57 protein-coding genes (2 of these 57 only partly in view) are annotated in these 55,426 nt (G+C 69.0%); 23 read left to right on the top strand and 34 right to left on the bottom strand.

What is annotated here, in order from left to right:
* From ACFO5K_RS02350 to ACFO5K_RS02320, 7 genes are all read left to right on the top strand, one after another.
* Positions 1-1,209, top strand: the 3' portion of a protein-coding gene (locus ACFO5K_RS02350; RefSeq protein ID WP_378555445.1) for a lipase family protein. Its footprint begins 117 nt before the window's first position; the window shows 1,209 of its 1,326 coding nt (coding positions 118-1,326); the start codon falls outside the window, past its left edge; its stop codon occupies positions 1,207-1,209.
* 15 nt (positions 1,210-1,224) lie between these two features.
* Positions 1,225-2,820 (top strand): GMC oxidoreductase, encoded by a 1,596-nt coding sequence (locus ACFO5K_RS02345; protein WP_378555444.1) that lies wholly within the window; start codon positions 1,225-1,227, stop codon positions 2,818-2,820.
* 72 nt (positions 2,821-2,892) lie between these two features.
* Entirely contained in the window at positions 2,893-3,561 is a 669-nt protein-coding gene (locus tag ACFO5K_RS02340) for a TetR family transcriptional regulator (RefSeq protein WP_378555443.1), read from the top strand.
* A 137-nt stretch (positions 3,562-3,698) separates the two neighbouring features.
* Entirely contained in the window at positions 3,699-3,923 is a 225-nt protein-coding gene (locus tag ACFO5K_RS02335; RefSeq protein ID WP_378555442.1) for a ferredoxin, read from the top strand.
* A gap of 1 nt (position 3,924) precedes the next feature.
* Positions 3,925-4,476 carry a nuclear transport factor 2 family protein gene (locus ACFO5K_RS02330; protein ID WP_378555441.1) on the top strand — a complete coding sequence of 184 codons (552 nt, stop codon included), beginning with the start codon at positions 3,925-3,927 and terminating at the stop codon, positions 4,474-4,476.
* Positions 4,473-5,717, top strand: coding sequence for a hypothetical protein (locus tag ACFO5K_RS02325; protein WP_449289675.1), 1,245 nt, complete (start codon positions 4,473-4,475; stop codon positions 5,715-5,717). The genes ACFO5K_RS02330 and ACFO5K_RS02325 overlap by 4 nt, the downstream gene beginning before the upstream one ends.
* 34 nt (positions 5,718-5,751) lie before the next feature.
* Positions 5,752-6,960, top strand: a complete 1,209-nt coding sequence (locus tag ACFO5K_RS02320; protein ID WP_378555505.1) for a cytochrome P450 — start codon at positions 5,752-5,754, stop codon at positions 6,958-6,960.
* 15 nt (positions 6,961-6,975) lie between these two features.
* On the opposite strand, the gene ACFO5K_RS02315 is transcribed toward ACFO5K_RS02320, so the two are convergent.
* Genes ACFO5K_RS02315 through ACFO5K_RS02275 form a run of 9 tightly spaced genes read right to left on the bottom strand, consistent with a single transcriptional unit; the run spans position 6,976 to position 15,456 of the window.
* Positions 6,976-7,554, bottom strand: coding sequence for a hypothetical protein (locus tag ACFO5K_RS02315; protein ID WP_378555439.1), 579 nt, complete (start codon positions 7,552-7,554; stop codon positions 6,976-6,978).
* Positions 7,555-7,592: 38 nt separating this feature from the next.
* Positions 7,593-8,531 carry an MlaD family protein gene (locus ACFO5K_RS02310; RefSeq protein ID WP_378555438.1) on the bottom strand — a complete coding sequence of 313 codons (939 nt, stop codon included), beginning with the start codon at positions 8,529-8,531 and terminating at the stop codon, positions 7,593-7,595.
* Positions 8,532-8,545: 14 nt separating this feature from the next.
* On the bottom strand, positions 8,546-9,586 hold the full coding sequence (locus tag ACFO5K_RS02305) for an MlaD family protein (RefSeq protein WP_378555437.1): 1,041 nt from the start codon (positions 9,584-9,586) through the stop codon (positions 8,546-8,548).
* Positions 9,583-10,686 (bottom strand): MlaD family protein, encoded by a 1,104-nt coding sequence (locus ACFO5K_RS02300; RefSeq protein ID WP_378555436.1) that lies wholly within the window; start codon positions 10,684-10,686, stop codon positions 9,583-9,585. The genes ACFO5K_RS02305 and ACFO5K_RS02300 overlap by 4 nt, the downstream gene beginning before the upstream one ends.
* On the bottom strand, positions 10,686-11,681 hold the full coding sequence (locus ACFO5K_RS02295) for an MlaD family protein (protein WP_378555435.1): 996 nt from the start codon (positions 11,679-11,681) through the stop codon (positions 10,686-10,688). The genes ACFO5K_RS02300 and ACFO5K_RS02295 overlap by 1 nt, the downstream gene beginning before the upstream one ends.
* Positions 11,678-12,679: an MlaD family protein gene (locus ACFO5K_RS02290; protein ID WP_378555434.1), complete on the bottom strand. Its 1,002-nt coding sequence runs from the start codon at positions 12,677-12,679 to the stop codon at positions 11,678-11,680. Before ACFO5K_RS02290 ends, ACFO5K_RS02295 begins: the two co-directional genes overlap by 4 nt.
* Positions 12,679-13,722: an MlaD family protein gene (locus ACFO5K_RS02285; RefSeq protein WP_378555433.1), complete on the bottom strand. Its 1,044-nt coding sequence runs from the start codon at positions 13,720-13,722 to the stop codon at positions 12,679-12,681. The genes ACFO5K_RS02290 and ACFO5K_RS02285 overlap by 1 nt, the downstream gene beginning before the upstream one ends.
* A gap of 4 nt (positions 13,723-13,726) precedes the next feature.
* Positions 13,727-14,590 carry an ABC transporter permease gene (locus ACFO5K_RS02280; protein ID WP_378555432.1) on the bottom strand — a complete coding sequence of 288 codons (864 nt, stop codon included), beginning with the start codon at positions 14,588-14,590 and terminating at the stop codon, positions 13,727-13,729.
* The gene (locus ACFO5K_RS02275) at positions 14,590-15,456 is read right to left on the bottom strand and encodes an MlaE family ABC transporter permease (RefSeq protein WP_378555504.1); all 867 of its coding nucleotides are present in this window, start codon (positions 15,454-15,456) and stop codon (positions 14,590-14,592) included. The genes ACFO5K_RS02280 and ACFO5K_RS02275 overlap by 1 nt, the downstream gene beginning before the upstream one ends.
* A gap of 288 nt (positions 15,457-15,744) precedes the next feature.
* Between ACFO5K_RS02275 and ACFO5K_RS02270 the strand changes: the two genes are divergently transcribed.
* From ACFO5K_RS02270 to ACFO5K_RS02260, 3 genes are all read left to right on the top strand, one after another.
* Positions 15,745-17,388, top strand: coding sequence for an acyl-CoA synthetase (locus ACFO5K_RS02270; RefSeq protein WP_378555431.1), 1,644 nt, complete (start codon positions 15,745-15,747; stop codon positions 17,386-17,388).
* 67 nt (positions 17,389-17,455) lie between these two features.
* Positions 17,456-18,682, top strand: a complete 1,227-nt coding sequence (locus ACFO5K_RS02265; protein WP_378555430.1) for a cytochrome P450 — start codon at positions 17,456-17,458, stop codon at positions 18,680-18,682.
* Between the two features lie 85 nt (positions 18,683-18,767).
* Positions 18,768-19,544, top strand: coding sequence for an SDR family oxidoreductase (locus tag ACFO5K_RS02260; protein WP_378555429.1), 777 nt, complete (start codon positions 18,768-18,770; stop codon positions 19,542-19,544).
* Positions 19,545-19,606: 62 nt separating this feature from the next.
* Here ACFO5K_RS02260 and ACFO5K_RS02255 read toward each other — a convergent pair whose 3' ends face one another.
* The 6 genes from ACFO5K_RS02255 to ACFO5K_RS02230 all read right to left on the bottom strand — a co-directional run bounded on the left by ACFO5K_RS02255 (position 19,607) and on the right by ACFO5K_RS02230 (position 25,289).
* Positions 19,607-20,956 (bottom strand): cytochrome P450, encoded by a 1,350-nt coding sequence (locus tag ACFO5K_RS02255; protein WP_378555428.1) that lies wholly within the window; start codon positions 20,954-20,956, stop codon positions 19,607-19,609.
* A gap of 184 nt (positions 20,957-21,140) precedes the next feature.
* On the bottom strand, positions 21,141-21,728 hold the full coding sequence (locus tag ACFO5K_RS02250; protein ID WP_378555427.1) for a TetR/AcrR family transcriptional regulator: 588 nt from the start codon (positions 21,726-21,728) through the stop codon (positions 21,141-21,143).
* A 32-nt stretch (positions 21,729-21,760) separates the two neighbouring features.
* Positions 21,761-22,147: a carboxymuconolactone decarboxylase family protein gene (locus ACFO5K_RS02245; RefSeq protein ID WP_378555426.1), complete on the bottom strand. Its 387-nt coding sequence runs from the start codon at positions 22,145-22,147 to the stop codon at positions 21,761-21,763.
* Positions 22,137-23,036: an NAD(P)-dependent oxidoreductase gene (locus tag ACFO5K_RS02240; RefSeq protein ID WP_378555503.1), complete on the bottom strand. Its 900-nt coding sequence runs from the start codon at positions 23,034-23,036 to the stop codon at positions 22,137-22,139. The genes ACFO5K_RS02245 and ACFO5K_RS02240 overlap by 11 nt, the downstream gene beginning before the upstream one ends.
* Entirely contained in the window at positions 23,030-23,779 is a 750-nt protein-coding gene (locus tag ACFO5K_RS02235) for an SDR family oxidoreductase (protein WP_378555425.1), read from the bottom strand. Before ACFO5K_RS02235 ends, ACFO5K_RS02240 begins: the two co-directional genes overlap by 7 nt.
* Positions 23,780-23,816: 37 nt before the next feature.
* Positions 23,817-25,289 carry an aldehyde dehydrogenase gene (locus ACFO5K_RS02230; protein ID WP_378555424.1) on the bottom strand — a complete coding sequence of 491 codons (1,473 nt, stop codon included), beginning with the start codon at positions 25,287-25,289 and terminating at the stop codon, positions 23,817-23,819.
* 168 nt (positions 25,290-25,457) lie between these two features.
* On the opposite strand from ACFO5K_RS02230, the gene ACFO5K_RS02225 reads away from it, so the two are divergent.
* A complete protein-coding gene (locus ACFO5K_RS02225; RefSeq protein ID WP_378555423.1) occupies positions 25,458-25,604 on the top strand; it encodes a DUF1059 domain-containing protein in 147 nt (48 codons plus the stop codon).
* 82 nt (positions 25,605-25,686) lie between these two features.
* On the opposite strand, the gene ACFO5K_RS02220 is transcribed toward ACFO5K_RS02225, so the two are convergent.
* Positions 25,687-27,102: an NAD(P)/FAD-dependent oxidoreductase gene (locus ACFO5K_RS02220; RefSeq protein ID WP_378555422.1), complete on the bottom strand. Its 1,416-nt coding sequence runs from the start codon at positions 27,100-27,102 to the stop codon at positions 25,687-25,689.
* Between the two features lie 87 nt (positions 27,103-27,189).
* Positions 27,190-27,621 carry a MarR family winged helix-turn-helix transcriptional regulator gene (locus ACFO5K_RS02215; RefSeq protein WP_378555421.1) on the bottom strand — a complete coding sequence of 144 codons (432 nt, stop codon included), beginning with the start codon at positions 27,619-27,621 and terminating at the stop codon, positions 27,190-27,192.
* 112 nt (positions 27,622-27,733) lie between these two features.
* On the opposite strand from ACFO5K_RS02215, the gene ACFO5K_RS02210 reads away from it, so the two are divergent.
* On the top strand, positions 27,734-28,861 hold the full coding sequence (locus ACFO5K_RS02210) for an NADH:flavin oxidoreductase (RefSeq protein WP_378555420.1): 1,128 nt from the start codon (positions 27,734-27,736) through the stop codon (positions 28,859-28,861).
* Between the two features lie 116 nt (positions 28,862-28,977).
* Here the strand turns inward: ACFO5K_RS02210 and ACFO5K_RS02205 are convergent, their stop codons facing one another.
* Positions 28,978-30,261 (bottom strand): class I SAM-dependent methyltransferase, encoded by a 1,284-nt coding sequence (locus tag ACFO5K_RS02205; protein ID WP_378555419.1) that lies wholly within the window; start codon positions 30,259-30,261, stop codon positions 28,978-28,980.
* Positions 30,262-30,451: 190 nt separating this feature from the next.
* Between ACFO5K_RS02205 and ACFO5K_RS02200 the strand changes: the two genes are divergently transcribed.
* Positions 30,452-31,627 (top strand): hypothetical protein, encoded by a 1,176-nt coding sequence (locus ACFO5K_RS02200; RefSeq protein WP_378555418.1) that lies wholly within the window; start codon positions 30,452-30,454, stop codon positions 31,625-31,627.
* Positions 31,624-31,887 (top strand): hypothetical protein, encoded by a 264-nt coding sequence (locus tag ACFO5K_RS02195; RefSeq protein WP_378555417.1) that lies wholly within the window; start codon positions 31,624-31,626, stop codon positions 31,885-31,887. Before ACFO5K_RS02200 ends, ACFO5K_RS02195 begins: the two co-directional genes overlap by 4 nt.
* 94 nt (positions 31,888-31,981) lie before the next feature.
* On the opposite strand, the gene ACFO5K_RS02190 is transcribed toward ACFO5K_RS02195, so the two are convergent.
* Complete coding sequence (locus ACFO5K_RS02190; protein WP_378555416.1) at positions 31,982-32,317, bottom strand: TfoX/Sxy family protein; 336 nt, start codon at positions 32,315-32,317, stop codon at positions 31,982-31,984.
* Between the two features lie 268 nt (positions 32,318-32,585).
* Here ACFO5K_RS02190 and ACFO5K_RS02185 point away from each other — a divergent pair, with 268 nt between their 5' ends.
* On the top strand, positions 32,586-33,581 hold the full coding sequence (locus ACFO5K_RS02185; protein WP_378555415.1) for an alpha/beta hydrolase family protein: 996 nt from the start codon (positions 32,586-32,588) through the stop codon (positions 33,579-33,581).
* A gap of 9 nt (positions 33,582-33,590) precedes the next feature.
* Here ACFO5K_RS02185 and ACFO5K_RS02180 read toward each other — a convergent pair whose 3' ends face one another.
* Positions 33,591-33,938 (bottom strand): VOC family protein, encoded by a 348-nt coding sequence (locus tag ACFO5K_RS02180; RefSeq protein ID WP_378555414.1) that lies wholly within the window; start codon positions 33,936-33,938, stop codon positions 33,591-33,593.
* Between the two features lie 71 nt (positions 33,939-34,009).
* Between ACFO5K_RS02180 and ACFO5K_RS02175 the strand changes: the two genes are divergently transcribed.
* Positions 34,010-34,648, top strand: coding sequence for a hypothetical protein (locus ACFO5K_RS02175; protein WP_378555413.1), 639 nt, complete (start codon positions 34,010-34,012; stop codon positions 34,646-34,648).
* A 4-nt stretch (positions 34,649-34,652) separates the two neighbouring features.
* Here the strand turns inward: ACFO5K_RS02175 and ACFO5K_RS02170 are convergent, their stop codons facing one another.
* Positions 34,653-34,913 (bottom strand): hypothetical protein, encoded by a 261-nt coding sequence (locus tag ACFO5K_RS02170; protein WP_378555412.1) that lies wholly within the window; start codon positions 34,911-34,913, stop codon positions 34,653-34,655.
* Positions 34,914-35,156: 243 nt separating this feature from the next.
* Here ACFO5K_RS02170 and ACFO5K_RS02165 point away from each other — a divergent pair, with 243 nt between their 5' ends.
* The gene (locus ACFO5K_RS02165) at positions 35,157-35,819 is read left to right on the top strand and encodes a TetR/AcrR family transcriptional regulator (RefSeq protein ID WP_378555411.1); all 663 of its coding nucleotides are present in this window, start codon (positions 35,157-35,159) and stop codon (positions 35,817-35,819) included.
* 6 nt (positions 35,820-35,825) lie between these two features.
* On the opposite strand, the gene ACFO5K_RS02160 is transcribed toward ACFO5K_RS02165, so the two are convergent.
* The 11 genes from ACFO5K_RS02160 to ACFO5K_RS02110 form a co-directional block, all read right to left on the bottom strand.
* Positions 35,826-35,999: a hypothetical protein gene (locus ACFO5K_RS02160; RefSeq protein WP_378555410.1), complete on the bottom strand. Its 174-nt coding sequence runs from the start codon at positions 35,997-35,999 to the stop codon at positions 35,826-35,828.
* A 59-nt stretch (positions 36,000-36,058) separates the two neighbouring features.
* The gene (locus ACFO5K_RS02155; RefSeq protein ID WP_378555409.1) at positions 36,059-37,132 is read right to left on the bottom strand and encodes an oxygenase MpaB family protein; all 1,074 of its coding nucleotides are present in this window, start codon (positions 37,130-37,132) and stop codon (positions 36,059-36,061) included.
* A gap of 166 nt (positions 37,133-37,298) precedes the next feature.
* Positions 37,299-37,862: a hypothetical protein gene (locus ACFO5K_RS02150; RefSeq protein WP_378555408.1), complete on the bottom strand. Its 564-nt coding sequence runs from the start codon at positions 37,860-37,862 to the stop codon at positions 37,299-37,301.
* A gap of 42 nt (positions 37,863-37,904) precedes the next feature.
* Positions 37,905-39,101: an MCE family protein gene (locus ACFO5K_RS02145; protein WP_378555407.1), complete on the bottom strand. Its 1,197-nt coding sequence runs from the start codon at positions 39,099-39,101 to the stop codon at positions 37,905-37,907.
* A complete protein-coding gene (locus tag ACFO5K_RS02140) occupies positions 39,098-40,177 on the bottom strand; it encodes an MCE family protein (protein WP_378555406.1) in 1,080 nt (359 codons plus the stop codon). The genes ACFO5K_RS02145 and ACFO5K_RS02140 overlap by 4 nt, the downstream gene beginning before the upstream one ends.
* The gene (locus tag ACFO5K_RS02135) at positions 40,174-41,250 is read right to left on the bottom strand and encodes an MCE family protein (RefSeq protein ID WP_378555405.1); all 1,077 of its coding nucleotides are present in this window, start codon (positions 41,248-41,250) and stop codon (positions 40,174-40,176) included. The genes ACFO5K_RS02140 and ACFO5K_RS02135 overlap by 4 nt, the downstream gene beginning before the upstream one ends.
* Positions 41,247-42,278: an MCE family protein gene (locus tag ACFO5K_RS02130; RefSeq protein WP_378555404.1), complete on the bottom strand. Its 1,032-nt coding sequence runs from the start codon at positions 42,276-42,278 to the stop codon at positions 41,247-41,249. The genes ACFO5K_RS02135 and ACFO5K_RS02130 overlap by 4 nt, the downstream gene beginning before the upstream one ends.
* Positions 42,275-43,297, bottom strand: coding sequence for an MlaD family protein (locus ACFO5K_RS02125; protein WP_378555403.1), 1,023 nt, complete (start codon positions 43,295-43,297; stop codon positions 42,275-42,277). Before ACFO5K_RS02125 ends, ACFO5K_RS02130 begins: the two co-directional genes overlap by 4 nt.
* A 1-nt stretch (position 43,298) precedes the next feature.
* On the bottom strand, positions 43,299-44,744 hold the full coding sequence (locus ACFO5K_RS02120) for an MCE family protein (RefSeq protein WP_378555402.1): 1,446 nt from the start codon (positions 44,742-44,744) through the stop codon (positions 43,299-43,301).
* A gap of 8 nt (positions 44,745-44,752) precedes the next feature.
* Entirely contained in the window at positions 44,753-45,613 is an 861-nt protein-coding gene (locus ACFO5K_RS02115) for an ABC transporter permease (RefSeq protein WP_378555401.1), read from the bottom strand.
* A gap of 1 nt (position 45,614) precedes the next feature.
* Positions 45,615-46,424 carry an MlaE family ABC transporter permease gene (locus ACFO5K_RS02110; protein ID WP_378555502.1) on the bottom strand — a complete coding sequence of 270 codons (810 nt, stop codon included), beginning with the start codon at positions 46,422-46,424 and terminating at the stop codon, positions 45,615-45,617.
* Positions 46,425-46,698: 274 nt separating this feature from the next.
* Here ACFO5K_RS02110 and ACFO5K_RS02105 point away from each other — a divergent pair, with 274 nt between their 5' ends.
* A complete protein-coding gene (locus tag ACFO5K_RS02105; protein WP_378555400.1) occupies positions 46,699-48,342 on the top strand; it encodes a bifunctional 3'-5' exonuclease/DNA polymerase in 1,644 nt (547 codons plus the stop codon).
* An 83-nt stretch (positions 48,343-48,425) separates the two neighbouring features.
* Here the strand turns inward: ACFO5K_RS02105 and ACFO5K_RS02100 are convergent, their stop codons facing one another.
* A complete protein-coding gene (locus tag ACFO5K_RS02100; protein WP_378555399.1) occupies positions 48,426-49,046 on the bottom strand; it encodes a class I SAM-dependent methyltransferase in 621 nt (206 codons plus the stop codon).
* Between the two features lie 289 nt (positions 49,047-49,335).
* On the opposite strand from ACFO5K_RS02100, the gene ACFO5K_RS02095 reads away from it, so the two are divergent.
* The 5 genes from ACFO5K_RS02095 to ACFO5K_RS02075 all read left to right on the top strand — a co-directional run bounded on the left by ACFO5K_RS02095 (position 49,336) and on the right by ACFO5K_RS02075 (position 54,943).
* A complete protein-coding gene (locus tag ACFO5K_RS02095) occupies positions 49,336-50,280 on the top strand; it encodes a DUF4129 domain-containing protein (protein ID WP_378555398.1) in 945 nt (314 codons plus the stop codon).
* Between the two features lie 153 nt (positions 50,281-50,433).
* Positions 50,434-50,937 (top strand): 2Fe-2S iron-sulfur cluster-binding protein, encoded by a 504-nt coding sequence (locus ACFO5K_RS02090; protein ID WP_378555397.1) that lies wholly within the window; start codon positions 50,434-50,436, stop codon positions 50,935-50,937.
* On the top strand, positions 50,934-51,938 hold the full coding sequence (locus ACFO5K_RS02085) for an FAD binding domain-containing protein (RefSeq protein WP_378555396.1): 1,005 nt from the start codon (positions 50,934-50,936) through the stop codon (positions 51,936-51,938). Before ACFO5K_RS02090 ends, ACFO5K_RS02085 begins: the two co-directional genes overlap by 4 nt.
* Positions 51,938-54,025: a xanthine dehydrogenase family protein molybdopterin-binding subunit gene (locus tag ACFO5K_RS02080; RefSeq protein WP_378555395.1), complete on the top strand. Its 2,088-nt coding sequence runs from the start codon at positions 51,938-51,940 to the stop codon at positions 54,023-54,025. Before ACFO5K_RS02085 ends, ACFO5K_RS02080 begins: the two co-directional genes overlap by 1 nt.
* A 9-nt stretch (positions 54,026-54,034) precedes the next feature.
* A complete protein-coding gene (locus tag ACFO5K_RS02075; protein ID WP_378555394.1) occupies positions 54,035-54,943 on the top strand; it encodes a hypothetical protein in 909 nt (302 codons plus the stop codon).
* A gap of 4 nt (positions 54,944-54,947) precedes the next feature.
* Here ACFO5K_RS02075 and ACFO5K_RS02070 read toward each other — a convergent pair whose 3' ends face one another.
* Positions 54,948-55,426 carry the 3' portion of a DUF885 domain-containing protein gene (locus ACFO5K_RS02070; protein WP_378555393.1) on the bottom strand. It continues 1,207 nt past the right edge of the window, so only the last 479 of its 1,686 coding nucleotides appear in the window; its start codon lies beyond the right edge, outside the window — the gene reads right to left on this strand; the stop codon is at positions 54,948-54,950.

Raw genomic sequence — 55,426 nt, 5'->3', positions numbered from 1 at the left:
GAGCCGGTCGACTCGTTCTACCTGCCGCCGGCGCAGATCCCGCACGAACCCGGCGCGATCGTCAAAACCGCGCCGATGACCCTGCTGGCCACCCCGCCGACCGAAAAGGGGTGGCCGGGGTCGGCTCAGCACGTCATGTACACGAGCCGATTGCAGAACGGTGATCCGGTCGCTGTGACCGGCACGTTCATCGAGCCTCCGGGGCCGTGGCTGGGCGCGGGGCCGCGCCCGACGGTGGTCATCGCGCCTGGCACCTCGGGTCAGGGTGACCGATGTGCGATGTCGAAAGCGTTCTCCGCCGGTATGTCCGTGCACACCCACCCCTCGCTCGGCGTTTCGGCGAATCAGGAGCTGCCGTCGTCGGCGGTGTGGAGCGAGCTGGGCGCGCGGGTGCTGGTCACCGACTACATCGGACTGGGCACACCCGGCATCCACACCTACGCCAATCGCATCGAAAGCGCGCACGCCGTGCTCGACGGTGCGCGCGCTGCCAACAAGCTGGCCGGCGCCGGGCCCGAGACACCGCTGGTGCTCTGGGGTTACTCGCAGGGCGGCGGCGCCACCGCCGCCGCGACGGAAATGCAGCCCGACTACGCACCCGAACTGAATCTGAAGGGCACTTGGGCCGGTGGGCCGGTCGCGGATCTCGTAGCGATTCTGGAACAGATCGACGGCGCTCTGATCGGTGGGGCGATCGGGTTCGCAGTGAACGGCATGCTCGCCCGCTACCCGGAGTTGCAGAGCGCGATCGACAAGGTGATCAGCCCGGCCGGGCGCGACATGCTCGCCACCTTGAGCGATGCCTGTATCGCGGATCTGATCACCCAGCACCCGTTCCTGAAGACCAGCTCGCTCACCGTCGACGGCCGTTCGCTCACCGAACATCTGCGTGAGTTGCCCGAAGCCGCACCGGTTCTGGCCGAACTGCGAGTCGGCGGTCTGACCCCGGCCGCACCGGTGTTGATCACCAGCGGCCGCAACGACGACACGGTTCCCTACGGCCAGGCCCGCGCCCTCGCCGAGCAGTGGTGTGACAAGGGAGCGACGGTCACCTTCCGCACCAACGAGTTGCCCCCGATCCTGCCCGGCACCACCATCCCGAACCATTTCGGCCCGGAGCTGATGGACGGTTTCGGCCCCGACAGTGCGGTCACGTATCTGCTCGAGCGACTCGCGGACAAGCCGGTCACCGGCTGTAGTTTCGACTGACGGGCAAGGATTGTCGTGAAATCTCTTTCTCGCCGCTCGATGCTGGCCGGCGGCGCGGCGCTGGGTGCGATGGTGCTGGGTGCGCGCCCGAGCGGCGCGGCAGCGCCGATCGCCCGCCGGGACAACGCGATCGCGCTCACCCGCGAAGAGCACCGGGTCGTCATCGTCGGTTCAGGTTTCGGTGGCGGTGTCAGCGCGCTGCGCCTGGCCCAGGCGGGCGTGCCGGTCACCGTGCTCGAACGCGGTCTGCGCTGGCCGACCGGCCCGAATGCCGAGACGTTCCCCCGGGCCTCCGCGCCGGACAAGCGGTTGCTGTGGTGCCGGTCGAACCCCAACCTGTTCGGCACGCCGCTGGCCTTCGAACCGTATGCCGGGTTGGTCGAAGCGGTGCCGGGGGTGAACATGACCGCCCTGTGCGCCGCGGGTGTGGGCGGCGGTTCGCTCGTCTATCAAGGCATGTCGCTGCAACCCGCCGAGGACGTGTTCAATACGCACTTTCCGCCGGAGCTGGACTGGGCGCGCATGAACCGGGTGCACTACCCGCGGGTGGCGCGCATGCTCGGCTTGGCCGAGGCTCCCGAGGAACTCGTCGTCACCGACAATTACCGGGCCGCGAGAGTGTTCGCCGACCGGGTACGCGCGGCGGGCATGCCGCTGGCGAAGATCCCGATGCCCATCGACTGGGAGTTCGCGCTGGCCGAGTTGCGCGGCGAGATGAAGCCTTCCTATACCAACGGCGACGGCGCGATGGGCGTCAACAACGGTGGCAAGCACTCCGTCGACGTCACCTACATCGCCGCTGCCGAAGCGACCGGCCGCTGCCGGGTCGAGACTCTGCACGAGGTGACCGATGTCGAACGAGCCCGCGACGGCCGCTGGATCGTGCACGTGCAGCGCCTCGACAGCGCGGGCACGGTCGTCGAGCACAAGATCCTCATCACGAACGCGCTGATCCTGGCCGCGGGCAGCCTCAACACCACGCGGCTGATGGTGCGGGCGGGCGCCAAGGGCCTGATCCCCGACCTGCCGGACGAGCTGGGTCGCGGGTGGGGCACCAACGCCGATCGCATCTACGTCTGGACCGATCCGTCGGCGGGATTCGGTGCGCCCCAGGGCGGCCCGGTGGTCTACGGCAGCATGAACTGGCAGCATCCGCACTCCGCGCACACCGTGGTCCAGGCGTCGATCCCGCCGCTGGCGATGGACCCCGCCTCCACCATGCTCGTCGGTTACGGGGTCAGCGAAAGCCGCGGCGTGTTCAGCTACGACGCCGCCCGCGACGACGCGATCCTGCACTGGCCGCGCGAGGGCGACCGCATGATCCAGGACGAGCACATCGGCCCCGCGATCGCGCGTATCGCCGGACCCGACGGCATGCTGCTCGACACCAACACCGCGTTTCCCTCCACCTGGCATCCGCTGGGCGGGGCGAACATGGGCGGGGTCTGCGATCTGGCCGGCCGGGTGCACGAGCAGCCGGGGCTCTATGTGCTCGACGGTGCGCTGCTGCCCGGCAACGCCGCCGCGTGCAACCCGTCGATGACGATCGCGGCGGTCGCGGAGCGGGCGATGGACCACCTGGTCGCCGAGGACGTCGGAACCCACATCTGAGTCGCTCAGGGCGGGGCGCGATGGTCACCGTCGCGGGTTCGAGGTGGGCGGCGGGTGGTCTACTGTGACCGGGTGGCCAGAAAGGGCGAAGGCGATCCCGCACGCAAGATCACCGACGCCACGTTGTCGCTGCTCGAATCGCAGGGCTACCAGGCGGTGCAGTTGCGGGCCGTCGCCCGGCTGGCCCAGGTGTCGCTGACCACGGTCTACAAGCGGTATCCCACTCGCGACGATCTCGTCCTCGCCGCGGTCGCGCAGTGGATGGCCACCAACACCTATACAGAACTCGGCCCGCCACGCGCGGGCGAATCGCTCGCCGATGTGCTGAAGCGGGTGATCCGCTACGTGTTCGAACCGTGGGAGCGGAACCCACGGATGCTGGCCGCCTACTATCACGCCCGCTCCGGGCCGGGTGGGCAACGGCTCGACGCCCAGGGCTTCGCGGCGGTACTGCCCGTCGTGAGCACGATGTTCGCCGGCCTCGACGAGGACTACGCCGCCGACCTCGCGCTGGTCCTGACGAACATGGTCTACGCGCTGCTGGGCCGCTTCGCGCACGGTGACCTCCAGATCGCCGAGATCGTGCCCGCCCTGGATCGGGTCATCGCCCGGTTGACGGCCGACAACGCGCGACTGGCCGCGGCCGCGGACCCGGCCGGCGTCGTGGGTGCGCAAGCGTTCGAATGGAGCCCCGGATTCAGCTCGCCGTATTCGCCGGGCACGGCTCCGGACGCCTCTTAGCAGGATTTCCCGACCACCCTTTTCGCGCCGTTCGGGCATTGCTGTGCCCATTCTTCGGTGATACTGTCCAGACAGGTGTCCAGCTCGCTGTCTCGTCGCTGAGAACGCCTGGGATACAAGGAAAGGCGGTCGTCGATATGGCGGTGCGAATCGTCGTTGATCCGGATCTGTGCCAGGGGCACGCGGCGTGCCAGCTGGAAGCGCCGGAGGTGTTCGCGGTGCCCAAACGCGGAAAAGTCCAGATCCTCGTCGATCGGCCGTCGAGCGCGCAGCGCGAGGGGGTCGCCGACGCGGTGACCTATTGCCCGACGCGGGCGCTCTCACTCGTCGACGACAGCGACTCGGCTGACGAAGGAGAATGACATGGCCGGTTTTTCGCGCAGTGAACTGGAAGAGATGGTCGAGCGGTGGCTGGCCGAGAACAAGCGCTGTGAGGCCGCGGGCGACTGGCGACCGCTGGCCGACATGTACACCGAGGACGCGACCTACGGCTGGAACTACGGCCCCAAGTACGAATTCATGGCGGTCGGCCGGGAAGAGATCCGTGAGATCGCGGTCGGTCAGGAAATGGACGGTCTCGACGGGTGGACCTACCCCTATCAGCACGTGGTGATCGACGAGAAGACCGGTGACGTCATCGGGCTCTGGAAGCAGACCTCGAGCGCCACCAGGGCCGACGGCACCCACTACACGGTGGAGGGTATCGGCGGCAGCTGGTTCCGTTACGGCGGTGACTTCCAGTGGAGCTGGCAGCGCGACTTCTTCGACTACGGCAATGTCGCGAGCTTGTTCATGGAGATGATGACGAACAAGGCGATGACACCCGGCATGCTCGCGCGGATCGAAAAGGCAACCACCCAGCAGCCGCTGCCCGGTTGGTACCCCATCGGCAAGGCTCCGGTGCCGCTGTGGTGAGCCATGATTCGTTCGCCGGTCTGTCCCGGGCGCAACTGGCGGTGGTGGTGCCCGAGTTGCTGCTGTGCGGCCACCTGATCGACCGCTCGGGGATGCCGCACACCATCGGCGCGTTCGGTCGTGAGGGCATGACCCAGGTCGCGATCGACGAGTGGCAGGTCGCGAGCCCGGTCTACACCCGGCGGATGCAGGCGGCCCTGGGCTTCGCCGGTGACAGTGTCGAGACGATCTTCAAGGGCCTGCAACTCGATATCGGTGCCCCACCACAGTTCCTGGACTTCCGGTTCCGCGTCGACGATCACGATCACGGGGAGTTCTGGCTCGATCACTGCGGCGCGCTCGCGGATGTGGAACCGCTGGGGGAGCAGTTCGTCCGCGCCATGTGCCACGACATCGAAGACCCCACCTTCGACGCCACCGCCCTGGCGACCAACCCGCACGCGCAGGTGCGCCCGGTGCATCGCCCCCCGCGACAGCCCGCGGACCGGCAGCCGGTGTGCGCCTGGCGGGTGACCATCGACGCGGCCAACGAACCCCCGCCCGTGCCGCGCAACGCCGCGCTCGTGGCCGGCTCGGTGGCGGCCGGTGTGGAACTGTCGCCGATCGATGCCGGTGAGGAGGGCACCGCCGATTATCGCGGGCCACTGCTGAGCGACCTGCGCTTCGCCGACTTCTCCCGTTCGGCGCTGATCCGGATCGCCGAAGAGGTCGCCTTGCAACAGCATCTGCTGGTGGCGGGGTTTCTCATCGCGATCCGCGAGCGGGTCGACGAGCAGCGGGCCACCGAGATCGGCCGCAAGCAGTTCGCGGGCGTCGCGGGCGTGGCCTCGGGGCGGATCCGGGCGGCACTCGGGTTGTCCGACGACCCGGCGGCGCTGGCGCGGGTCCTCGACCTGCATCCGGCGCTGAACCCACGGCAGTACGTCGGCACCCGGATCGAAACCGCCGGTGCCACAGTCACTCTCACACTGGATCGCCGCTGCGGCGGTGTGCGTGACGGCGTCTGGCCCGCCCTGCTCGAGCCGGAGCACCTCGCACCCCTGGACGCGCTGGTCCGGGGCGTGGACCCGCACTACACCTGCCGGACGTCGAAGGTGACCGACGACGAACTGGTGGTTGATGTTGTTCGCGCCGACGAACCGGCCGGCGAGGCCGTGGAAGTCGCGCTGACCCGGATCAGCACCGGCGCGAACTTCGCGTTCGCCGATCGTGGCATCCCCTTGCCGCTGACCGTCCTATGAGCAACCGCAGAGGGAGTGTGCTGTGACCGTCGATATGGCGACATCGATTCCGTTCGATCCCTACGACTACGCGTTCCACGAGGACCCGTACCCCACCTACGCCCGGTTGCGGGCCGAGGCTCCGGTCTATCGCAACGCGGCGATGGACTTCTGGGCGTTGTCGCGGCACCGGGATGTGCGGGCGGCGCTGCGTGACAGCGCCCGCCTGTCCAACAGCTGGGGTGTGTCGCTGGATCCCACGGCGTACGGGCCGGAGGCGCATCGGTCGATGTCGTTTCTGGCGATGGACGATCCCAAGCACGCGCGGATCCGCAAACTGGTCTCCAAGGGCTTCACGCCGCGCAGGCTCAACGACCTGACGGCGCGGATCACCGAACTCACCCGCCGGCACTGGGATCGGTGCCTGCAATTGGAGGAGTTCGACTACATCCGTGACTTCGCCGGGCTGCTGCCGATGGATGTCGTCTCGGAGATGCTCGGCGTCCCCGCGGCCGACCGTGCGCACCTGCGGACCCAGTCCGACCTGCTCCTGCACCGCGAAGAAGGTGTGCTCGACGTGCCGCCGGGCGCGATCACGGCCTACCTGGAACTCACCCGCTACTACCAGGATCTGCTCGACGGGCGCCGGAAGAACCCCGGCGACGATCTGGTCTCGGTGCTGATCGAGGCCGAGATCGACGACGACGAGGCCGGGCCGACGCGCCTGACCAACGGGGAGATCATCGGCTTCCTGATCCTGATGGTGGTGGCCGGCAACGAGACCACGACCAAACTGCTCGGCAACGCGATGTACTGGGGCTCGCGCTTCCCGGACGAACTCGCCAAACCGCTGGCCCACCCGTCGGCGGTGCCCGACTGGACCGAAGAGACACTGCGCTACGACAACTCGACCCAGATGCTCGTGCGCCGGGTCCTGACCGATGTCGACTACGGCGAGTACACCATCCCCGCGGGCGACCGGGTGTTGCTGCTGCTCGGCTCGGCCAACCGCGACGACGCGGTGTTCGCCGACGCCGCCGAGTACCGCATCGGCCGCGACAGCGCACAGACCCTGCTGAGTTTCGGTCTCGGCGTGCACTTCTGCCTCGGCGCGCACCTGGCGCGAATGGAAGCCAACATCGGGCTCACCGCGATCGCCGGCTCCATCAGCGGCTACGAGATCGACACCGCCGCCGCCGAGCGGGTGCATTCGGTGAGCGTGCGCGGCTTCGCGCGGCTACCGATGACCGTGCGGCCCAGATAGGCGCGGCGCCACCGCCTATTTGAGCGGAATGGCGTTCTGCAGACCGCCGACATCGGCGATCCGCCAGTCGGCGTTGCGGTCGACGGTCAGCGAGTAGGCGACGGTGGTCAGGGTGCCGTCCGGGTTCTGCACGCTGGTCGAGCTGACGGTGAGATAGGCGTTGACCTTGTAGACACCACCGGACTCGGACACGATCCCGGCGCTGAGCGGGGTGGCTGTCGAGGTCCACTGCAGTGGCAGCAGGATCTGTTCCAGCTGTGGCGCGGTGGCGTCGAACTTGCTCGAGAGCTGGGTGGTGGTCCCGGTCTTCAATCTGGTGATCCACTCCCGCACTTCGCGGTAATCGATCGTGGAGGCCCCGAGCGCGTAGTCGAGGGCGAGCTGCTCGACCCGGCGGTCGTCGGCGGCGCGCCGGTCGTGCTCGGCGAGGGCGGAGCGCGCCGACCCGTACAGCAGGCCGAACACGGCCGCGGCGACGAGCAGCGCGACGACCGCGCCACCGGTCAGCACGGTCGACAGGCGCAGGGAAAGGGTCCGTGGCCGGGCATCGTCGGTCGTCGGCTCGTGGTCGCGGGTGTCGAGGTCAGTGGTCATGGTGGCCGGTCCTTTCGTCTGCCGTGGGGGCCACGGGGCTACTTGATGCCGATGCGCAGGTGCACCGTGCCGTCCTCGCCCAGGCCGTGCAGGGCTTGGTCGAGCAGCGTGCCCAGGTCTAGGTCGGGTGCTCGTGCCACCGCGTCGCCGACCACCGGTGCCAGCATCGGGCCCCAGATCGCGGCGCCGGGGCCGATCTCGGCCAGCAACGCCTCGAGTTCGACGAGGAAGGGCAGCACACCGGTGCCGGTGAAGTAGTCGGCGACAGGCCGGCTTTCGACCAGTGCCGAGCCGGATTGCACGATGGCGCTGAGGGTGGTGCCGAACTCGCCGAACAGCGGGCCCGCCGTGCTCAGCGCCGGGCCCATCCAGTCGATGTCGGCGCCGAGGTACTGCAGGTCGGCGAACAGTTGCCGCAGGCGGTCGGTCCGGCTGAGCAGGGTCGCGGCCAGCAGTCCGGTGGAGCGCCGCAAAGTTTGCATCGTGGCGTCGGTGTCGGTCAGCGCGCGGTCGAAGGTGTCGACCAGACCGGCCATCACCTCCGGGCGGATCTGGTCGAGCAGGTCGATCATCCGGGTGGACAAGGTGGTGATCGTCATCGGCGCCGGGACTCGTTCGGCTGGGATACGTTGTCCGTCGACGAGATAGGGGCCGCGGTCGTCGACCGGTTCGAAGCCGATGTAGGGCTCACCGAGCGCGGAGAGCTGTTCGATCCGGATCCGGCTCGACACCGGGATCGGGTAACGCTCGTCGATCAGCAATCCCACCAGCACCCCGGTGGCCTGTTTCCGCACCGACTCGGCGCGCCCCACCGCGACACCGTTGAGCAGCACCGGCGCCCCGGGCGCCAGCCCGCCGGAAGTACTCGACTCCAGCTCCACGCGCAGGAAGTCGCGGCGCGGATCGATGTTGAGCACCCCGAAGGTCATGTACGCGACGCCGAACACCAGGACCGCGAAGATTGCCGAAAGGGACACGGCGGCACGAGTGTTCACCGGACGGCTCCGATCATGCGCAGCAGGTCGACGACCCGGCGAGTCTGCTCGTCCGTACTCATCGTGGTAGTGGGGTCGACGACACCGATCTCGACCAGGTCGACCTTCGGACCGCGCTCGGCGAAGGGCAGCACCTTGGTGTGGATCAGATCGACGAGGGTTTTCAGGTTCGACGGCGCCGTGGTGTCGAGGGGCCGGCTGCCGAACAGCATCGGCACCACCGCGGCGGTCGTGGCGTCGAGCGAGGCGAGCAGCGGACCCAGCCACACCGCACTGGGCGCGACCGGGCCCAGTGCGGTGAGCACGAAGATGACACCGATCTGGGCGTTGATCGCGTCGGTGGTCTGGGTGACCCCGTAGGGGGTCAGCAGTTCCTCCAGGACCGGCGCGTTGTGCAGCACGCCGTCGGCGAGAGTGGTTTCCAGGCCGTTGAGGACGGCATCGACGGAGCCGAGATGGTCGGCCAGGTCGGACAGGTCGGTGCCGAGGGTTTCCGAGAGCCGGGCAGTCTCGCGTGGGTCCTGCGGCAGCACGCCGTTCATGGTGGCGATGATGTCGCCGAGATCGGTGACGGCCCCGGTGCCGATGAACACCGACAGCGCCGCCAGGATGTTCTCGATGGCCGGTGCGCGGGTGGTGTCGGTGCGGGGGATCGTCGCGCCGGGACCGAGCACGCCCGCGCCCGGCGCGCTCGGTTCGGTGAGGGCGATGTGGACGTCACCGAGCGGAGTGTCCTGGCGTAGTTCGGCCGTCGTGCCGACCGGTATTCGGACGGACTCGCGGATCTCGACTTCGGCTCGCACGTAACCGGTTCCTGCATCCTCGACCAGGGTGACGGAGTTGAGCCGGCCCACCCGCACACCGTCGGCGATCACCTTCGCGCCCTCGGGGAGATTGAGCACGCTCGCGAACTCGACCGACAGCGGGTAGGTGGGCTCACCGGTGCCCGGCAGTTCGGTGGGCAGGCCACATCCGGCCGCGGCGAGGACCACCGTGGCGGTGAGCAGCGCGTGCAGGCCGCGGCGCAGGCGATTCATCGGGCGCTCACCGCCGACAGCAGGGCGGGCAGTGCGGGGACGGTCACGGTGCCGTCGGCGCCGACCGCGCAGGGCTGCCCGGTCATCGCCTGGATCGCCGCGCAGACCTGAGGTGAATCCGATGGCGGCACCGCGATTCTCGGTGGTGCGTAACCGATGGTCGGGCGCCCCGTGGACGGGTCGATGGTCGCGGCCAGGCCGGCCGCGACGGCGGGAGTGAGCCGGATGACCTCGGCGAGTGAGCTGACGCCCGCGTTGAGTAGCGCGGGCAGCTCGGCCATCCGGTCGAGCGCGCGCACCGCCGGGGTGCCCACGAGCATCAGGACATCGTTGAGCTGGGGGAGCACCTGCACCAGGTAGGTGACGATGTCGATGATCGGCGGGAACGCGATGGTGACGATGTCGTCGAAGGTCCTGGGCAGTTCCCTGGTCATGGCCTCGACGGTGTCCCAGCCGTTGCGGGCGCGGTGCACCAGTGCGGCGAGGGCATCGATGAGGCTGCCGAGATGACCGATCGCCGCGTCGGGTGCGGCCAGTGCCCGGCCGAGCCCGGTGATGACGGCGTTAATGTCCGCGCCCGTTCCCGAGGTGGCACGGTCGAGCGCGGACAGCCCAGATCCCACGGCCGTGCGCTGGGCCGGGTCGTCCGCGGCGTTGAGTTCGTCGGCGAGTCCGGCGAGTGCGTCGAAGGTCTCCGAAAGGCTCTGCGGTGTGAGCGTGTTGGTGATGCAGGTGCCGGGTTCCCGCCCCGGGCCGACGGGTTCGTCGCCGACGAGCGCGAGCGCGCGGTCGGCCACCAGGGTGTCGTTCACGGTGACGGCGCCGACGTCGAGTGGTAGCCGCCGGTCGGCCCGCACGGTGAAGCGCACCCGGGCCGAGGTGCCGTGGGGTTCGATGTCGATCACCTCGCCCACCCGGATGCCCAGCACGGTGACCTCGCTGCCCGGGTACAGCCCGATGCTGTCGGGCATGTCCGCGCAGTAGCCGCGCACGGCGGGGGCGGGCCGGACCACCTGCCAGGTGACCGCACAGACGAGCACGAGCACGATCGTGACAGCGGTGGACAGGACGGCGCGGGAACCGAGCAACCGGACGAGCATCAGCAGCCCCCGCCCGGCACCGGGACGCAGATCCGCTCCGGCACGATGGTGACCGCGGACCGGTCGATGTGCACACCGTCGACGGTGAGCAACGGCAACAACCGCTGTTCGAGGGCGCGGACCGCGTCGAACAACGAACCCAGGTGCGTCGCGAGGGCGTCCAGCTTGCCGACGGCGTCGGCAAGGGGTTGGGCTCGCTCGCGCAGATCCCGGTCCCAGGCGCGCCCGAGCGGGGACACCTTGTGCAGCACATCGGCGAGATCACCGAGTGCCTGACTGACACTGGCCTTGTTGGTCTGCACCAGCGTTTCGAGGGTGTGCAGCATGCGGACCAGTTGCGCGAGCACCGCCGAACTCCCGTTCACGGCCGTCAGGTACTCGTCGGCCACGGCGAGTGCGCGCGAGATGTCGGCGTTCTGCTCGTTCATGACCGCGACGAGATCACCGGCGGCGCGCAGAGCCGAACGGAAGGCATCGGGGCTCTCGTCGATCGAGCCGGACAGCGCGGCCAGGTTCTGCCGCAGCACCGTGCCGTCGATTTCCCGGACGGGTCGCACGGCGTCCTGGAACACCTGGGTGAGGTTGTAGGGCAGGATGACCCGCTCCTCGGGGATCACCGCCGAACCCAGCGGTGTGTCCCCGGCCGGCTGCACGGCCACGTAGTAGCCGCCGACCACGGTCAGCATGCGGATGTCGAGCATCGTCCGGTCGCCGAGGAACACCTCCTCGCGCACGGTGAACGCCATCCGGACCCGGTCGGGCAGCAATGTCAGCGACCGCACCTGCCCGACCGTGATGCCGGCGATCCGGATGTCGTCGCCTTCGCGCAGCGCACCGGCGTGCGCCAGATCGGCGGCATACTCGCGTTCGGCGCTCGTCCCGACCACCGCGACCACACCGAGGGCGATGGTGAGCAGCACGGCCCCGCACACCCCGGCGATGCCCCAGCCCAGGTCGCCCACCCGCGCCGAGCGGCGGGCGAGCAAACGTCTCATCGGGTGCGGCACAGTGTCACCCCCTGCCCGGCGATCAGTACCCGCAGCGGCTCGGGAGCGGCGGCCGTGCCGTGCGCGCAGGTCATCGCCTCCCCGGGTGCCGGTACCGCGGCGGCCATCGTCTGGACCAGACCGGGCAGCCCGGCGAACACCTCCGCGGCGACCCGCGGATCCGGGAAGGCCCTGCGCAACGCCAGGTCCAGGTCGCTGCCCTCGTCACCGGTGATGCCCGCGGCCGTCAGCATCGCCCGGATCGGCTGGATCACCGGGGGAATGGCGAGCGAGAAGTCTACGAGACCGGGCAGCTTCTCGGCGATAGCGGTGAACAGGCTGGTCAGATTCGTCAGCAGTTGCACGGCCTGCCCCGACTTCCCGCCGAGGCGATCGGCGATCTGGGCGAGATTGCGCACGAGCGTGGACAACACGGCCTGGCGGTCGGAGGCGTAGCGGCTCAGCGTGTCGACGGCGTCGAGCGCGGGACCCAGTCCCGACCCGTCGCCCTGGATCACCGCGAGCAGGCTGGTGGTGAAGCGGTTGATCTCCTCGGTGGACAGCTGCGCGAGCACCGGCTGCAAGCCCTTGAACAGCGTCGTGATGTCGAAGGACGGCACGGTTTCGGCGGTGCCGAACACGGCCTCCGGCGCGCGCGGTGTGCTCGGCCGGGCCGGTGCGACGATCTCGAGATACCGGAAGCCGGTGAGATTCTGGTACCGGACCGCGATCGTGGCGCCGGTGTCGATCGGATGTGCGCGGACCACGGTGAACCGCACCCGGGCCAGGGCGCCGTCGAGGTCGATCCCCGACACCTTGCCCACCTGCACCCCGTGCAATCGCACATCGTCGCCGATGCGCAGGCCGTTCGCGTCGGTGAACAGCGCGGTGTAGGTGTCGGTGGCACCACGCACCGGTCGCTCGATCAACCGGAAGATGCCTACCAGGGCCACGATCGTCAGCGCCAGCGCGATCGCCACCCGCAGGGCCAGGGAGCGGGTTCGCATCAGCGACCTCCGTTCGCGGTGCCGAGCAACGCGGTGAGCGGCACGGCCAGCCCCGGCACGGTGTCGAGCTCGACCGCGACCCGCAGGATCGGGCCGTCGGGGGTCTCGCGGAAGGCGGCGCCGAGCCGTTCGAGCAGCGCGGCGAGGCGCTGCGCCGAGTGCCCCGGTGGGCCCACCGTCGCGGTGACCTCGTCGAGCAGCAAGCCGGCCATCGGTGTCAGGCCCGCGAAATGCGTGCGGGCCGTGGTCATCAGCGCGGTGACCGCGGGCAGCAGTTCGTATTGCATATCGCCCCAGAACTCCGCGAAGCGGGCCAGGTTCTCCGGCGAGCGGAGGTATTCGTTGGTGTAGGCGGCGTTGAGCACGTCCACCGCGCCGGTCAGCATCGGCGGCAGACCGGCCAGCACCGAGCCGAACGAGCTCGCCAGGACCGACGGGGGGAGTCGGCGGGTGTCGGCGTAGGCACGCAGCGTGGCGCCGAGTGCTTGCAGCAGCGGGGTGAACGAGCGCAGGTCGGTCGAGACCTTGCGCAGCAGTTCGGCGAGCTGCGGGGTGAGTACCTGCTCGGTGAGTCCGCCGGTGGATCGCAGCAGGGCGGAGAGGGTGGCGTCGCGGACCCGGTCGGTGTCGAGGTCGACGGAGGAACCGTCATCGAGTTCGGTCCCGCCGGGGCGCGGCACGAGATTCAGGGCGCTGATGCCGAAGAGGTTGCCGGGCGCGAATTCCACGTCCACGGTGTCGGTGAGCCCGAACAGCTGCGGGCGCTGCAAGACGACCGCGATCTTCTCCCGCCCGTCACCCACGGGAGTGATGGCCTCGACCGAGCCGACCCGCACCCCGTCGAGGCGCACATCGGTGCCCGGCCCGACACCGGCGCCCACTCGATCGGTGTGCAGCGACACCCGGATCTCGTCGCGTCCCAGCGACTCCGGGTACACGTGCCACGAGAGCACGCCGACGATCAGCACGACGACGGCGCAGACGCCCAGGACACGGGCGCGTCGTGGTCCGACCTCGGTTCCGGGAAGGGCGTACGGCGGCATGGGATCACCCCGTGAACGTGATCGGGGAGCGAAAGCCCCAGAGAACGACGGTGGCCACCATGTCGAGCGCGATGATCGCCACCAGGCTGGCCCGGATGGCCCGCCCGGAACCGATGCCGACGCCCTCGGGCCCGCCGGTCGCGAAATAGCCTTGGTAGCAATGGATCAGCACGACGGCGATCGCGAACACCACCACCTTGACGGTCGCGGCGACCACGTCCCAACCGAGCACGAACTGATCGAAGTAGTGGTCGTAGGTGCCGGCCGGCACGTCGTGGATCGTGGTCACGATCAGCTCGCAGGACAGATAGCTCAGGATCAGCGCCACGACGAAGGCCGGTGCCACCGCGATGATCCCGGCCACCACCCGGGTGGTGACGACGAAGGGCACCGACCGGATACCCATCGATTCCAGCGCGTCGATCTCCTCCGAGATCCGCATGGAGCCGATCTCGGCCGTCATCCGGCAGCCCGCCTGCGCGGCGAAGCCCACCCCCGCCGCGATCGGCGCCAGCTCTCTGGTCACACCGAACGCGGAGATCAGCCCGCTGAGCTGGCCCAGCGCCATTGCGTCGAGCGCGTGGTAGGCCTCGATGCCGATGGAGGCACCCATCGCCGCGCCCATCAGCAGCATCAGCGGCACCACCCCGCCACCGACGATGACCGACCCGCGTCCCCAGGTCATGTCCGTGATCGCGGTGAGCGTCTGACGCCGGTAGCGCGCCAGCGTGTACGGCACCGAGGACAGCACCTGCCAGCAGAACCCGATGACGAAGCCCAGGGACTGGATCGGGCTGACCGGGCCCACCCGGCGGCGCAACCGGCCCACCCAGCGCACACCGAACGGCAGATAGGGGCTGGCGGTCATCAGGCCGCCCGCATCGGGACGAACATCGTCACCACTTGGGTGACAACGGTATTGAGCACGGTGATCGCCGCGACCGAGAGCACCACCGCCGCATTGACACCGTCGGCCACTCCGCGTGGACCGCCCCGGGCCTCGAGCCCGCGCTGGCAGGCGATCACGACCACGAGAAAGCCGAACATCAGTGACTTCGCCAGTGACACCCAGACATCGAGGGAGGTGGTGAACGCGCCGAACGAATCCCAGTAGCTACCGGGCGTGACATCGAGCGCGGTGACCGCCACGGCGTAGCCGGCCGCGATGCCGACGACGATGATCAGCACATTGAGCAACGGGGCGATCAGCATCATCGCGGCGATGCGCGGCACCACGAGGCGCTGGACCGGATCGACACCCATCACCCGCAGGGCGTCGACCTCCTCGCGGACGGTGCGAGCGCCGAGGTCGGCCGCGATGGCGGCGGCGCCCGCACCGCCGAGCAGAATGCCGGCGGCCATCGGCGCACCCTGTTTGATCACACCGAGCCCGCCCGCGGCACCGATCATCGAGTTCGCGCCGAGCTGGGACACGATGTTGCCGACCTGGGCGGACAGGATCACCCCGAACGGAATGGCCATCAGGACGGCGGGCACTGCCGTCACCTTCACCAGAAACCAGGCCTGATGGAGGGTTTCGCGCAACTGGAACCGCAGGCGTACCGCGTCGCCCGCGCCGATCCGGACGGCGGTGGCGCCGATGCGCAGTGCGCGGCCGAAAGTGGCGAGCGCGGACACGATCGTCTCGGCGAAGTTTCGTCGCAGTACCGTGCGCGCTGACAGGGGAATATCGGCGGGTGCGGGTGGCAATTGCGTTGTGGGCCCGGCCCCGATATTCACTCGCGAATTCCTGGAGAAAGCAGGAAACATTGCGCGTCCCCTCGGTGATCAGATGCCCGTGCAATCAACTGGACACCAGTCTGGACGGTACTACATGCTTTCTCGCGGCGGCGGGGTTTCGGGACTTTCCCAGCATGTCGAGTGGGGTTGCGCCGCCGCGCTGTTCATTCCGGTGCCGTCCGTCGATTCGCTCCTCGAAACGACCGGTTCTTCGTATGATGGACACCTGTCCGGACGGTAATTCGACCAAGCGGTCGGATGAATAGATGAGGTGCGCGCTCGATGGTGGCTTTCAGTTTGTCGAACGTCTTCGAGACGGTGGCCACGGTGATTCCGGCACGGGAATTCATCGTGCAGGGCGACCGTCGCGTCACCTATGCCGAAACGAACCACCGGGTCTCGGGATTCGCGCGATTCCTGGTGGGACGGGGGATCGGTCTGCGCACGGCGCGCTCCACGCTCGCCCGGCACCAGTCCGGACAGGACCATGTGGGCGTCTACCTGCGCAACCGCACGGAGTACCCGGAAATCCTGATCGGGGCCTACCGCGCCCGCGCGGTCCCGTTCAACATCAACTACCGCTATGTGGAGCAGGAGCTGGCGTACCTGCTGCGCGACGCGCGGACGCGAGTGCTGGTGTACCAAGCCGAATTCGCGCCACGAGTGGCCGCGGTACTGCCGGATCTGCCCGAACCCGTGCTGCTGATCCAGGTCGCCGACGACAGCGGTCACGACCTGCTGCCGGGGGCCGTCGACTACGAACAGGCGGTGGCCACCGCACCCCCGGGTGCGCTGCCCGAACCGGACGGCGAAGACCTCTACCTGCTCTACACCGGCGGCACCACCGGGATGCCCAAGGGTGTGCTCTGGCGTCAGGACGACATCTACCGTGCCGCGATGGGCGGTACCCGGTTCGGCACCGGCGAACAGCTCGATTCCTATGCGGAAGTGGCGGATTCGGCGAACGCTACCGGCGGTGCGTACCGCTTGGTCGTGGCCGCGCCGTTCATGCACGGCGCCGCGCAGTGGTTGCTGTTCCAGGCCGTCACCAACGGTGGCACCCTGGTGCTGCCGACCGTGGCCGACCGGTTCGACGCGGCCGCGATCCTGGACGCGGTGTCGAAGGAACGGGTGGTCGCGCTCCCGGTGGTCGGTGACGCGATGGCGAGACCGATCGCGACCGAACTCGAACGGCGAGACTACGATCTGAGCGCGCTGGCCGCGATCCACAATGCGGGTGCGCCACTGACCCCGGCTGTCCGGCAGCGGCTGATCGCGGCGTTCGACCGGCCGATCCTCGTTGTCGATTCGGTCGGCTCCTCGGAATCCGGCATCCAGATGACACAGATCTTCGATGCCGCCGCCTCCGTTCGTCCGGGCAGTTTCGTGCCCGCCGACCCCCACACCGCGGTGATCGACGAGGAGCTCGGCAAGATCGTCGACGAACCCGGATCGGTGGGCTGGCTGGGCCGCAGCGGTCGCATCCCGCTCGGGTATCTCGGCGACGAGGAGAAGACCGCGCGGACGTTCCCGGTCGTCGACGGGACGCGCTGGTCCATCGCGGGTGACCGCGCCAGGATCCTCGACGACGGGCGGATCGAGCTGCTCGGGCGCGACAACCTGACGATCAATTCCGGCGGCGAGAAGATCTTCGTCGAGGAGGTCGAGCGCGCCCTGGCCGCACATGCCGCGGTGCTCGACGTCGTCGTGGTCGGCCGGCCGTCGCAGCGGTGGGGCAGCGAGGTCGTGGCCATCGTGCACGTGGACGACGATCGCGTCACCGATGCGGACCTGCTCGCCGAATGCGCCGAGCACATCGCCGGCTACAAGCTGCCCAAAACCATCCTCCGGTGTCCGGCGATCCTGCGCTCGCCCACCGGCAAGGCGGATTACCGGTGGGCCCGGGAATTCGTCACCCGCACGTGAGGCGGTCACTGTCGTGCTCGCCTCGACCCGATGATCACCGCCCGGTTCCCGGGCACAGGAGGTACTGGTGTCCCCGCTCTCGTTGCCCGCCGAACTGGATTTCTCCGACCCCGCGCTGTGGGCTGATCGCGCGCCCGTGGCGGAGTTCGCGTTACTGCGCAAGACCGCCCCCGTGTGGTGGAACAGCCAATCCGACGACAAATGTGTGCCCCACCAGGACGGTGGGTTCTGGGTCGTCACCAGGCACGAGGATGTGCGGGCGATCTCGCGCGACCCCGGGTTGTTCTCCGCCGCCGCCAAGGGGTCGGTGCTCCGGTTGCCCGGGACCGTCACGGCCGACACCTTCGAGGCGACCAAGGCCATGCTGCTGAACCTGGACCCGCCCAAGCATTCCCAACTGCGGCGGATCATCTCTCGCGGGTTCACCCCGCGCGCGATCGAAGCCCTGCGCGCGGCGCTGACCGTGCGCGCCGAGGCCATCGTGCACGCGGCTCGGGCCGACGGTGGCGGCGACTTCGTCGACCAGGTCGCCCGTGAGCTGCCGCTACAGGCGATCGCCGAATTGTTCGGCGTGCCACAGCGGGACCGGTTGCGCCTGTTCGACTGGTCGAATCAGATGCTCAATTTCGACGACCCCGAATACGGTGATCCGATCGAGGCGACGGCGGGCCTGCTCGGCTATGCCTGGCAGATGGCCGAGACCCGCCGCCAGGATCCCGGCGAGGACCTGGTGTCCAAACTCGTCACCGCCGACATCGACGGGCAATCGCTGACCCCGGACGAGTTCGGCTTCTTCATGATCCTGCTGACAGTGGCGGGCAACGAGACCACCCGCAACGCGACCACCCACGGGATGAAGGCCTTCGTCGACCATCCCGAACAGTGGGAGATCTTCCGCGCGCAACGCCCGCGCACCACCGCCGACGAGATCGTGCGCTGGGCCACCCCCGTGATCGCGTTCCAGCGCACCGCCACCGCGGACACGGAGCTGAGCGGGCAACCGATCCGTCGCGGGCAGCGGGTGGCGATGTTCTACAGTTCGGCGAATTTCGACGAGTCCGTGTTCGGCGACCCGTTCACCTTCGACATCCGCCGAGACCCCAACCCCCACCTGGGTTTCGGTGGCACCGGCCCGCACTACTGTGTCGGCGCGAATCTGGCCCGCCTGCAACTGGAACTGATCTTCGGCGCCATCGCCGACGCGATGCCGAACCTGCGCCAGGTGGCCGAGCCCACCCGGCTGCGCTCGAGTTTCATCAACGGCATCAAGCACTGGCAAGTCAGCTACGAGTAGGGATTCCGGGGCCCCGGCGAGGCAATACGTAGTATTGTCCAGACAGGTGTCCAGTTCTGGTCTGGGCCGGGAGGAAGGTGCGACCATGCCACGATTCGAACCCCATCCGCCGAGCCGGCCCGCGGTGGTCACCGGCGCCTCGTCGGGCATCGGCGCCGCCACCGCGCAAGCCCTGGCCGAACTCGGGCATCCCGTGGCGCTGGGCGCGCGGCGGGTGGCCGAGTGCGAGGCGGTCGCGAAGGTCATCCGGGACAAGGGCGGTACCGCGTTCGCGCACCGGCTCGATGTGACCGACGACGACTCCGTCGAGGAGTTCGTCGCCGCCGCACGCGAAGAACTGGGCGACATCGAGATCCTGGTGTCCGCGGCCGGGGTGGTGAAATTCGGTCAGGTGTACGAGATGTCCTCGGCCGACTTCGTCCGCCAGCTAGACGTGCACCTGGCGGGGCCGCACCGGATGCTGCGGCAACTCGTTCCCGGCATGGTCGAACGGCAACGCGGCGATGTGGTGCTCATCGGCTCGGACTGCTCGGTGATCCCGCGTCCCCGCACCGGCGCCTACAGCGCCGCCAAATCCGGGTTGGAGACCCTGTCGACCCAGCTGCGCATGGAGCTCGAGGGCACCGGGGTCCGGGTGTCCTTGGTGCGGCCCGGGCCGACCGCGACCGAGATGGGGACCGACGCCACCGTCGAGGACATCGAGCCGCTGCTGCAGGACTGGTCGAAGTGGGGATTCACCCGGCACCCCTACATGCTGCGCGCCTCCGACCTGGCAGCGGTGGTCAGTGCGGTGGTGAGCACGCCGCGCGGTGCGCACGTGATCGTCAGCGAGGTGCAGCCCGAAGCGCCGTTGCGAAGGTGAGCGCCCGCTGCGGTGGGGAGCGGTTGGCCGCACGGCGGTGACCGCTCCCCACCGCAGGTTCGCTATCGGCGCCTGCGGTACCGCACGCGGCACGGCTGCTGTAGCTGGACGACCATCTTGGAGTGATCGTTGCGGTAGGTATCCGAAGGCTGCGCCATCTCGAACTCCCAGTCGCGCAACAGGATCGAGAAGATGGCCTTCATCTGCATGAGCGCGAACGCGGCGCCTACGCAGCGGTGCCTGCCCGCGCCGAACGGGATCCAGGTCCAGCGGTTGACGATGTCGGCCTGTTCCGGGTCGATGTAGCGGCCGGGATCGAAGGCATCGGGCTCGGGGAAGTCCTCGGGCAGCCGGTTCGACACCGCCGGTGTGGCGGCGACGAGATCGCCCGGTGCGATCCGATGCCCGCACACCTCGAATTCGTCCCTGGCCACGCGCATCAGGATGATGAGGGGCGGATGCAACCGCAGGGTCTCCTTGAGTGCTGCCTCCAACTGCGGAATCTGGCGCAGCGCACGGAAACTCACCTCGGAGCCGTCGGCGAAGAGGCTGTCGAGTTCGCCCACCACGGAGGCCAGGGTGCCCGGATGGCGGAGCAGTTCGATCATCGTCCAGGCGGAGGTGCCGGAGGTGGTGTGGTGGCCGGCGAACATCATCGAGATGAAGATGCCGGTGACCACCGAGGCCGAGAAGCGCGGGTTCCCGTCTTCGTCGCGTATCGAGACCAGCACATCGAGCAGATCCCGTTCCTCCTTGCCCTGTGGTGGCGTGGCGATGCGCCGATCCATGATCTCGCCGACCAGCTCGACGAGTGCACGGCGCGATTCGTCGCGTTTGCGGAAACTCTCGATCGGCAGATAGGGATCGACATAAGCGAGCGCGTCGGTGCCGCGCTCGAGATCGTGATACAGCTCGGCGAAACGGCTGTCGAGTTCGTTGCGGAATTTGGTGCCGATGAGGCAGGCCGAGGAAGTGTAGATCGTCAGCTCGGCGAAGAAGTCCAGCAGATCGATCTCGCCGGAATCGCCCCATCCGGCGATCATCCGATCCACTTCGTGCGAGATCGTCGCCGCGTGACCGCGCATCGACTCCGCGCGCAATGCTTGATTGTGCAGCATTTCCTTGCGGCGCTCGGGGCTCGCGTCGAAAACGACTCCTTCGCCGAAGATCGGTTTCATGAACGGGTAGGCCGCCTCCTGGTCGAGGTCCTCATCGCCTGCCCGGAAGAAGAATTCGTTGGCCTCGGCGCCGGAGAGCAGCACCACATCGCGCCCGGCGAGCTCGAAGACCCCGACGTCGCCGCACTCCTGGCGCACCCGCCGCATCAGGGCGATCGGATCGGTGCGCAACTCCTCGAGGTGACCGTGCTCGTGTTCGCCGCCGGAGACTCGCCGCGGTTGCAGAAGCGTCATCGAAGACCTCTCAATCTTGTCGGTCAGGCGGCCCCCGATGTCGTTTCGCACCGCACTGCCGCGCATATAGACACGTGTCCAGACGGTACTACAGTTATCGGTCGGGGCGCAATATACACAAAGAACCGCCACCCGATCCGGGTGGCGGTTCTTTTATGTGTGTCGCGGCGGGTGGACCCTTGTGTCACTGCAGGATCAGATATACCGACTTCTCGATCCGGTCCGCCATTTCGTCATATGTTCCGTACCCCATGCCCGCGCGCACCAGCGCACCCGCGTAGAGCATTTCGAACGCCGCGAGGACATCGAGGTCGGGATCGGGGCCAAGGGCGCGAGCGATGCGCTGACGGATCTCCAGGCCGATGCGCACCCGCAGATGCGATACGTCCGGGTCCTGCCCGAGCAGGGCGCTGGTGACCGCGCCCGCCAGCTCGGTCTCCCCGCCGACCATCAACGAGACCTGGCGCAGCGTGGCGACCACCCGCTGCGCCGCGGTCTGATCGCTGTCGTGCTCGAGCTGCGGGGACTGCAGCAACCGGCGCCAGAACACCTCCGCGACCAGGTGTTCCTTCGAGGAGAAGTACGTATACGCCGTCGCGGTGCCGACGCCGGCCGCCGCGGCCACCTGGCGCACGGTGAGCCCGGCGAAACCCTGCTTTTTGATGACGTCGACGGCGGCTTTCGTCAGCCGATCGACGGTGTCGGCCTGCTTCTCGGTCAGCCGCCGACGGGTGGCCTCGAGAATTGCGGGATCAGAATGGTTTTCGGACACTGTTCCATATTAGTCGGGTCGATGCTCGATGCCTATTTGAGCCTGCGCATCCGCGGTTCGCCCCCGTCCCGCACACGAGCGGTGACGGTGCTGATCGCGGTATCGAGGCGGGTGCCGTTCGGCCAGCCGACATAATGACACAGGAACAATGCGATTTCGCGAAGCTGCTCTTCCGACATTTCCTTGTTGTGCAGGGCACCGTGGATCTGGATCTCGGCGGTCTCCATCCGGCCCTGGGCGGTGAGCGCGCCCAGCAGCAACAACCTGCGGTCGCGGTCGCTGAGTCCGGGGCGGGACCAGATCTCGGCGAACAGGTGGTCGACCGTGGTGGCGAAGAACGCGCCGTCGATCTCGGGCGGCTTCCAGCCGTAGACCTCCTGCATTCGGGTGAGTCCGCGGGCACGGGCGTCATCGGTCATCATCTGCTCCTGTCGATTGCCGGGTGGGGTGGGGGAGACCTAGTCCGGCGGCGAGGTGTTCCAAACCCTGCCGTGCCAGCGGTAATTCGGTACCGAGCCGGTCACCGAGGTCCAGGGCGAGCCGCAGATCCTTCTCGCCGAGATCGCGGACGTGGCTCATGATCGGCAGCCAGGGGTCGTCGCCGGTGAGTGCAGCGGTCGTCTCGCGCCACATGATCGCGCCGGCGCCGCCGGTCACCGCATCGGAATGGCGGACCACCTCGCCGAGGCGGCGGACGTCGAGACCGGCGTGCTCGGCCAGGCGCGCGGCCTCGGCCGCGGCGGTGAAGGAAACGAAGTGCAGCAGGTTTCGCGCCAGCTTCATCCGCGTGCCCGCGCCCACCGGACCGGCGTGCACGACCAGGTCGGCCCAGCAGCCGAACGGACCCTGTACGGCCGCGAAGGCGGACTCGCTGCCACCGACCATCACCGCGAGCCGGCCCTGCTTCGCGCCGGGCGCCCCACCGCTGACCGGCGCGTCGACGAGATCGACGTCGCGTGCTCGGCACAGTTGGGCCAACTCGACCGCGGTACTGTCGGCGATCGTCGAATGGACGGCCACCACCGTGCCCGGACGCGCGGTGCGCAGGATGCCCTGGTCACCGGTGAGCACTTCGCGGACCTGTGCGTCGTCGAGGACGGTCACCGAGATCACCGTGGCCCGTGCCGCGACTTCGGCCGCGCTGGCGGCCACCGCGACGCCGGCCGCCGCGAACTTCTCGGTGGCGCTCGGTCGGGCGTCGCACACCACCAGGCCACCGGACCAGTCGACGAGCCTGCGCGCCATCGGAGCGCCCATGTTGCCGAGCCCGATGTAGCCGACCCGGGGTGCGGGTGCGGCGCTCACGATCGGATCACCTGTCCACCGTCGACGTTGAAGATCTGCCCGGTGACCCAGTCGGCGTCGTCGGAGAGCAGGTACAGGCACGCGCCGACCAGATCCTGCGGTGTGCCCATCCGTTTGAGCGGCAGCCGCTCGATCATGCCCGCGACGATGCTGGGCGGGGTGATCGTCTTGGTCGCCTCGGTGTCGATCGGGCCGGGGGCGATGGCGTTGATGCGGATGCCGGAGCCGCCGAGCTCTTGCGCCAACTGCTGGGTGAGGCCGTTCACGCCGACTTTGGCCAGGCCGTAGAAGCTCGAGTACGTCCACGCGGCCGTGGAGGACTGGTTGATGATGGACCCGCCCGTGCGCTTCATCGTGGGCCACACGGCCCGGGTCACATTCAGGGCGCCGTCGAAGTTCACGCTCATGAAGTGCTTGTAGTAGTCCCACGGCACCGTCAGCAGCAGGTTCAGCTTCATGGTGCCGTAGATGGCGGCGTTGTTCACCAGATGATCGATGCCACCGAACTTCTCGACGGTGAAGGCCGCGAGCGCGGCGGCGGAGTCGGGATCGGCGACGTCGACGGCGCAGAACGCCGCGACCCCACCCGCCGCGACGATCTCCTTCGCCACCGACTCACCTGCTTCGGCATTGATGTCGGCCACCACGACCCGGGCGCCCTCAGCGGCAAGCGCTTTGGCGTAGGCCGCGCCGATGCCCTGGGCCGCGCCGGTGACGATCGCTGTCCGGTCGGTGAAACGTGTCATGGGAAACTCCTCGAGAACTGTTGGGGGCCGACGATGTTCACGCCGGATAGGCGACGAGTTTGGTCTCGAGGTACTCCTCGAAGCCCGCGACGCCCATCTCGCGTCCGATGCCGGACTGCTTGTAGCCGCCGAACGGCGCGTCGACCGAATACCAGGTGCCGCCGTTGACGCCGAGGGTGCCGGTCCGGATTCCGGAGACGACCTTGTCGATCCGCTCGGGGTCGGTGCCCCACACCGAGCCGGACAAGCCGTAGGGGGAGTCGTTGGCGATCCGGATCGCCTCGTCGTCGCCGTCGTAGGGCAGGATCACCAGCACCGGGCCGAAGATCTCCTCCTGCGCCACCCGCGACTGGTTCGGCAGTCCGGCGATCAGGGTGGGCTCGACGAAGAATCCCTCGTCCCGCCCGGCCGGTCGCCCGCCACCGATCACCACCTCGCCGCCTTCGCGCCGGGCGAGCGCGATATAGCTCTCGACCCGGTCGCGCTGTCGTGCCGAGATCAGCGGGCCGCAGACGGTGCGCCGGTCGGCCGGGTCGCCGGCGCGGATACCCGACATCGTCGCGGCGGTCACCTCGAGGGCCCGGTCGTAAGCGCTGCGCGGCACGAGCAGTCGCGTCGAGAGCGCGCAGCCCTGACCGGCGTGCACACACACCGAGAAGGCGGCCATAGCGCAGGCCGCCGCGATGTCGGCGTCGTCGAGCACGACGAACGCGGACTTGCCACCCAGTTCGAGAAAAACCTTCTTGACCGTGCCCGCCGCCGCGGCCATCACGGATCTGCCGGTCGCGGTGGAACCGGTGAAGGAGACGAGGTCCACCCGCTGGTCCTCGGCGAGCTGGGCACCGATCAGGTGGTCGGCGGCGGTGACCACGTTGAACACACCCGGCGGGATGTCGGTGTGCTCGGCGGCGAGAATTCCCAGCGCGGCCGCGCACCACGGGGTGTCGGGCGCGGGTTTGAGCACCACGGTGTTGCCCGCCGCCAGTGCTGGGCCGACCTTGGCGAGGTTGATCTGGTGCGGGAAGTTCCACGGCGTGATCGCCCCGACCACCCCCACGGCCTCCCGGCGCAGTTGCCTGCGGGTGCGCATGCCCATCGGTTCGGCGATCGGCAGATCGGTTCGCCAGGAATAGGATTCGGCGAGATCGGCGAAGAAGCCCAGATCGTGCACCGGCCCCTCCAGATGTGGTCCCGCCGTGAGCATGCGCGGTGCGCCCGCCTCCGCGATGGTGATCTCGCGCAGCTCTTCGATGTGCTCGCGCAGCGCCTCGCGCAGTTGCCGCAGGCAACGCGCCCGGAAGGCGGGATCGGTCGACCAGCCGGTGTCATCGAAGGCGGTACGAGCGGCGGCGATCGCCGCCGCCATGTCCTCGGTGCGAGCATCGGCCGCCCAGCCCAGGTGCTCGCCGGTCGCCGGGTTGCCGGTCGCGAAGACGCCACCGGACCCCTTGCTCAGTTTTCCGTCGATCAGCAGCGTGCAGCCGTCGTCGGGACGCAGATTGCTCGGCACCGTGTCTCCCTCAGTGTCTGGACAGGTGTCTAGACTGTATTTCAACTACGGTACGACGACAAGGGCTCAGGTGAAATCCGAAGTGGCCGAGGGGTGCTCGGGTAGGGCGAGACGTGCCCCTGCGTGGGCGGTACTGTCCGGACAGATGTCCGATCGAGAGGATCAGAAGTGAAAACCAGACTGCGCTGTCCCTGCGGAGACCTGATCGTCGGCGCCGACGAAGACGACCTGGTCGAGCGCGCGAACCAGCACTTGAGCGCCAACCATCCCGACCACGACTACACCCGCGAGGAGATCCTGCTCTTCGCCTACTGACCACTCTGCGCGACTCACCCGCCGCGAGCGTGCCGGCAGCCGGTTCGCGGTGCCCGCGAACCGAGTTTCCGGCGACGGTCGATCAGCGTGATTCGACCGGCTCTCCCGGACGGGTGGTGGTGAGGTGCGACGGTGTGCGCGGTATCGCGAGATCGGTCGCTGTGCCGTGCAGGATTGTTCGTGAGGTGAGCCATTCGCGGCCGGAGTCGCCGATCTCGCGCACCAGATCGGTGAGGACCGCGGAGGTGTCCTGGTGGCGCAGGGCACGCACGGCCAGATGCAGGGCCCGTGCCGGGGTGTACAACTCGGCGGGCCGGTGGGTGCGGGAGAAGATGCCCGCGGTGATCGCCGCCAGCTCCGGGTCGGCGGCCGCGCTGCGGTAGAGCTCGATCTCCAAGGGGCGCATGGCTTCCCCAAGGGCCAGCCGGTTGGTCCAGTGGAAGATCTCGCGACATTCGGTGATGCGACGGCGCTCCCATCGGGCCAGCGCCGCGTCGAGTGCGCGCGGATCGTCGAGGACCCCGGCGACCGATTCGGCGAGCAGCCGCCCATAACGCAGGGCGTCGCGAATGCCCTGCGCGGTGACGGGATCCTTGAAGTGACCCGAGTCGCCGGGCAGCGCCCACCCGGGGCCCGTGGAACGCCTGAAGTAGGAGGACAGGCGTGTGGCCGCGCGCACCCGGCCGACTCGGGTGCAACCCCGCAGGCGGGCCGTTAGCTCGGGGATCCGGGCGACGGCCTCGGTGTAGTTGCGTTCGGCCGTGCCCCGGCCGTGCCCGTCCGCGCGCCCGGCCGGAGGCTGGACCAGGCAGAGCACCAGTCCGTCGTCGCAGGGAAAAGCGGTGCCCAGATCGGCACCGGCGCGCCACTGGGTCGCGACCTGGCGCGGATGCGCGCCGGAGTCGCGCCAGTAGGCGTAATAGCAGTCCCGCCCGCTGGGCACCGTGAGAAACGGCCGCTCGGCAGCCGCTGCCCGCGCGATCGTGCTGCGGCGACCGTCTGCCCCGACGACCAGCGCGGCACGGATCTCTCCGACCCGGCCCGCATCGTCGAGGTAACGCACTCCGACGCAACGATTTCGGTCCCAGAGCACCGAGGTGACCCGGCAGCGCGACCGCACCTCGGCACCGGCGGCCTCGGCGACGCGCACCAGCGCGGTATCGAGTCCGGTGCGGCGCACGCACATGGCGTAGTCGACGCCGTCGACCGCGGGGAACGAGGAGGCGACGGTGTGACCCGCACCGTGGGCGAAGGCGTTGGTCAACCGGGGCGCGCCCAGGGCTTCGACTGCCGTCAACGCGCCCAGCCGCCGCAATTCGGCCAACCCCGCCGGCCACAGCAGATGCGTGGACAGGGTGTCGGAGGGAAAAGCGGCGGCGTCGAGAACCACGACCTCGCGGCCGGCCCGTGCCAGCGTGGCGGCGGTGGCCGAACCGGCGCACCGGGCGCCGACGACCACGGCATCGACCCACTCGACCGTGGGCAGGGCAGCACTCATGCGCCCTATTGTGCCCGGACGGGGGCGTGGGCCACGTCGATCAAAACTCTTCGGCCGCAGCCGGTTTGCGCGGCGGCTCGGGCGTACTCACTCCGGGCGAACGAGGAAGACCCGGTTCAGCAGCGCGTACAGGCTGTCGCGGTCCCGGTCGCAGAGACTGTTCAGGCCGTCACGGGTGACACACATGTTCGCCCTGACCGCGTCGGTGACGCGCTCGCCCTCCGCCGTGATCACCACGTTGGTGACGCGACGATCGGTCGCGCTGGTCTCGCGGCGCACCAGGCCGCGCTTGGCCAACCGGTCGATGATCCCGGTGACGTTGGACGCGTCGCAGGCCAGCGTCTCGGCGAGCGCGCGCATCGCGATCGGCCCCCGGCGCAGCACCACCAGTGCCTTGCTCTGGCTCGCGGTGAGGTTCTGGCTCGCCGACGCGGCGGCGAAGTCGCTGTAGTAGACGCCCAGCGACACCGACAGCAGCTCCAGCAGCTGGGCGGTGTCGGCGTGGGGATCGTCGGGCATGAGCCCACCTTATCGGCAGAAACTTGACCATCTCAAATATCTACCTCTACCGTGGCCATATTGCTTGAAGTTCTCAACCATCGACTTTGTCAGGTAATTATGAGGAGCATCTGTGATCGTCACCGCGTCCGACGCCACCCGCACGGCCGAGATTCTGTCCAGGCCCATCACGCTGAACGGCCTGACCGTTCCGAACCGCATCGTCATGGCGCCGATGACACGCATGTTCTCCCCGGGCGGCGTACCCGGTGACGATGTGCGCTCCTACTACGCGCGGCGTGCCGGCGCGGGCGTGGGGCTGATCGTCACCGAGGGGACCTACGTCGGTCACGACTCGGCCGGGCAGAGCGACCGGGTGCCACGCTTCCACGGCGACGAGCAACTGGCCGGCTGGGCAAAGGTCGCCGCGGACGTCCACGCGGCGGGCGGCACCATCGTGCCCCAGCTGTGGCACATCGGCATGGTCCGCAACCACGGCGAGGCTCCCTACCCCGACGCACCGCCGGTCGGTCCCTCCGGTATCGATGTCCACGGCAACGAGGGCGCGGGCAAGGCGATGACCTCGCGTGACCTGGACGAGGTCATCGCCGCGTTCGTCGAGGCGGCCGCGGCTGCCGAGCGCATCGGTTTCGACGGCGTCGAACTGCACGGCGCCCACGGCTACCTGCTCGACCAGTTCCTGTGGGAGCGGACGAACCGCCGCGACGACGCCTACGGCGGTGACCCGGTGTCACGCACCAAGTTCGCGGCCGAGATCGTGGCCGCGGTCCGCGCCGTCGTCGCACCGGAGTTCCCGGTGATCTTCCGCTACTCGCAGTGGAAGCAGGAGGCATACCAGGCGCGTCTGGCCGAGACCCCGCAGGAGCTGGAGGCGATCCTGGCGCCCCTCGCCGCGGCCGGTGTCGATGCCTTCCACGCCTCCACCCGCCGCTACTGGCTGCCCGAATTCGACGACTCGGACCTGAACCTGGCCGGCTGGACCAAAAAGCTCACCGGCAAGACGGCGATCACGGTGGGTTCGGTCGGTCTCGACGGCGACTTCCTGCGCGCCTTCACCGGCGAGGGCGCCGCACTCGGCAGCCTCGACAATCTCCTCGACCGCCTGGAGCGCGACGAATTCGACATGGTCGCCGTCGGCCGCGCCCTGCTCCAGGACCCGCAGTGGGCGGCGAAGGTCTTGGCCGGGCGGCTCGACGAGGTGAAGCCCTACGACGCGGCAGCCTTGAACACCCTGAGCTGAGGCGGACACACCGAGCCGGCCCGCTCGCCTGCGCATCTCGCACGACGATCAATCGGTCGCGGTCGAGCCGTGCCGGGCGGCGGGACCGGCATCGGGGGGTCATCGGACCTCGGCGGCTATCCCCAGCTGCGCCGGGTAGCGGGCATACCGGCGTTGCCCGTCGCCTCCGGCACCACGCCCAGCACCTGATGAATCCCGAGCCCACCGTCCTCGAAACCCAGCGCCGAGGCCGCCATGTAGAGCCGCCAGATCCGGGCCCGGCCCGCACCGGCGAGCGAAACCGCCTGCTCCCAGTCATTTTCGAGATTCGCCACCCATTGGCGCAGGGTGCGCGCGTAGTGCTCGCGCAGGGCCTCCACGTCCCGGACCTCGAAACCGGCGCGCTCCATGGCCAGCGCCACCTCGCCGACGTCGACGAGCTCACCGTCGGGGAAGACATAGCGTCCGACGAAGGAACGACTCCGCATGACCGAGCCGCCCGGGGAGGAAATGGCGTGGTTGAGCAGCCGTCCACGCGGCCGCAACAGCGCTCGCAAGGTGTCGAAGTACTCGGCGGCCCGCTTGGAGCCGACGTGTTCGAACATCCCGATCGAGGAGATGGCGTCGAACCCCTCGCCACGCAGGTCGCGATAGTCGGCGAGCCGGATCTCGACTTTGCCCGACAATCCCGCTTCGGCGACTCGCCGGCGGGCGAGCTCGACCTGCTCTCTGCTGATGGTGACTCCGACGACCTGCGCCCCATAGGTCGACGCGGCGTGTATCGCCATCGAGCCCCACCCGCACCCCACATCGAGCAGGCGCATCCCCGACTGTTCGGACAGGCCCAGTTTGCGGCAGATCAGATCGTGCTTGGCGCGCTGGGCGGTTTCCAGCGAACCGTCGTCGTCCGGGACGAATCGTGCACAGGAGTAGGTCATGCTCGGCCCGAGCACCAGCCGGTAGAAATCGTTGCCGACGTCGTAGTGATGGCTGATCGCCGCCGCGTCACGGCGTTTGGTGTGCAACGGCCCGCGCTGCGGGCGCGCCTCCTCCGGCGGTCGCGGTGGGCGCCGACCCAGCGCCCCCAGTTCCCGCGCGGCGCCGATCGCCCGCCAAGCCGCCCCGGCACCGAGGCGCGCGTCGTTCGGGGCGGTCGACTGCAGCGCCCGCAGCATCAGGAAGATGTCACCGTCGAGATCCACCGTGCCGGAAACGAACGCCCGCCCCAACCCGAGTTCGCCCGGCGCCCAGACCAAATGGCGTAAGGCATCCACCGACCGCACCCGCATCGTGCCTGCGCTGTCGCCATCGGGCCGGATCCTGCTGCCATCCCAGAATTCGAAGCTCACTGCCGGCCGCGGCCCCAAGGTGGCGCGCAGCAGTGGTCCGAACGAGTCCGCGATCGTGGCCTTGTCACCCATCCGACCACTATGGCCCGCCGCGCTGCGCTGATGTGGCAACGACGCGTGGGTGTTCGGGCCGATATCGCACCCCGGCTGTCGTCAGCGACCGTGCGCAACGCGTCTCGGGCAACGGCGGTGCGGACGCCCGCTGAACCCGGTTGGCCGATGCCGCGGCGAGAAACACTGTGGCGCAGGTACCTTCGGGTCCATGAGCGGTTCGACCGGCACGGTGGGCCGATGGCGCGGGCTGCGCCGTCCGTTCGCGGTAGCGACGGCGTTGGTGGTGGCTGTTTCGGTGGTGTGCTTGTTGCCGAGGTGGTGGTGCGGGCTCGATGCCGACGAGTGGTATCGCGGCGATCCTGCGCTGGTGCGTGGGCTGGCCGAGGAGATGGTGGCCTTCCAGGACGACGACGATCACCGGCGAGCCACCGGCGGGGGAGACGGGGTCGACGGGATGTGGGGGCTGCTCGCACATCAGATGACGGCGCAGGGGCTGGCGCAGTTGTGTCTGGCGCACCCCGAATGGCGGCAGCGGTACGCGCCCGTCGTCACCCGCGCGGCGGTCAAGAGCCTGTTGCCGCAAATGCGCGCGGAGTTCACCTCGGCCTGGGGCGGCCGTGACGGGCTGGCCGTCCTCGACAGTGCCGAGGGCCACGCCTACCTGTCCTATCCCGCCCTCGCGCTGGGATTGGCACGACTGGTCGATCCAGCGTTTCCGGCCGACCTCGCGCTGCGCCACGATGCGCTGATCGCGGCGTTCGAACGACGGTTGCTCGCATCGCCCACCGGACTGCTCGAGACCTTCCCCGGCGAGGCGTACCCGACCGATGTGGCCGCGGTCGCGGCGGCGATCGCGGTGCACGGCCGGGTCACCGGAGCCGACCACTCAACGGTCATCGCGCACTGGGCACAGCGGGTACGCGCGGTACAGATCGACCACGACACCGGGCTGATCATTCAGCGCATGGGTATAGACGGGCGGGCCCACGACGCCCCACGCGCTTCGGGAACCGGATTGGCGGCCTACTTCGCCGGTTTCGCGGATCGGGCGCTGGCCGAGGAACTCGCGAGCGGGCTGTTCGATCAGGAACGAGAGATCCTCGGCTTCAGCGCCATCGACGAGTACGGCCGGGGCCACAGCGGCCCCGGCGATATGGACAGCGGTCCGCTGATCCTCGGGATCTCGGTCTCGGCCACCGGTTTCGCGCTCGCCCCGGCCCGTGCCTTCGGACACCGGGAGCTGTTCACCCGCCTGTACCGCACCACCGACCTCTTCGGTCTGCCGGTGCACAGCGGCACGCGCTCACGCTTCGCGACCGGCGGCGTGATCGGCAACGCCCTGCTGCTCGCCTTCCTCAGCTCGGGACCGGAGCTGGCCCGATGAAGAACCTACCGACAGCCCGGTGGCGACTACTCGGCCTTTCGGCCCTGGCGCTGGTGCTCTACCTCGTGCTGCACTGGTCGGTGACGGCCCTGTCCGCCCGGCACGGATTCGGATCGCCCGACGGGCTCGGCCTCGGTTTCGCGACCCTCGCCGTCCTCGCTGTCGCGGCACGCGCACTGCTGCTGACAGTCGTACCCGCGGTACTGGCCTACCGCATGATCACCTGGGTGCTGATGCGGATCCTGCCGGGGCCCCGATGACGCGCAGACCGCGTTGAGCATCGTGGGCGTCGTCGAGATCATCGCAGGCGTCCCGGTGCCCGTACCCACCCGGCGGCGCACCGCCGGTGGCTGCTCATCTCTCGCGGGGCAGGCTCATCGCGAAGTTCACGCCCCGCTCCACCCACTGCTGTAAGACGGCGTCGTCATCGAGCAGATCCGGGGCCACGTGCAACCATCCCGGCATGTCTCGGCCACCCATCGTCATCGGCGCGACCCCGGCACCGTCGACGAGGGTTTCGCTCTCGGCCCGGTCGACCCGCACGAGCAGGCCGCCCCGGCCACTGACCGCGACAGCCATGTTGCCGCCGAGCAGGAAGGCGAGCCCGCCGAACATCTTCTTCTCCTCGGCATCGCCGCGCGGATACACCAGCTCTCTGGTCCGCTCGGCGAGCTCCGCGTCGTATGCCATGGCGCCAGTATGCGCGCGGCCACCGACAACAACAGCTGGACCGGTCGGGCCAGGGTGCGTTTCGGGGTGGGTGTGGGGAACCTACCCGATGTGAACAGGCCGGTCCGGCCGCGATACTCGGCGGGACATGATCAGGTCCGATCGAAAGTGAGCCCCCGGTTTGCGCCGATTCCTCGTTCCCACAGCACTTCTCATCGCGGCCCTGTGCACAGCGGTCGCCGCACCCGGGTCAGCGGCGCCACCGGCGGCAGGGCCCGAACTCGCGGGGGTGCTGCCGGCGCCCACCGGGCCCTCGCCGGTCGGAGTCGAGGACTTCCACCTGGTCGACGATCGACCCGACCCCTGGGTTCCCGAGCGTGACCGTGAACTGATGGTCTCGGCCTGGTACCCGGCGGCGCTGCCGATCGGCCGGCTCGATACCTATGCCACTGCCGAGGAATCGGCGCTCGTTCTCGACTCCCTCGGCGTCACGGGCGTCGCGCCGACGGCATTGAGCACCATCCGGACCCATGCGCGGGTCAACGCGCCGCGGTGGGGGCAGCCGCTGCCCACGGTGGTGCTCTCACCCGGATTCACGATGGTGCGCGCCTCGCTGACCGGACTCGCCGAGGAACTCGCCAGCCGCGGCTACCTGGTCATCGGCATCGACCACACCTACGAATCCGCCGCGGTGACCTTCCCGGACGGCCGCCGCACCGAATGTCTGGCGTGCCGAGCTCGCCCCGATGCCGCGGCGGTCGCGCGCAACCGGGCACAGGACGTGTCGTTCGTCCTCGACGAACTGGCCGGGCGCCTGCCGCTCGACCTCGCCCGCGTCGTGATGGGTGGCCATTCGGCAGGTGGGTTCACCGCGCCGTACGCGCTCGCCGAGGACGCCAGGATCCGGGCGGGATTCAACCTGGACGGCACCTTCCCGGCCCCACCCCACGGCCGCGCCGCCGACCTGCCGTTCCTGATGATGGGCGCACCCCACCACGGGCCCGGCGGCGAGCACGGGGCCGACTGGGCCGCGGTCTACGACGCCTTCACCGGCTGGAAACGCTGGTTGACGGTGCAGGGCACCTCGCATTCGTCGTTCACCGACTACGCGCCGATCGCGACGGCCCTGGGCATCGAGGTACCGGACACCACCATCGACGGCATCCGTGCGATGGAGCTGACGCGTCGATACGTCACCGCCTTCGTCGACGAGCACCTACGCGGGCTGCCGCAGCCGGTTCTCGACGCGCCACACCCCGCCGATCCCGAGATCCGTTTCGGGTGAGGTGGGGGATCAGGGGTGGCCGACGACGTTGATGATCCGGCCGCTGGGGTCGCGGACGAAGAAGCGGCGCACGCCCCATTCCTCGTCGGACAGCGGGTGGACGATGTCCGCGCCCGCGTCGCGCATGGTGGCGTGGGCGGCGTCCACGTCGTCGACTTCGATGCTGATGTCGGGATCCATGGGGGCGGTGGCGTCCCGGTTCATGAAGGTCAGTTGGGCGGTGGGGTTGGACGGGGAGGCCAGGGTCATCACCCAGCCCAGGTTCATCACCTCTTCGAAGCCCAGTTTCGCGTAGAAGTCGCGGCTGGCGTCGAAGGAATCGGAACGGATATCGGGCACAACACGACGAATCGACATCTTGGGGAGGTTACAACGTGTCGGCCGGGGGTAAACGCCAGCCACTTCTGTTGTCGATGATGGGAGGCGTCATGGTCGACGTCGACAAGAAAGTCTCGACCGGGCACGGCGGACGGCTGCGGATTCCACGCAGCCGAGGCGCACTGGGTGGTCTGGCGGTGCTGCTCCTCGGCATCTGGGGCGCACTCATCCCGTTCGTCGGTCCGTACTTCAATTTCTCCTACACCCCCGACGAACCGTGGGTGTGGTCGGCGGCGCGCGGCTGGCTGCAGGTCCTACCGGGTGTCGTCGCGATCATCGGCGGGCTGCTCATGCTGATGAGCCGGAACCGTCTGGTGGCCAGTTTCGGTGGCTGGCTGGCGGTGGCGGCGGGCGTGTGGTTCGTGATCGGGCCGTTCCTGGCGGCGCTGCTGCGCCTGGGCGACATCGGCGAACCGATCGCGACCTCGGATCTGAAGCGGGCTCTGCTGCAGTTGACGTTCTTCTACGGTCTCGGCGCGCTGATCCTGTTCTTCGCCGCCAGCTCGCTGGGACGCCTGTCGGTCCGCAGCACCCGTGACATCGCCTTCGCCGAACGCACGCAGGGCGTCGGCACCGATCAGTATCCCGATCAGCGCCGGGTGGTCGATGAGGAGGTGGTCCCCGCCGACGGCGCGCACTCCGCGACCCAGCGGTTGAACCCGACCGACGTGCGACACCGGCCGGTCTGAGCGGCTATGCCGATTTGACGGTGACCATCGTGTCGGCGCTCGGGTAATCGAGCACCCGCAGTCGGCCGGTGACCAGGTCGGCGGTATCGGCGACCACCCGGCCGGCGCGGCGTGCGTCGTCGGCGAAACTGGTGCTCACCACCCGGTAGCTGCGCTTGGCGGTGAGCACGATGTCGCCGGCGCGCAGCATTCCGGCCCGGGTGGGGGACCCATCGGTGTCGGCGGCCGCGCTGGTTCCCCGTATGAGCTCGATCAGATTCAGCATCTCGTTCTCCACCTGTGAAACGCCCGTAGACGTCCCGTTCGCGGGATTCGCGAACGGTATCCCGATCTTTTTACCCACGCCGGTTGTGTTTGAACCCTCGAATTCGGAGTACTCCATGCGCGCGTACCCGCCGGACGGCTGAGCACCTGGCTGACCTGGGGCGATTCCTGGCCTTGCGTGCTGGTGGATCCGCACCCCCGAGCCCGGGCCCCGGGCGGGCCGGGTGTGGGCGATGATGGAGGCGTGAGTACCAAGAGCGGTCCCGCCGACGCGCGCCCGAAGCGTCGCAACGGTCCCCGGTTGCCGCCGGACGAGCGCCGGACCCAGCTGCTCGACGCCGCGTTGCGGGTCGTCGGTCGCGACGGACTCGCGAACCTGACCATGCAGGCTGTGGCGCAGGAGGCGGGGGTGGCCAAGCCGGTGCTGTACGCGATGTATCCGACGGCACCGGAGTTGGTGGCGCACCTGCTGCACCGGGAACATTCGCGTGGCATGGGGCAGGTCTTCGCGGGTATGCCGCGCGACCTCGAGAGATCCGACCCCGACGAAGAGTACGTCGCGGCCGTCATGGCGTTTCTCGAATCGGTCGCCGCGACGCCGACGCGCTGGCGCCTGATTCTGCTGCACAGCGACGGGGCGCCGAGCGGCTACCGGGAGTTGCTCAGCGCCGCCCGGGACAAACTGCTCGACGAATGCGTCGAATTGCTGAACGCGGGCTTCGCCGTGCGCGGCGGCCCGCGCGACGCCGACGTGGAACTGATCGCCCACGTGATGCTCGGTTTCACCGAAGTGCTCGGCCGGATGGTGCTCTCTGATCCGCAACGGTTTCCGCCCGAGAGGCTGCGTGCCACCGTCCGGTCCATGATCCGAACCCTGCCGCACGGGCCGGATGGCAGCGCGCCGTGATCGGGGTCAGCGCAGGCTGATATCGGCGATGATCAGGACGGGCCAGGCGGTTATCTGACCGAGGGTCGAGAAGATCAGGTCCAGCCCGTGCAGCTCACCGAGGTGGTCGCGATGGGAGATCAGCCAGATCATCCCGATCGCGAGATAGGGGACGCCGACCGCGAGTGCGAGGTAGGTCATCTGACGGATGCTGATTCGGCGGTCCATGAGTTTTTCCGGCACTGTTGCTCCCATTGTGGTCAGGCGATGTCGCCGAGGATCGGCTGTGATTCGATGAGCCCCTCGTCCGAGGGCGGTAGACCTTTGCCCAGCACGCGGTTTCGTTGTTTCTCGCGCAGCGCGTGGTGGGCGCGGGCGGGTATGTCGTAGCCGTGTTCGCGCTGCGCCTGGCGTGGTGTCGTGGTCACCGGGTTCTTCGGCGTCACGCCGAGCAGCACCGGCGCGGCCACCGGTACCGTCGTCGGGGAGATCAGTTGCAGCAGTAGCAATTCGAGCCGCGGGCTCAGGCTGATCACGGTCATCGCCGCGCTCAACCACGGCACCACCAACAGGTCGAGGGTGCGTCCGGTCGGCAGTCCGGCCATTTTTCGCATCCATCGCGGCATCGTGGCCAGGGTCCCGCGACGCAGGAATGCCGCGACAACTCTGAACAGCGGCCGCAGCACCAGCGGCATCGGCGGCAACATCACCTCGGCGTCGAGCAGGTGGTTCATCGCCTTCTTCGCGATATCGGAGCCGATCAGTTGCGGGCGCATGCGTTCGAAGTATTGGGCGACGCCCGCGCGCGTGCGTGGGACGTCGGCCGGGTCGCAGGTCTGCAGTTCGGCGGCGCGGGCGCATTCGTGCCAGTACTGCGATTCGTCGGCCGCGCTGAGTCGGCCGGGCCCGAACTTCTCGTAGGCCACCAGCAGTGAGTGCCATGCGGTCAGATGAATCCACAGCTGTGACTGCGGGTCGTTGGCGTCGTAGTACTTGCCGGTGACCGGATCGGTTCCCACCGCCTTGGAATGGATTTTGACCAGTATGTCGGCCGCGGTGGCCGTGGAGCGGCTGTCGGCGAACATCACCATCGCGAAATAGCGCAGCGTGCGGTCGTAGCGGGTGCGGGGTCGGCTGTAGATGGCGCTGGTCGCGTCGACGGCGGCGATCAGGCTGGGGTCGAGTTCTTCGATGACGACCGCTCGTTGGAAGCCGACAGTCAATCCGGTCGGATAGCTCCAGACTTTCCAGGCGACCGAATCGGGTCCGAAGAATCCGTAATCCTCGGCCGGTGTCACCTCCGGAAGTGACAACCAGGTGCGTAACGATGCCATGCGGCGTTCCCCTCGATCTTGTGGCGGATCGCCGTGGCGAGCGCCGGTTCGTATTGCTACGCGTGCGTAGTTATTGAGTAATATGCTAGCAGCGCCCCCGCACGAAACGCCATGAGTCAGCTGCACTTTCTGCGGGCCCGCTCGAGCTCGGTGGGGCGCCGTGGCGTCAGCGGGCGAGCAGCGGGGTGCTCACTTCGCTGACCAGCCAGCGGCCGGCGTCCTCGCGCAACGACATGTTCACCGAGAGCTGTCCGGGGGCGGGTGCGCCCTCGGTGCCGAGGCTGGTGATGGTCTGACCGATCACGGCCACCGCCCGCGCGGTGGTCTCGTCGGCGGACTCGATGGCGCAGGTGACCTCGCCGACCGTGGAGACGACCTGCCCTTGAACGAGCACGTCCCGCAAATCTTTGCTGGTGGCATCGAATTCGGTCTTCCAGTCTCCGGTGGCACCGGCCAGTACCGCGGCGAAATAGGTGTCGAGGTCCTTGGCGTCGTAGCGGGCCAGCGTCGGGGCATACGAACAGGCGGCCGCGAGCGCGGCTTCGCGGGCCTGCTCACGCGCGCGGATCCGGTGATTGTCCACGGCGAGCGAGCAGGCCACGGCTACGGCGGCCACCGTGGTCACCGCGGCTGCCGGCAGCGCCGCACGGCGCAGGGTGATTCGCGGTCGCCGGGCAGCTGGTTCGGTGGTCGGCTCGACGGAGTCTTCGGGCTGGGCATCGGTGGTCATCGGTATGTCCTCGGCGGGTAGGGGTCAGTTGGCGGGTAGGGGTCAGTTGGCGGGCAAAGGGACGGAGAGCTCGTCACCGGAGACACCGGCCGGGGGTCCGGCTCCGTTGTCGGGTCCGGCGGGCCGCGGGGCGTTGGCCGACCCGCGGATCTGCAGTCCCGGGTGATCGGTGACGCAGTAGTTGTAGAGACGACCGCGGCCGTCGGAGACCTCGGTGGGCGAGACCGGCACGGTGTCGTACTCACAGGTGGGGCGCGGCCAGATGTCGGCCATGGTGTGGAAGGCGTTGTCGTGGGCGGGAATCCCGAGGGCTGTCACCGCGTCGCGCAGAGCGGGGAACAGTGCCGTCATCGCCGGGGTCCGCAGCCGGGCGGCGCGGGTGATGGCGGCGAAATTGGTCACCAAGCCGGTCAGCGGGTCGCTGGTCTCGGTGAGCACGGCGCCGAGGGCATCAAGCCTGCCCGGTCCCTGTTCGAGGAGTTCGCGGACTTCCTGATCGGCGGCATTCATCTGATCGAACAGCGCGCTCGACCCGCGCACCAGCGTGGCCAGGTCGGGCTGGGCGCCCGCGGTGGTGCCGGCGATGACGCGCAGGTTGCGGAGGAGTTCGGTGGTCTGCGGGAGCAATCCGGTGAGCCCGGTCATCGCCTGGCTGAGTCCGCTGATCACCGTGCGCAGCACGTCGGGGCCACCGAGCAGGGCTCGATCGAGTTCGTCCACGATCACGGTGAGCCGGTCCGGGTTCATCCCGGCGACGAGCGCTCCGGTGTTGTGGAGGAACGAGTCGATCGTGACCGGCGTGCTGACCCGCTCGGCGGGCACCGTCGCACCATCGGTGAGATAGGGCGCGTCGGTGCCGCGCGGCCGGAAGTCGAGATACTGTTCGCCCGCGGCCGACAGACGTCCGATCGCGACCGGTGTGCCGACGGGAATGGCGGTGGCGCTGTCGATCTCGGCCCCGACGCGGATCCCGGCGCCGTCGAGTGCGATCGTGCGCACTTCGCCGACCCGGACCCCGCGCACGGTGACGTTGCTGTGCTGGAGCAGGCCGCCGGACTGCTCCAGCTGAACCCACACGGTGTAAGTGGTGCGCAACGGCCGCACACCGACGACGTCGATCGCGATGTAACCCGAGCCGAGGACGAGCATCCCGACCAGGCTCAGCATGGTCGCCACTGTTCGGTGCCGCGCTGCCCGACGTGCCAGGCCGACGACGAGGGTGGCGGCGCGCTCGATCATCGGTGACCGCCCTGCAGGCGGCCCAGCACCCGGGCGAGCACCTGGGTGAGGCTGCCGATGAACGCGGTGACGTCGGTGCCGTCGGGCAGCCTGCTGCCCTCGGCGTCGGTGAGCGCGCCGACGTCCAGATAGGAGATCCGGGCCGCGACCGCCAGACTCGACCCTCGCATCGATGCCCGCGCCACCGGGCCCAGGGCGTTGAGCTCATCGAGTGTGGTGGCCAAGTTGTCGCCCATCCGGGTGAAGCCGGTCATCAGCGCCTGCACGCTGTCGAACAGGCTGAGGAATTCGGGACCGGTGGTGGAGGTGAAGTCGCCGAGCGCGTCGGTCACCGTGGACACCTTCGTCGTGAGCTCGGTGAGCGCACGGTTGTTCTCGGCGATCACCGAGATCAGCGCCGGAAACGTATCGGCTGCCTGACCGAGCTCGCGCTTGCGCGCGCGCAGCGTGGTGGTGAGCCCGTTCAACCCGTGCAGCACCGAATCCAGCTGGCCGGTGCGCTGGTTCAGCGCGCTCAGGGTCGCGGTGAGTTCGGTGAGCAGGTGCGACAGCTGCGGTCCGCGACCACCGACGATGGTGTTCAGTTCCGAGGTGAGCCGGGCGACCTGGTTCATCGCGCCACCGTCGAGCAGCAATGACATCGCCGTCATCAGCTCTTCCACCGAGGCGCCGGCCGAAGTGTGCGCACGACCGATCGTGTCACCGTCGGCGAGCAACTCGGTGCCGGGTCGGTGCTGCGGAAGGATGATCGCGACGTGGATGTCGCCGAGCGGGGTCGGCTGCCGCAGTTCGGTGCGGGTGCCCCGCGGGAGCGCGATATCGCGGCGCACTCGCATCTCGACCTCGGCGAGGAAGTTCGTGGTCTCGATACCGGTGACGACCCCGACCTCGGTCCCGCCGATCTTCACCCTGGCGCGTTCGGGCAGGTTCAGCGCGTCGTCGAACACCGCGCGCAGCCGATAGGAGGGCCCTTCGACGCCGGGCCGAGGCAGCGGCACGTTGTCGACGGTGACCGTGCACGAACCGGTGGTGAGCACGGCCAGGGCGGTGACGGCGAGCCGGGTGGCCGCGTTCATTCGGTGAGTCCCAGCAACGCGGCCGTCAGACCGAAATCCGGGCCGAAGTCCATGAGTCTGCCCGTTCGGCAGCCATCGGTGCGTAGGGCGACCCGCTCACACAGCAGCGACAGCGTTTCGTTGTCCAGCAACGATTTGTCGGTGAGCAGGTGCAGGCGCAATGCCCGCTGATCGGTGCTCACCGCGCGGGCGAAGTTGTCGGCCATCAGTGGTGTCACGTCGACGATCTCGGTGAGGCCGCGGGCGTTGTCGCGCATCTGCCCGGTGACCGCGACGAGCCGGGTCACCGCGTCGGTGAGCGGTGCCCGGTGCTCGGCCAGCACCGTGGAGGTGTTGGCCACGAAATCGTTGACCTGGGTGAGCACGGCCGCCAAACCGGGGGCTTGTTCGGCCAGCAGGGCAACGAGTTCGGTCAGTCGCCCGCTGAAGTCCCGGACCGTCTGATCGTTTCCGGCGATCATCGTGGTGAGTTCGTTCAGCTTCACGATGGTGCGCGAGATCTGGTCGCGGTTCGCCAGGGAAACCTCGAAGGTCGCCGACAGGGCGTCGAGGGTCTCGCGAATTCGGTCGCCGTTGCCGTCGAGCATCGGGAACAACACCCGGCTGGCCATCGGGCCGTCGGCGGGGTCACCCGCGAGCGCTCGGCCCAGCTGTTCGAAGTTGCGCAGGATGCGGTCGAGTTCGACCGGGGTTCTGGTGCGCGACAACGGGATGTGGGCACCGGCGGCGAGAGTGGGTCCGTCACCGGTGTAGGCGGGGGTCAACTCGACGTGGCGGTTGGTGATGAACTGGGGCGAAACCAACGCCGCCATGGCATCGGCGGGCAGCTCGACGCCCGGTTCGATGCTCATCCTGACCTCGACGAAGTCGCCCTTGGGTGCGATCGCGTCGACCCGTCCGACCGGCACACCGAGCACCGCCACCTCGTTGCCGACGAAAAGACCCGCGGTGCTCTCGAAATCGGCGCTGAGGTGAACGGCATCGGGACGCAACGACACCGGGATCGAGGAACAGCCCGCGCCGATGCCGGTAGCGATCACCAGCGCGAGGTATCGCAGCGCTGCGCGCATCATTTACACCCTTCCACCGCGCCGGCCAGGCACAGCCAGTTGTCCGGGAACAGCCACGGCAGGTAGATGTCGCCGTAGGGACCCTGTGCGAACGTGTTGTTGAACTGACGCACCGCCACCGGCATCACCTGGTACAGCGCGTCGAGGTGGTCGCGATTCTTTTCCAGCCCCTGCGACATGGTGTTGAGGCTGTGGATGAGCGGACCGAGCCGGCCGCCGTCGTCGACGCCCATGTCCTGCAGGATCTTCGACGCGGCGGCGATGTTGTCGAGCAGTTCCGCGACCAGATCACGGCGCCGCACGACGGCGTCACCGATCGCCTGGCCTCTGGTGAGCAGCACCAGCACGCTGTTCTGGTTGTCGGCGATCAGCCCCGAGACCTGATCCATGCTGTCGAGCAGTTGGTCCACCTCGTCGCGGCGGGCGGCGATCACCCTGGCCAGCGCGCCGACGCTGTCGAGTGCTTGCGCGGTGAGCCGTGGTGAATCGCCCAACTGCGTGTTCAGCGTGTCCAGGCTCGCGCGCAACGCGTCCGGATCGAGTCGTTCGAGATGTTCGAAGGAATTGCGGTAGGTGGGATCGTTCACGACCTTGGCGAGGTTGTAGGGCACGGTGGTGGCCGACAACGGGATCCGGGAATCGGGCAGGTGACCGTCGGTGCCGGGATCGAGCTCGACGTGCATCTTGCCGAGGATGGTCGACATCTTGATCGCCGCTTTCGCGTCGTGGCCCAACCGGAGATCGGGTCGCAGGCTCAGCGCGACCACGACGCGGCCTCGGTCGAGTCGCACGGCTCCGACGGTGCCGACCTCGATGCCGGCCACATCCACGCTGTTGCCTGTGCGCAGGCCGGCGGCCTGGGTGAATTCGGCGTGGACGGTGCGCTGGCCCAGATGTGCGCGCGAGAGCAGCCCGGAGCCCAGAACCAGCACGATCACCGTGACTCCGGCCGCGATTCCCAGCGAGAAATTCCGATTGCCGAACGCCTCGCGCAGCGCTGTGCGCACGAGGGTGAACAGGGACCTGATCATCGGCAGACCTCCGAGTGCGTGTTGCCGCCGACCTGGGAGAACACTCCGCGAGGGAACAGCACACCCCAGAGCGAGACATCCAACCCGCAGACATAGGTGTTGACGTAGGTACCGTTGCCGCTGATCCGGGCGAGCCCGGCGAGGACCAGCGGTAGTTCGACCGCCGACCGGTCCAGGCGCGCGCCGTTGGACAGCAGCAGGTCCATGCCCTCGCCGGCCTGCCGCTGGGCTCGCGCCATTCCCGGTGCGACCCGGCCGATGAGGTCGGTCAGTTTCGTCGTCGACTCGGCGATGCCGGTGACCGCGCCGCGCAGCACCGCACCCTGTTCGTAGAGTCCGGTGACCAGCGCACGCGATTGGGTGATCAGGGTCTCCAGCTCGCCGCTGCGGTGGGCGAGACCGGCGATGACGTCGCTGAGGTTGGTGATCACCGCCCCCAGGATCTCGTCGCGCTCGGAGAAGGTGGTGGCCAGCGCGGCAGCCTGGGTGATCAACGCCGACAACGACACCCCGTCGCCCTGTAGCGCCTGGACCAAGGTTTCCGACAGGGAGTTCACCTCGTCGGGTTGCAGCAGGCTGAACAGCGGTTCGAAGCCGGACAGCATCGTCGAGACGTCGAACGAGGACTCGGTGCTTTCCAGGGGAATCGAGCCGCCGACCGGTAGCGGTTCACCCGCCGTGTCGCCGACGGTCAGCGCCACGTAGCGCTGGCCGATCAGATTCTGGTACCTGATCAGCGCTTTGGTGGTGGTGCTCAGCCGCTGGCGCGCCTGCACGGACACGGTCACCCGGGCATGCCTGCGGTCGACGAGATCGATCGCGTCGACCCGGCCGACTCGCACGCCGGCGATCCGCACGTCGTCGCCGGTGCGCAGGCCGAGCACATCGGTGAAGGTGGCGCTGTAGCGGTGCGTGTCGCCGGGGACCGACCGTTGCAGGGTCGACCAGATCGTGTAGGTCGTGACCACGGAGAGGGCCACGAAAATCGCGAGCCCGAGATAGGTGGTGCGGGTGCGCATTTCAGTGGCCTCCGGAAGACGATGGTGCAACGGTCACGGTCGCGCCGGTGAGGACGGAGCCGAGCAGCAGCAGTTGGGCGGTGTTGGGGCGAGCGCCCAGGAACGCGGCCACCGCGGCGGGACCGGTCACCGAGATCGGTTCGGCGTCCGGGTCGGGCGCCTGCCCGGGGGAACTCGCAGGGGCGGTCAGGCCGGGGATCGACAGACCGGGGATACTCGGCAGTTCCGGGATTTCGGGCAGTGCCGGGATTTCCGGGAGCGCAGGGATCCTCGGGAGAGCCGGAATACTCGGCAGGCCGGGCGGGACCGATGCCGGGTCGGGTCCTGCGGAGGGCAACCATCCGGGCAGCAATTGCGGCGGGTAGGACTGCGGCGCCGCGACGTCCGGGACGCTCTCGGTCCCGCAGCGAGGGCCTGCCAGGTTGCCGTAGCGCGGGCAATCGGCCGCCGCGTACTGGCGAAACGGTGTGAACGAGACCGTGACGTCCCACTGCATCTGCTTGCTGGGGCCCCAATGGAACACGGTGGCAAGGCGACTCAGGGACGCACCGAGTTCGGTCACCGTCTCGGTCAACGCGGCCGGATCCGCCGCCAACGCGCCGAATGTCTCGTCCAGGCCGACCACGAGTTCCTTGCCCGCGTTCGGGTTCCGGGCGAACAGTGCCTGGGTCGCATCGGTGGCCGTGCCCGCCGAGGTGAGCAGTTCGATCACCTGGGCGCGCCGGGTGGTGATCGTTCGAGCAGTCTGTACCGATTTGCTCAGGGCGTCAGCGAGTTCGGGTGCCGACTGGTTCACGGCGGCGGTGGCCGCGCCGAGGTCGCCGAGCAGCTCACCGATTCCCGGCAGCGCGCGGACCTCGGTGATCCACTGATCGAGTCGTTCGATCGTGGAACCGGGGAGCCGGGCGTCACCGTCGAGCGCCTCGGCCAGCGTCGCGAGGACCCGCGCGAGTTTGGCGGGCTGAATGCGGTCCAGCACGTCGCGCAGCGTGGTCAACGTGGTCTGCAGGGCCACGGTCGCGTGGCTGGTGTCCTGCTCGATCACCGATCCCGCGTGCAAGGGGGCGGCCGAGCCGTTGTCCACGAGTTCTATCGCGGTGACGCCGAAGATGTTGGCAGGCACCACACGGGCCGTCACCGACGCCGGGATCGCCGTGGCGGCCGTGGGCTCCAGGTCGAGGTCCACTCGTTGCCGCAGACCCTGCTCGGCGATCTCGACCTGCGCGACCGAGCCCACCAGCATCCCGCGAAAGCGCACGTCGGCGTGGGCGGGCAGCCCGTCGCCGGTGCTCGTCAGTACGGCTGTCACCGCCACGGTGTCGTCGAAATGGCCCGTGTAGCGCAGTCCGAGCAGCGCGACAACGCCGGACAGGCTCAGCGTCATCGCCACTCCGGCCACGCCGAGTCGCCCGCGCGACAGGCCACGCCCACTGGGATCCGGATACATGAGGCCCCCTATCCGGAGATCCGGATGCCGGGGTCGACGCCCCAGATCGCCAGTGTGAGCAGCAGATTGAGGAATACGACGATGATGATCGTCGTCTTGATCGCCCGTCCCGCCGCGACTCCGACGCCTTCGGGCCCACCCGCGGCGATATAGCCGAAGTGACACTGGATGAAGGTGGCGACGAGTACGAACGCGACCGCCTTGAGCACCGAATAGACGATGTCGCCCGGATCGAGGAACTGGTGGAAATAGTGGTCGTAGGTACCGATGCCATTGGCGCCCAGGAAGAAGGCGGTGCCCTTGGTGGCGAGGTAGGCGGTGGCCATCCCGATGCTGTAGAGCGGCAGGATCGCCACGGCGGCAGCCAGCATCCGGGTGGTGATCAGGTAGGGCAGCGGGCGGATCGCCATCGACTCGAGGGCATCGATTTCCTCGGCGATCCGCATCGAACCGATCTGGGCGGTGAACCGGCAGCCCGCCTGCGCCGCGAAGGCGATGGTTGCCAGCAAAGGGGCCAGCTCCCTGGTGGTCGCGAAACCCGAGATCGCGCCGGTGAGCGGGCTCATCGTCAGCAAGTCCAGGGCGGTATGGGATTCCATCCCCACCGTGATGCCGCCGAAGCCGCACAGGATCAAGACCACACCGACCGTGCCACCACCCACCACCAGGGCGCCGTTGCCCCAGGTGACATCGACGATCAGTCGCGCGACTTCCCGGCGGTAGTGCCGCAACACGAACGGAATCGCCAGCAACGCCTCGACGAAGACGACGCCCTGGTGGCCGAGTCTGGCGTTCGCGTCGGTGAGCGGGGTGGTCGCGGTTTTGACGGTGCGTAGTGGTCGCAGCACGGGCGGGAGGTAGTTCGCCATCTCAGAGCACCTCGGCGGGGATCAGGGTGTTGTAGATCTGGGTGAGCGCGATGTTGGCGGCGAACAGCACGATCGCCGAGCTGACCACCGCGGAGTTCACCGCGTCGGCCACTCCGCCCGGCCCGCCCTTGGTGTTGAGGCCGCAATCGCAGGCGATGATCGCGGTGAGTGCACCGAACACGGCTGCCTTCACGAGTGCGACCAGCAGGTCGTTCGCGACGGCGAAGGAGGCGAAGGTGCTGATGTAGGAGCCCGGTGTGCCGTCCTGGACGAAGATGTTGAACAGGTAGCCGGTCGCGAAACCGATGAACACCACGAATCCGCACAGCAGGATGCTCACCAGCACCGCGGCGAGCAGTCGCGGCGCGACCAGCCTGCGGACCGGGTCGACTCCCATCACCCGCATGGCGTCGATCTCCTCGCGGATGGTGCGCGAGCCCAGATCGGCACAGATCGATGAGCCGACAGCACCCGCGATCATCAGCGAGGTCACCAGCGGTGCCCCTTGGCGGATGATGCCGAGGCCGTTGACCGCCCCGATGAAGGTGGTCGCGCCGACTTGGCTCACCAGCGAACCGATCTGGATCGAGACGATGGCCGCGATCGGGATGGCGACGAGCAGGGTCGGAGTGGCTGAGACACTTGCCATGAAGGCGCTCTGCCGGAGGAACTCCGTGAGTGGAAAGCGGCGATGGACCAGTGCTCGCGCCAGTTCCGCGGTGGCTTGCCACGCCATGGTGACCTGTCGGCCCGCGGTCTCGGCCGACTGCTGCGGATGTTCGCGCCACCAGTCGAGACAGAATCTCGTCAGGACCGTTGAATCCGTTGCTGTACTTGGGTATTCAGTGGTCGATGCCACGGCTACCACCTCGTGTCGAATGCGGTCGGGTCTGGTGTTACCCGGTCTGTGCCGTATCTCCGCAGGGTTTGATAGATATTTCTACGCCACCGTAGATAAGGTGTCTGGGACTGTAGCAAGAAGTCGGGCCGGGAGGCGCCGTTTCGCCACGCTTCGTTCGAGCCGTCCGGAAAAGGCCGGTGGTCCGGGTGCGCAACGGCGGTCGCCCGGTGGAAGACTCTGACGCGTGCGATGGGCGGTGGCCGAGACGGGGGACGGAGGTGCTCGGTTGTGTCCGCTCGAGCCGGACGGACGCCCGGCGGGGCCGGTACTCGAGGAACCCTCCCTGGTGGAGGCGGTGCGTTCGCGCCCCGAGGTCGAGCGGTGGGTGTGGCGGTCCACCGCCGAGATCTATCGCACCCTGCTGGCGGCCGGGGTGCGGGTCGGGCGTTGCTACGACGTGCAAGCCGCGGAAGCCCTGCTGATCGGGTACGAGGAGGGGCAGTCGGGGCAGGCGCGGTCGTTGCCGGCGGCCTGGGCGCGACTGCACGGCTTGCCCGTTCCGCCGGACGCACCGGCTCGGGCCGCCGAAACCCAGCCGTCGCTGTTCGATTCGGCGCCGGTGCCGTTACCGCCGGGCGTCGACGAGTTCAGCGCGTTGACCGCGGTCTACGCGGGACAGCTGGCCCGGACGGCGCGTACCGCGCATCCGGACCGGATGCGGTTGCTGCTCGCCGCCGAATCGGCGGGGATGCTGGTGGCCACAGAGATGACGCGGGCCGGGATCCCGTGGCGAGTCGATGTGCACCGGGCGCTGCTCGACGACCTGCTGGGCGAACGCTTCGCCGGTGGTACGGAGCCGCGCCGGATGGCGGAGCTGGCCGACGAGGTGTCGCGGGCCTTCGGGTCGCGGGTGCGCCCCGATCTGCCCCAGGACATCCTCAAAGCCTTCGCCCGCGCCGGAATCGCGCTGTCCTCCACCCGGAAATGGGAACTGCAACAGGTCGACCACCCCGCGGTGGCGCCGCTGCTGGCCTACAAATCGCTGTACCGGCTCTACACCGCGCACGGGTGGTCCTGGCTCGAACAGTGGGTGCACGGTGGGCGATTCCGTCCCGAATACCTGCCCGGTGGCACGGTGTCGGGGCGCTGGACCACCAATGGTGGTGGTGCGCTCCAGATTCCGAAGGTGATCCGGCAGGCGATCCGCGCCGACCCCGGGTGGACGCTGGTGGTCGCCGACGCCGACCAGATGGAACCGCGCGTCCTCGCCGCCATCTCGCGCGATCCAGGGTTGATGGAGGTCGCCGGGCGCGGCGCGGACCTCTACGCCGACCTGGCGGCCCGCGGCTTCGACGGCGACCGAGCCCAGGCCAAACTCGCCCTGCTGGGCGCCATCTACGGCCAGACCTCCGGTGACGCGCTGACCCACCTGGCGGGGCTGCGGCGCCGCTATCCGGCGGCGGTGGCCTACGTCGACGACGCGGCGCACGCCGGCGAAGAAGGCCGCCTGGTGCGCACCTGGTTGGGACGCACCTGCCCGCCGTTCACCCAGGACCCGGAACAACCCGTGGACAACGGCTACACCGGCAACTCCGCCGCGCGCGCCCGGGGCCGCTTCACCCGCAACTTCGTGGTGCAGGGCAGTGCCGCCGACTGGGCCCTGCTGGTGCTGGCCGGCCTGCGGCACGCCATCGCCGGAATGCGCGCGGAACTGGTGTTCTTCCAGCACGACGAGGTGATCGTGCACTGCCCGCGAACAGAGGCGGCCGCCGTCGCCGCGGCGATCACCACCGCGGCCGACACCGCCGGACGCCTCACCTTCGGGCCGACACCGGTGCGCTTCCCGTTCACCACCGCGGTGGTGCAGTGCTACGGGGACGCCAAGTAGCGCTGGCTGCTCGGCGGTGTGCCTTTTGCACCGGTGTTACCGGCGCCGCCCGCGCTACCGGCGCCCGCCTGTCACCCGGCCGTTCAGCTGGCCCGGGACAACACCGCCACCAGGAAGTCGGAGCCGTCGGTGAACGGTCGCAGGTCCCAGGTGGACAGCCGCAGGTCGGCGGTGAGGCCGGCGGATTCGGCGTCGCTCAGGAATTCGGCGAAGTCGTAGCCGCGGTCGGCACCGAAGCCGATCACCGCTCGGCCCGTCGGCGCGAGGTGGCGGGCGAACCCGGACAGGACGGCCGTGCGGGTCGCGGGAGCCAGGAACGTCATCACGTTGCCGGCGCAGACGATGACGTCGAATTCGGCGGCGATGCCTTGCGCGGGCAGATCCAGTTCGGCCAGGTCACCGACGACCCAGGTGGGGCCGGGATGATCGGTGCGGGCGGCTTCGATCAGGACCGGGTCCACGTCGACACCCACCACCGTGTGCCCGGCGCCGTGCAGGTGGCCACCGATCCGGCCGGGCCCGCAGCCCGCGTCCAGAACGCGGCTACCGCGCCCGAGCATCGCATCGATCAGGCGTGCCTCACCGACGATGTCGGTGCCCTCGGCGGCCAGCTTCCGGAAACGCTCGACGTACCAGGTGGAATGCGCCGGGTCGGCGGCGGTGAGTTCCTCCCACCCGCTCGGGGTGCGCTCGTTCGATGTCATCGTTCTCCTCGGCTCGCCACGGTGCTCACCCTGCCGACCTTAGAGGCTCTGGCGGCGCCGCCGCACAGCGCGAGCGGGCGGTTCGGACAGCTCGCCGCGCCCACCCACGTCCCGGTGGCTCGCCCGGCATTACGGCCGGGTCGTTGTGCGGGGCCATGGCATCCGGTGACGAAGTGGTGTGAGTTGTCCACAGCGACAACGAGAACCGGTTCCGCATCGAAATTCCGGCCTATCTTCGGGACGGCGCACGAGCCGATTCCTGATCGCATGCGAAAGGCGGAGTCAACCGGTGGGCGGGTGGGCGGTAGCAACAGCGCGGGTGATGGCGATGCTCGCGCTGGTGGCCGCCGCCATTGTCGCCTTGCACGGTCGTGTTCCCGGTGCCGAAATCGGCGCCGCCCGTGCGCCGTCGGCGCTCACGGTGGCGTTGATGCCGGTGCTGTTGCTGGTGTCGGTGGTCATTCTGCTGTCGGGAGTGGTGATCAGTCAGCACCGGTTGCCGTTGGCCCGGCCGCACGCCGACCCCGTGTCACTGCCGCGTCTGCGCGTCGGGCGCCTCGCGGTACTGGCACCGCTCGCCTTGGGCGCCACCGCGGTGATCTTCGCCGTCGGGCTCGTCACGTTGATGGTCGTGCCCGGGGCTGATCCCGAGCCGGCACCGGAACCAGCGGTCCCCGACCGGGGCGGTCCGGAACCGGCTCCCGTCGATGCGGGCACACCCGAATCGGCCTTCGGGCCGGCGGATCTCACCGGTTCGGCCGTGGCCGTGGTGGTGGGCGCGGCGGTCGTACTGATCGGGCTCGCGATCGTCGGGCTCAGTGCCGCCGCCACAACCGTGCGCCGCACCCGGCGGCCCGCGCCGGAACCGGAGCCCGAACTCGATGCGCCCGAAGTCGATGCGCTGACCCGGGCCGCCGAGATGGGGCTGGCCGCGATGATCGCGCCCGGCCAGGATCCGCGCGGCGCGATCATCGCCTGCTATGTCGCGATGGAACGTGGTCTGTCCGCCGACCGGGCCGCGGCCCCGCTCATCTCCGATACCCCCAACGAGGTGCTGGCGCGGGCCTTCCAGACCGGGGTGCTGACCGACGCGACGGCGGCGCGCGAACTGGTGACCCTGTTCGAGGAGGCCCGGTTCAGCCCGCACTCCATGCTGGCGTGGCAGCGGATCCGCGCCGAACAATCACTGCGTGCCGTGCTCGCCGACCTGCAGCGGCGCGAGGCCGACGGCTAGCCGGTGGCGGCCGCGCATCGAAGCATCGAGGCCGTGACATTGATAGCGTGGCAGGGGTGCGCACAGCGGTTCGCGCGGAGTCTGGTGACCGGCCGTGCCGGTCGGTCGCGTTTGTCGGTGGAGTTCGGTGTTGCTCGAGTGAGAGGCCGTTCGATGCAGGCGCAGATCAGGTTGACCATCGATGGGCAGACGCGGGCGGTGGAGGTCGACACCCGCGCCACCCTGCTGGACGTGCTGCGTGAGCAGCTCGACGTCCCCACCCCGAAGAAGGGGTGCGATCACGGGCAGTGCGGGTCGTGCACGGTGCTGCTGGACGGCCGCCGGGCCACCATCTGCCTCGCGCTGGCCGTCGCCCACGACGGGGCCACGATCATCACCGCCGACGGGCTCGCCGACGGCGACGCACTGCACCCGATACAGCAGGCGTTCCTCGACCACGACGGCTTCCAGTGCGGGTACTGCACGCCGGGGCAGATCTGCTCGGCGATCGGCATGCTCGACGAGGTGAAAGCGGGCGCACCGAGCCATGTGACCACCGGGCCGACCGCCGAGATCGAGTTGAGCGACGCCGAGATCCAGGAACGGATGAGCGGCAACCTGTGCCGCTGTGGCGCCTATCCGAACATCGTGGCAGCGATCCGGGAGGTGGGGCGATGAGGGAATTCGCCTATGAGCGCGCCACCGACGCGGGGCAGGCCGTCGCCGCGGTACTGGCCGACCCCGAGGCGGTGTTCCTCGGCGCGGGCACCAACCTCGTCGACCATTTGAAACTCGGGATCACCGCACCCGGGCGGCTGGTGGACGTGAGCCGACTGCCCTTCGACGACGTGCGCGAGAACCCCGACGGTGGGGTGCGCATCGGGTCGGCGGTGCGCAATGCCGACCTGGCCGCCCACCCGATGATCCGGGCGCGCTATCCGATGCTGTCGGCGGCCCTGCTGGCCGGGGCCTCACCGCAGCTGCGCAATCTGGCCACCACCGCGGGCAACCTGCTCCAACGCACCCGCTGCCCCTATTTCCAGGACCCGAGCACACCCTGCAACAAACGTGACCCGGGCAGCGGCTGCTCGGCGATCGGTGGTGCGGACCGCGACCACGCCATCCTGGGCGCGTCCGAGCAGTGCATCGCCACCCACCCCTCGGACATGTCGGTGGCGCTGGTCGCGCTCGACGCGGTGGTGCGGGTACTCGGCGCCGACGGCGTACGCGAGATCCCCGCGGCGGATCTGCATCGGCTGCCCGGTGACGAACCCGAACGCGACACCGTCCTGGGCCACGGCGACCTGATCACCGCCGTGGACGTGCCCGCCCTGGAGTGGGCGACGAAATCGGCCTACCGCAAGGTGCGCGACCGGGCGTCGTTCGCGTTCGCACTGGTCTCGGTGGCGGCCGCGGTCGACATCGTCGACGGGCGGGTGCGCGACGCGCGGATCGCCTTCGGCGGGGTCGCGCACAAGCCGTGGCGAGCCCACGCCGCCGAAGCCGCCCTGCGTGGGCGAGCCGCCACCGAGGAGAACTTCGCCGCCGCCGCGGCCGCCGAACTCGCCGCCGCCCGGCCGCAACGGCACAACGCGTTCAAGATTGCGCTGGCCCGCAACGTTCTCGTCGCCACCCTGCGTGAGCTCACCGAGCGCGAGCCGACCGGTAAGGAGGCGTGATGAGTTCCTCGCTGCGTATCCAGGCGATCGGTGGCTCACCCACCCGCGTGGACGGCCCGGCCAAACTCCGTGGCCGCGCGCCCTACGCGATGGAGCATCCGCAGCCCGACCCCCTGCACGCCTTCCCCGTGCAGTCGACGATCGTGCGGGGGCGGATACGGGAAATCGACAGCGGGGCAGCCGAATCGGTCGACGGTGTGGTGGCGGTGCTCACCCATCACAACGCACCCCGGTTGGCCACCGACGACAACGAAGAGCTGTTCATCCTGCAGAACGCGGAGATCTTCTTTCGCGGTCAGCTCATCGGCGCGGTCATCGCGACCAGCCCAGAGGTGGCCAGGGAGGCCGCTGCCCTGGTCCGGGTGCGCTACGACGAGCGACCCGGCGATGTGACGCTGAGCGTGGACCGCGACGACCTCTACACCCCGGACGGCCTCGACGGTGGCTTCCCGTCCGACACCTCGGTGGGTGACGTGGACCGCGCCCTCGACATCGCCCCGGTCACCGTCGACCACACCTACACGACCGCGATGGTGCACAACAACCCGATGGAACCGCACGCCACCGTCGCCCACTGGACCGACGACGCGCTGGTGCTGTTCGATTCCACCCAGGGACCGCACGTGGTGCGGTCGGTGCTCGCCCCGCTGTTCGGGCTGGCACCGGAGCGGGTGCGCGTCATCGCGCCCTATGTCGGCGGCGGATTCGGGTCCAAGGGCGAACCGCACGCCAACATCGTGCTGGCGGCGATGGCGGCGAAACTCGTCGGCGACCGGCCGGTGAAGCTGCCGCTGACCAGGCAGCAACTGTTCTCCCTCGCCGGTTACCGGACCCCGACCGTGCAGCGGGTGCGGCTGGGCTCACACCCCGACGGCACGCTCACCGCGATCGCCCACGATGTGGTCGAGCAGGTCTCCACGGTCCGGGAGTACGCCGAGCAGACCGCGGTGTCCTCGCGCGTGATGTACGCCGCCACCAACCGGGCCACCTCGCACCGGCTCGCCGCACTCGATGTGCCGGTCTCGTCGTGGATGCGCGCTCCCGGCCACTGCCCCGGCATGTTCGCGGGGGAGACCGCGATCGACGAACTCGCCGTCGCCCTCGGTATGGACCCGATCGCGCTGCGCCTGCACAACGAACCCGAGGTGGATCCGGAATCCGGGCGCCCGTTCTCGAGCCGTGGCCTGGCCGAATGCCTGCGCGTCGGAGCGCGGCGATTCGGGTGGGCCGACCGCGATCCGGCGCCGCGCTCGCGCCGGGAAGGTCGCTGGCTCATCGGTTCCGGGGTCGCGGCGGCCACGTATCCCGCGCAGGTCGCTGCCGGCAACAGCGCGCGCGTGCGCCGGACCGGTGACCGTTACGAAGTGGCCATCGACGCCATGGACATCGGTACCGGCACCTGGACCACCCTCGGCCAGATCGCCGCCGACGCCCTCGGCGTCGACCAGGACCACATCGACCTCCGTATCGGCGATTCCACGCTGCCCACGGGCACCGTGGCGGGCGGCTCGACCGGGATGGCGTCGTGGGGGTCGGCCGTGGTCGCCGCGGCGAACGCCTTCCGGGATCGCTACGGGACCGTGCCGACCGATGGTGCCGAGCTCACCGTCGAAGCACCGAAAGACCCTGAGCGGTCCAACTTCTCGACACACGCATTCGGCGCGCACTTCGTCGAGGTGCGGGTGGATGCCGACACCGCCGAGATCCGGGTGCCGCGAGTGGTGAGCGTTTTCGCCGCGGGCCGCATCATCAACCCGCGCACGGCGCGTTCGCAGTTCATCGGCGGGATCACCATGGGGCTGTCGATGGCGTTGCTCGAGGAGAGCGTGTTCGATCCGCGCTGCGGGCAGGTGGTCAACCACGACCTCGCCGGATACCACATTCCGGTCAACGCCGATATCGGCGAGATCGACGTGAGCTGGATCGACGAACCCGATCCGCACGTGAATCCGATGGGCAGCAAGGGCATCGGGGAGATCGGCATCGTCGGATCACCGGCCGCGGTCGGCAACGCGATCTACCATGCCACCGGGGTGCGGGTGCGTGATCTGCCCATCCAGCTCGAGGACCTGCTCGGCGCGCTGTAAATTCGGTGGATGATCTCCACCGCCCTGTACTGCGGCACGCACTGGGACGAGCAGGGGCGATGGTTCTACGAGCTGTTGGGTGAGGACGGCAACACCGAACTACTACCCGGCGTCGGCACCCGGTTGGCCTTCCGGGTCACCGAAGGCCGGTTCTGTCTCGGATACCGCGGCTTCGACGGGGTGCGGTGGGGGCGGCTGGCCTGCCCGAAGGGCGCACGGGTCGAGTCCGGTCGCCAATGTGAGAGCTGCCGGCTCACCGAGGGCTGGTCGGTGGTGCACAACCATCGCGGGCCGCTGGCCGCCCTGCCCGCGCAGGTCCGTGACTACATCGCCCAACCGCACCACCTCTACATCGCCTACTTCGGCGACGGGATGACCAAGGTCGGCACCGCCTCGGCGGTGCGGCGTAACCGCCGCCTGTTCGAGCAGGGGGCGCTGGTGGCCCGTTTCATCATCGATTCCCCCGACGGGCTGCACGTGCGTGAGCTCGAGCGGGCGGTGACCGAGCACGCGGGCATCGGCCAGACCGTCGCCGGTGTCACCAAGACGCGCATCCTCACCAAACCGCTGCGCCCGTGGTCGGCGCTGGAAGCCGCCGTCGCCGCCGCGGCCGACCATGCCGCGAGCGCCCTGCCCGCGGAGCTCACGCGCACCGACGTCACCTGGTCGGGTGGCCGGGAGTTCTACGACACCATCCGCACCCGCGGTCGCTTCCCGAAGGCGGTCGAGTTCAGCGGCGAACCCGGCGAACACCTGCTCGACGCCGTCGCCGCGCACGGCCACACCATCGCCTGCCGCGACCCCGCCGGAGCGAGTGAACTGCTGCTGGTCAACGACTCACGTCTGATCGGGCGCCGCATCCACCTCGACCCCGATATCATCGCCGTCCCCGAGCCTGCCCAGACCAGCCTGTTCTGAGGTGTCAGTCCGCTCCGGCGGCGAGTTGCCTAGACAAGGTGTCCAGGCCCATACCGCCCATGCGTAGCGCGCGGGTGTGGAAGTCCTTCAGGTCGAACGCCGCGCCCGCCCGGCGACGTGCTTGCTCGCGGGCTTGCAACCACCGCCGTTCCCCGAGTTTGTACGCGGGCGCCTGCCCTGGCCAGCCCAGGTAACGGTCGATCTCGTCGCGCGCCTCGGCCGGATCGAGCATGGTCTGGGTCAGCAGGAACTCCAGGCCGAGTTCTGGTGTCCAGCGCCGGCCTTCGTGGAAACCGGTGCCGGCGGGAATCGGCAGTTCCAGATGCATCCCGATGTCCACGATCACCCGCGCCGCGCGAAACAACTGCTGTGACAGCATGCCGAACAGGTCGCCGTCGTCGTCGAGGTTGCCGAGTTCCTGCATCAGGCGCTCGGCGTAGAGCGCCCAGCCTTCACCGTGCCCGTCGACGAACGACATCATCC

Source organism: Nocardia halotolerans, assembly GCF_042650145.1.
GTDB lineage: Bacteria > Actinomycetota > Actinomycetes > Mycobacteriales > Mycobacteriaceae > Nocardia > Nocardia halotolerans.
The sequence above is the reverse complement of the archived record's forward strand: the minus strand, read 5'-3'. Positions and strand labels throughout refer to the sequence as shown.

Excerpts from the sequence above, each read along its gene's own strand:
- ACFO5K_RS02335 (WP_378555442.1), top strand. The coding sequence starts at position 3,699 with ATGGCGGTGCGAATCGTCGTTGATCCGGATCTGTGCCAGGGGCACGCG.
- ACFO5K_RS02330 (WP_378555441.1), top strand. The coding sequence starts at position 3,925 with ATGGCCGGTTTTTCGCGCAGTGAACTGGAAGAGATGGTCGAGCGGTGG.
- ACFO5K_RS02320 (WP_378555505.1), top strand. The coding sequence starts at position 5,752 with ATGGCGACATCGATTCCGTTCGATCCCTACGACTACGCGTTCCACGAG.
- ACFO5K_RS02315 (WP_378555439.1), bottom strand. The coding sequence starts at position 7,554 with ATGACCACTGACCTCGACACCCGCGACCACGAGCCGACGACCGACGAT.
- ACFO5K_RS02305 (WP_378555437.1), bottom strand. The coding sequence starts at position 9,586 with ATGAATCGCCTGCGCCGCGGCCTGCACGCGCTGCTCACCGCCACGGTG.
- ACFO5K_RS02300 (WP_378555436.1), bottom strand. The coding sequence starts at position 10,686 with ATGCTCGTCCGGTTGCTCGGTTCCCGCGCCGTCCTGTCCACCGCTGTC.
- ACFO5K_RS02295 (WP_378555435.1), bottom strand. The coding sequence starts at position 11,681 with ATGAGACGTTTGCTCGCCCGCCGCTCGGCGCGGGTGGGCGACCTGGGC.
- ACFO5K_RS02290 (WP_378555434.1), bottom strand. The coding sequence starts at position 12,679 with ATGCGAACCCGCTCCCTGGCCCTGCGGGTGGCGATCGCGCTGGCGCTG.
- ACFO5K_RS02285 (WP_378555433.1), bottom strand. The coding sequence starts at position 13,722 with ATGCCGCCGTACGCCCTTCCCGGAACCGAGGTCGGACCACGACGCGCC.
- ACFO5K_RS02280 (WP_378555432.1), bottom strand. The coding sequence starts at position 14,590 with ATGACCGCCAGCCCCTATCTGCCGTTCGGTGTGCGCTGGGTGGGCCGG.
- ACFO5K_RS02270 (WP_378555431.1), top strand. The coding sequence starts at position 15,745 with ATGGTGGCTTTCAGTTTGTCGAACGTCTTCGAGACGGTGGCCACGGTG.
- ACFO5K_RS02260 (WP_378555429.1), top strand. The coding sequence starts at position 18,768 with ATGCCACGATTCGAACCCCATCCGCCGAGCCGGCCCGCGGTGGTCACC.
- ACFO5K_RS02255 (WP_378555428.1), bottom strand. The coding sequence starts at position 20,956 with ATGACGCTTCTGCAACCGCGGCGAGTCTCCGGCGGCGAACACGAGCAC.
- ACFO5K_RS02245 (WP_378555426.1), bottom strand. The coding sequence starts at position 22,147 with ATGACCGATGACGCCCGTGCCCGCGGACTCACCCGAATGCAGGAGGTC.
- ACFO5K_RS02235 (WP_378555425.1), bottom strand. The coding sequence starts at position 23,779 with ATGACACGTTTCACCGACCGGACAGCGATCGTCACCGGCGCGGCCCAG.
- ACFO5K_RS02220 (WP_378555422.1), bottom strand. The coding sequence starts at position 27,102 with ATGAGTGCTGCCCTGCCCACGGTCGAGTGGGTCGATGCCGTGGTCGTC.
- ACFO5K_RS02215 (WP_378555421.1), bottom strand. The coding sequence starts at position 27,621 with ATGCCCGACGATCCCCACGCCGACACCGCCCAGCTGCTGGAGCTGCTG.
- ACFO5K_RS02205 (WP_378555419.1), bottom strand. The coding sequence starts at position 30,261 with ATGGGTGACAAGGCCACGATCGCGGACTCGTTCGGACCACTGCTGCGC.
- ACFO5K_RS02200 (WP_378555418.1), top strand. The coding sequence starts at position 30,452 with ATGAGCGGTTCGACCGGCACGGTGGGCCGATGGCGCGGGCTGCGCCGT.
- ACFO5K_RS02195 (WP_378555417.1), top strand. The coding sequence starts at position 31,624 with ATGAAGAACCTACCGACAGCCCGGTGGCGACTACTCGGCCTTTCGGCC.
- ACFO5K_RS02190 (WP_378555416.1), bottom strand. The coding sequence starts at position 32,317 with ATGGCATACGACGCGGAGCTCGCCGAGCGGACCAGAGAGCTGGTGTAT.
- ACFO5K_RS02180 (WP_378555414.1), bottom strand. The coding sequence starts at position 33,938 with ATGTCGATTCGTCGTGTTGTGCCCGATATCCGTTCCGATTCCTTCGAC.
- ACFO5K_RS02175 (WP_378555413.1), top strand. The coding sequence starts at position 34,010 with ATGGTCGACGTCGACAAGAAAGTCTCGACCGGGCACGGCGGACGGCTG.
- ACFO5K_RS02170 (WP_378555412.1), bottom strand. The coding sequence starts at position 34,913 with ATGCTGAATCTGATCGAGCTCATACGGGGAACCAGCGCGGCCGCCGAC.
- ACFO5K_RS02160 (WP_378555410.1), bottom strand. The coding sequence starts at position 35,999 with ATGACCTACCTCGCACTCGCGGTCGGCGTCCCCTATCTCGCGATCGGG.
- ACFO5K_RS02155 (WP_378555409.1), bottom strand. The coding sequence starts at position 37,132 with ATGGCATCGTTACGCACCTGGTTGTCACTTCCGGAGGTGACACCGGCC.
- ACFO5K_RS02150 (WP_378555408.1), bottom strand. The coding sequence starts at position 37,862 with ATGACCACCGATGCCCAGCCCGAAGACTCCGTCGAGCCGACCACCGAA.
- ACFO5K_RS02145 (WP_378555407.1), bottom strand. The coding sequence starts at position 39,101 with ATGATCGAGCGCGCCGCCACCCTCGTCGTCGGCCTGGCACGTCGGGCA.
- ACFO5K_RS02140 (WP_378555406.1), bottom strand. The coding sequence starts at position 40,177 with ATGAACGCGGCCACCCGGCTCGCCGTCACCGCCCTGGCCGTGCTCACC.
- ACFO5K_RS02135 (WP_378555405.1), bottom strand. The coding sequence starts at position 41,250 with ATGATGCGCGCAGCGCTGCGATACCTCGCGCTGGTGATCGCTACCGGC.
- ACFO5K_RS02130 (WP_378555404.1), bottom strand. The coding sequence starts at position 42,278 with ATGATCAGGTCCCTGTTCACCCTCGTGCGCACAGCGCTGCGCGAGGCG.
- ACFO5K_RS02125 (WP_378555403.1), bottom strand. The coding sequence starts at position 43,297 with ATGCGCACCCGCACCACCTATCTCGGGCTCGCGATTTTCGTGGCCCTC.
- ACFO5K_RS02120 (WP_378555402.1), bottom strand. The coding sequence starts at position 44,744 with ATGTATCCGGATCCCAGTGGGCGTGGCCTGTCGCGCGGGCGACTCGGC.
- ACFO5K_RS02115 (WP_378555401.1), bottom strand. The coding sequence starts at position 45,613 with ATGGCGAACTACCTCCCGCCCGTGCTGCGACCACTACGCACCGTCAAA.
- ACFO5K_RS02100 (WP_378555399.1), bottom strand. The coding sequence starts at position 49,046 with ATGACATCGAACGAGCGCACCCCGAGCGGGTGGGAGGAACTCACCGCC.
- ACFO5K_RS02090 (WP_378555397.1), top strand. The coding sequence starts at position 50,434 with ATGCAGGCGCAGATCAGGTTGACCATCGATGGGCAGACGCGGGCGGTG.
- ACFO5K_RS02085 (WP_378555396.1), top strand. The coding sequence starts at position 50,934 with ATGAGGGAATTCGCCTATGAGCGCGCCACCGACGCGGGGCAGGCCGTC.
- ACFO5K_RS02080 (WP_378555395.1), top strand. The coding sequence starts at position 51,938 with ATGAGTTCCTCGCTGCGTATCCAGGCGATCGGTGGCTCACCCACCCGC.
- ACFO5K_RS02075 (WP_378555394.1), top strand. The coding sequence starts at position 54,035 with ATGATCTCCACCGCCCTGTACTGCGGCACGCACTGGGACGAGCAGGGG.